This is a genomic window from Pseudoalteromonas sp. PPB1, assembly GCF_015356275.1.
In the GTDB taxonomy this organism is placed as follows: Bacteria; Pseudomonadota; Gammaproteobacteria; order Enterobacterales; family Alteromonadaceae; genus Pseudoalteromonas; species Pseudoalteromonas rubra_D.
On the sequence record NZ_JACEQV010000024.1, the window covers coordinates 1 to 57671 of the forward strand.

The window sequence follows — 57671 nt, forward strand, 5'->3', positions numbered from 1 at the left end:
TGGATTGTTAGTATGTAACATGAGAGTTACTCCTTAGTTGTTTTGAACAAAGATTCGACACCTTTATCAAAACGGGTAACTCTCAATTTTTCAAATCGAAATGTCAGGTCTGGTCGGAACTAATTCAATTTACTGTCCGGGATTAGTTGACCACTACAGAACAACAATATTATCAGGTGACAGTTTATCTATATCAACTTCATACTCATCGAAAAGTAAAAAGCTAGCGACACTTTGATCTGCAATAGTAGAATCTTTTTTTACTGCATCAAAAACTAACTCAATTGGAACCCTTTCAATTAAAACATTTTCATTGTTATGAGACAAACCTACACAATAACCATCAGAAACCCTCTGTGTCTTGGCAAGATCCTTTTGTACATATTCTTCGTTGCGACAACGTGACAAGTCACGCATATGAGCGCATGAGAATGGAGTTTTATACTTTCTTTTTACAGACTGTATAGCGCTATTAAACTCTTGACCTCTTCGTGTTTGAAACAAGTCTTGAAAGACATTCCAGTCTAAATAAATTGATTTCATTTATGCTACCTAACTCCTACTAAACTCAAAAACCTAACGCCGCGTTAAGTAGTGAGCAACGCGAACCACCTAACCTAAACCTTTACACCGTATACACTTAGCCCAACTTTGAATGCAAAACGCCAAGCGTTGGGAATCTGCCTTAAACGCCTTGTTATGCGAATTTGCACGCATAAGCCTACTTGGCCCAATGCAGACTACCTTAAGCACGAAAAACCACAAACAAACCAAACACTTTTTGTGATTCAAGAAACAGCAGAGTCACTATGTTACAGCCAAAGTCCCGACAACCACGAAATACGGCCTTTCAGCAACAATGTTGCTTTTAAACCACCTAACTTCGCAGCGACGAACATTCAACAAATACTGACCATCGATAGCCTTGCTCTTTCCACACTTGGAGCCAGTGGAACTCGCCACAAACCAGCACTGAAAACCAATGAGGCAACCCGCGAATGTTGGCATGTTTTACGGCCTAAGAGATTCATGAAATTGAGTCGATAATGCTAAGTTGCCGACACCGAAAATGGATGGCCAAAGAGAACGAAAACGAGAGATGAGATAATTTTTCTTACAGTCGCATAACGCCCCACTAAGGTGCGAGTAATAGTTGGCTAAAATGTGTAGCGAAGCGAAACCGAGCCAACTGTTACGAGTCACGCCTTAGTGGCTTGTTAGGTGCGATATTATTGATGTATATATTTACCATTATTATCAACAAATACCATGCCTCTAGCTGTATACCTTTTACTCTTTAACCAAGCTTGTGTTGTAAACTCAACTAGATCACCTTGGTTGGTAGAACTTAACCATTTTGATGGAAAAGTAACTACTTTCTCGTAATTTTCTTTTAGTGTAATGCCTAGCTTGCCAATATTTTTACTTTCAATTGCACTCACGTTGGTGACAGTTTCATTAACCACGACAAAACAAACCGTTTCTTTATCTTTTGTACAATATGCTTGAGCACCTTTGTCAACACGCCACAGCACGTCTTCAGCCAATATTGGAAATGCCAATGTCCCAAATAGCACTGCAATTAAAGTATTATTCATAGCACCTAACAATTTATTCTACCCCAAAATGTCGGAACATAAACCGACAAAACGGGCTGTATTACATACCCGCATAGTCCCACGGAACAAACTCCAAGTAAACAATCGGTTGCAGCCCGCAAAAACACACTTGTGTAAAAACCAGATAAAACAGCACGTAATAATGTTATTGGACAATAACCAAAACACTGTCTATACATCCAGTACCAACCTTACCAAATGGAACGTTCATGGAATCACCTTTTCTACTCATGCTGCAAGAGCAGATGTACCTACGACGTTATGCCAAACGCACCATTGAAGCGTACCTGAAATGGACTGCTGCATTTATTAGCTTTAACAATATGCGACACCCTACAACTATGGGGGATAAAGAAGTTGAACTATTTCTTAACCACCTGGTAAATGAACAAAATGTTGCTCAAGGCACACAAGCGCAGGCATTAAACGCCTTATGTTTTTTGTATAAAGAAATACTCAAAATGCCATTGTCTTTACGACTAAACTTTATCAAAAGCCAACGTCCTCGTAAGTTACCTGTTGTATTGACAAAAGAAGAGGTTAGTTCATTACTCACAATGTGTAGCACTCGTCATTACCTGTCTTGCGCCTTACTTTATGGCAGTGGCCTAAGGTTGATGGAAGCAATGAGGCTTCGGGTTAAAGGTATCGATTTTGATTATCTCTGTCTTCGAGTATGGGACGGTAAAGGCGGTAAAAACAGAGTTGTGACGCTCGCTAAAGAGTTAATTCCCCTACTAAGAAGCCAAATCCTCCAAGTAGAAAATTATCTGTAACTTGACCTACAAAATCCTCAGTACTGTGGCGTATGGTTACCCCACAGACTAAGGCACAAATACAATGGTCACGAAAAGCAGTTGATGTGGCAGTATATATTTCCTTCTCACAAGCTAAGTGTTGACCCAGAAACAAAACAACTCAGACGGCACCACATTGATGAGAAGCAAGTTCAAAGAGCAGTTAAAAAGCAGCGTATTTAGCTGGGATCACTAAGCAGGTAACACCGCATACATTACGGCCCTCTTTTGCGACACATCTGCTGCAAAATGGCGCTGGTAAAAGAACAATACAAACTCAACTTGGCCATAGTGACGTCCGGACAACTCAGATTTACACGCATATTATCCAGCAAGGAGGCCAAGGAGTGGTAAGTCCAATTTCTCACCTCCCACAGCGAATCAAATAACAGACAATAAAAAACCGCTTTAATCTCTTAAGGCGGTTTTCACAAATCTAAGTCGGGGATTAGCCCGACCTACAATTCATTACTCAGCATAAGTCTCTACAGCTGGGCAAGAACAAATAAGGTTACGGTCGCCGTATACGTCGTCGATACGGGTTACCGTTGGCCAGAACTTGTCTTTTGCTACTGATGCGACCGGGAAGGCTGCGTAGAAGCGGTCGTAGGCACGATCCCACTCGTTGCCCAGTACGTCTGCCTGGGTGTGTGGTGCAAACACCAGTGGGTTGTTTTCTACTGACCATTCGCCATTTTCTACTTTAGCGATTTCAGCGCGGATAGAGATCATGGCTTCGATGAAGCGGTCGATTTCTACCTTAGACTCAGACTCCGTTGGCTCGATCATCAGCGTGCCAGCAACCGGGAATGACATAGTCGGTGCGTGGAAACCATAGTCCATAAGACGCTTAGCCACGTCCATTTCAGTGATGCCTGAGCTTTCTTTAAGCGGACGCAGGTCGATAATACATTCGTGGGCAACACGGTCGTTGCGGCCACGGTAGAGTACCGGGTAGTGCTTGCTTAGCTTCTCTGTCAGGTAGTTCGCGTTCACGATGGCCATTTCAGTGGCCTGCTTCAGACCTTCGCTGCCCATCATGGCAATGTACGCCCAAGAGATTGGCAGGATAGCTGCTGAGCCGTAAGGTGCCGCAGAAACTGCGCCGTTACCTTCGTTGGTGCCAGCTACTTTGATCACGCTGTGGTTAGGCATGAATGGTGCCAGGTGTGATTTAACACCGATAGGACCAACACCCGGGCCACCACCACCGTGCGGGATACAGAATGTTTTGTGCAGGTTCAAGTGCGATACGTCAGAACCGATTGAACCCGGGCTGGTTACGCCAACCTGTGCATTCATGTTCGCGCCGTCCATATAAACCTGGCCGCCGTGCTGGTGAACGATTTCACACACTTCGCGGATAGCTTCTTCGTATACACCGTGGGTAGACGGGTAAGTAACCATGATACAAGACAGGTTCTCAGATACGTCTTCTGCCTTCGCACGCAGGTCGTCCAGATCAATGTTACCGTCGCTGTCACAACCAACCACAACCACTTTCATGCTGGCCATTTGCGCCGACGCCGGGTTAGTACCGTGCGCAGAGCTTGGGATCAGACAGACGTTACGGTGACCTTCGCCACGTGACTCGTGATATTTACGAATAGCGATCAGACCCGCGTATTCACCCTGAGCACCTGAGTTAGGTTGCAGTGATACTGCATCGTAGCCCGTGATGTTAACCAGCCAGTCGTGCAGCTCAGTCATCATCACCTGATAACCCTGTGCCTGCTCTAACGGGCAGAATGGGTGTAGTTCAGCGAACTCAGGCCAGGTGACCGGGATCATCTCAGCGGTCGCATTCAGCTTCATGGTACAAGAGCCCAGAGAGATCATAGAGTGGTTCAGTGCCAAATCTTTGTTCTCAAGACGCTTGATGTAACGCAGCATCTCAGTTTCGCTGTGGTAGCTGTTGAAGTTGTCGTGTGTCAGTACTTCGTCATCACGTACCAGGCTCGCCGGAATACCAGTAATGCCATTTGCAGCAACTTCACTGTCCAGTGCAGCTACATCTAAGCCATGGCCTTCGCCCAGGATGATGTCGAACAGTTCAGCGATGTCAGCACGAGTGGTGGTTTCGTTCAGTGCAATTGAGTACTCGCCAGCGTGGTTGATGGCAAAGTTCACTTCGTTTGCAACGGCGCGCGCGACTACCGCGTCTTTGTCTGCGTCGTTAGCAACCACTGTGATGGTGTCAAACCAGGTGTCGTGCTTCAGTGCTACGCCTTTGGCTTTCAGGCCAGTTGCCAGAATGCTGGCGAAACGGTTAATGCGCTCAGCAATGGTTTTCAGGCCCTGAGGACCGTGGTACACCGCATAGAATGCAGCCATGTTGGCCAGCAGTACCTGCGCTGTACAAATGTTTGAGTTGGCTTTTTCGCGGCGGATGTGCTGCTCACGTGTTTGCATTGCCATACGCAGTGCATCGTTACCTAAACGGTCTTTTGATACACCAATAATACGACCTGGCAGCGAACGCTTGTATGCATCGCGTGTTGCGAAGAACGCAGCGTGTGGACCACCGTAGCCCATAGGAACACCAAAACGCTGTGCAGAACCCAGTACCACGTCTGCGCCCAGTTTACCTGGTGCTTTCAGTAGCATTAAGCTCATGATGTCAGCCGCCACACAGGCAATCGCTTTTTTGCTTTGTACTTGTGCGATGATGTCCGTGATGTCAACCACTTCACCTGACGTAGTTGGATACTGGAACAGGGCACCGAAGATCTCGTGATTTGCCGCATCGCTTGCAGGGCCAACGATCACTTCAAAACCAAACTGCTCGGCACGGGTTGTGACTACGTCGATGGTTTGTGTGTGTACGTCTTCAGCAATGAAGAACAGGTTCGCTTTTTTCGCTTTAGAAACACGCTTAGCCAGCGCCATGGCTTCGGCTGCTGCGGTTGATTCGTCAAGCAATGACGCACTGGCCAGGTCAAGGCCGGTGATGTCCATGGTCATAGTCTGGAAGTTAAGCAAAGACTCAAGGCGGCCTTGTGCAATCTCTGGCTGATATGGCGTATACGCAGTATACCAACCTGGGTTTTCCAGTACGTTACGCAAGATAACGTTTGGCACGTGTGTCGGGTGGTAACCCTGACCGATGTATGATTTGAAGACCTTGTTTTTGCTTGCTACAGATTTCAGGTAGCTCAGCGTTTCTACTTCGGTACGGCTTTCACCAATTTGCAGGCCTTGCTCTAACAAAATTGAGCTAGGTACTGTCTGACCGATCAGCTCTTCAACACTCGATACTCCAAGCGCAGCAAGCATGTCACTCACCTGAGCCGGGCTCGGGCCAATGTGGCGACGAATAAAGTCTTGCTTTTGCTCTAGTTGTTCAAGAGATTTGGCGTTTGACATGTGTCCAGATTCCTATGATCCAAGTAAAAATGGGGGTGTCACTGTTGTTCGACCGGCCGGAGATTGGCTTAGCCTTCCGGAACGACGAAAATACCTTGGTAACAGTCACAGAGTTTAACAGTGTTGCCACGCCTTATACCAATTTGCTTAATTAAGTGTTCTATTTTGAGGCGAGAAAATATGTTCGATAACCAGGCAAAAATTTGCGAACTCATACCTTAGGTAAAGGTTCTAAATGAGAAATTTTTAACACAGTTAGCGTCATATTTGCTCCGTCAAATTGAACAAGTATTAAGTGAAATTGGTATTATACTGGGCGCAACTATAAAAGCCCCACACAGGGGGCTTTTATGGTATCTACAACGAATTAGTCTTCGTCGATGTTGGCTTCGTAGCCTTCTGCGTCAAGCAGGTTTTCAAGCTCGCTTTCGTCAGACGCTTTAACACGGAACAACCAGCCGTCACCGTAAGGGTCGTTGTTTACTGATTCAGGAGAGTCTTCCAGCTCTTCGTTAACAGCAACAATCTCACCGCCGATTGGCGCGTAGATGTCAGAAGCTGCCTTTACAGACTCAGCAACCGCGCAGTCTTCACCAGCGTCAACTTCGTCACCCACGTCAGGTAGGTCTACGAATACCATGTCACCCAGAAGTTCCTGTGCATGCTCAGTGATACCTACTGTGTAAGTGCCGTCGCCTTCAGCGCGAACCCACTCGTGTGACGTTGCGTACTTTAACTCGCTAGGAATGTTGCTCATTTTTTTGTTCCTTTGGTCGATTTATGTGGGCCATCGCCCGTTATTCTTTAATGCTCTGTTCGTTACAGAACCGACTTACCATTGCGTACAAAGCAAGGTTTAACCACTTTAACGTCTACCAGCTTTTTGCGCATTTCAACCTGAGCTGTGTCACCCGTAGAGCGAGGTACACGGGCCAAAGCTACGCTAAAGCCTAACGTCGGCGAGAATGTACCAGAAGTGATAACACCTTCGCCACCTTCTACGATAACTTTAGAGCCGCCGCGCAGAACGCCTTTGCTCTCAAGTACCAGGCCAACCAGCTTATCAGTGCTCTTGTCTGCACGTTGCTGCTCGATCACCTTACGACCGATAAAGTCACGCTCTGCCGGCTCCCAGGCAATGGTCCATGCCATGTTAGCAGCCAGTGGAGAAACGCTTTCATCCATATCTGAGCCATAAAGGTTCATGCCTGCTTCTAAACGTAGCGTATCACGTGCACCTAGGCCAGCCGGACGGACGCCCGCATCTAATAATTTTTGCCACAGTTGCGCAGCATCATCGTTGTGTACAACGATTTCGTAGCCGTCTTCACCTGTGTAGCCCGTGGTCGCAATGAACAGCTCTTCGGCTTGTACACCAAAGAAAGGCTTCATGCCTTCTACTGCTGCATTTTGCGCATCGCTCAGAATGGTCGCTGTTTTTGCTTTGGCATTTGGACCCTGTACCGCAATCATCGCGTACTCTGGACGCTCAGTGATCGCCACATCAAAGTCAGCAGCAACACCGTTCATGTGCGCTAAGTCTTTTTCGCGTGTGGCAGAGTTTACAACCAGGCGGTATTCAGTTTCAGTGAAGAAGTAGATGATCAAATCATCAATCACGCCGCCCTGCTCGTTCAGCATGCCAGTGTAAAGTGCTTTACCCGCTACTTTGAGCTTTGCCACATCGTTAGCAACCAGCTTACGCAGGAACGCCTGTGCATCTGCGCCTTTCACATCAACGATTGTCATGTGAGATACGTCAAACATGCCTGCGTCTTCACGCACAGCGTTGTGCTCTTCGATTTGTGAGCCATAGTTGATTGGCATTTCCCAGCCGTGGAAATCGACCATTTTCGCGCCAGCTTCTAGATGCTTGGCATGCAGTACTGTTTTAGAAGTCATACTCTTTCTTCACTTATTGTCATCACACATCCGGCAAGGTCCAGATTGTGTTCACCAGCGCAACACTGGCGATTGGGGTTAATTTGGGGCGTGTTCGTCTGAATGAGCAAAACCTTGCTCAACCAGTCGAGCCTGCCACAGGCTCAAAGATTCCTGATTTGCAATCAGCTGATAGTGCTGCTGACCCTGCTGTACTAAAGTGGTCACAAACACATCGCCACTTTGTTTACCATAGCAGGCCAGTTCATCTGAAATTTGCAGACCCGGCGTCAGAGAAAAACTGTTCAGCACCGTCTCAAGCGCTGCCTGACCACTCAGTTGAGCAATCGCCAGGTCGCTGCGACGTACCAGTTCAATATCGTAGTCACTGTCATGTTTACTTACCAGCGCAGAAAGGGCCTGAGCAGCGCTTTCACTCAGCACAAAACGGTAGGCTGTTTCGCTGAAGTAGTACACGGCAAAAGACTGACCGCCAACCAACAGACCTTGTACACCCAGCCCGGGTGCCATCAGTTTATTGAGGTTCAGCCCCAATTCCTGATTAAGAAAAGGCGTGGTTTCAAATCCGCTGAAATCCAGTACAACCAGATCCTGTGGCGAAAAAAGGCGATTTTCCGCCGCCACCGTACCCTGACGGTGTTTAGCGAAGATGATTGGCGTGCTCATCATGCGACTATCCTGATGAAATTAAGATGGAGAAAAGTATAGGGATCCGCCTGCGCAACAACAAATTGTATTTATTTATCGTTTGATAAATAATATTAATGTATTTGGGTTTTATAAATTGATTTTATTAATATGAAAAACTTATCGATTGATGGCCTGCGCACCCTGGTGACTGTGGTTGAAGTGGGCGGTTTTGCCAAAGCAGGTGAGCTGCTAGGCCTCTCTCAGCCCGCTGTGAGTTTGCAGATCAAGCGTCTTGAAGAACAACTGGGCTGTAAACTATTTAAAAAACAGGGTCAGCGCCAGGTACTCAATCAGTATGGTGAGCTACTGCTGCCTCAGGCCAAGCAAATGCTGCAATTCAACGATGGGATCATTCAGCAATTTACCTCAGAGAGCGTCACCGGCCGGGTGCGTCTGGGGATCCCCAGTGAGTTTGCCGCGCGTATTCTGCCCGCCATTATCGGCGATTTTGTGTCTTTATATCCGGATGTCGCGCTGGAAGTGAAATCCCGACTCAGTAAACACTTACTATCCGTATCACGCCAGGATCAGTTCGATTTGGTCCTGGCGCTAAACGAAGACCTTAATTCGTCTAACTACCCGGTGTTTATGCAGGACCAGCTGGTGTGGGTGGGCGACCTGTCTTTGGCACAACAACAAACTGTCACTTTGGTGACAGCGCCGGAAGGCTGCATTTATCGTCGCCGTGCCATCGAAGCATTACAACAGGCCGGGCTGCAATACCGCATTGTATATAGTAATGCGGATTTAACCGGCCTGACGGCAGCCCTCAAAGAAGGCCTGGGCATTACGGTACTGGCCAAAAGCACCGTGCCGGCTACGCTCAGTTACCAGGCGCAAACGTCCTTTTTGCCAGAGCTGGGTCAGATTGGTATCAGCCTGGTTAAAAACACCCAGGAGTCTGCGCACGCGGTGAATAAGCTGGCCGAGTTTATTGCACTGCGCTTGGGGTAAGCACTGCTTTTGAGATCCGCTCATAGTGTATCGAGGCGCTGCCTGTTCGTAGTTCCCGCATCAAGTGCGGGATGACAGAAAGTGGTGCGAGGTGATCAGCAGTGAATGCAGGGGTGGCGTTTAACAACCCCATTGTGTGGCTTTAAGCAGATCTGGCTTTGTATTAATGCAACTCGGTATCCCGGACAGAGAGCCGGGAACTACTCGAAGCTGACTGAAGGGTCCTCTCCCCTGGCAGTCACTTATTTATATTTGGGGAAGAAGTGCAATGCCAGACCAACGTTACCATACATACCAGTCTCTGTCGTAGAGATAGACTCATACATAAAATCGCTGCCCATATAATAGTAAATGCTCTTGCCCCAATTAGCTCCTCTCACCCCTTCACCTCGAGCGCAAGTCACTACACTGGCGCATGTTTTGGGATCATAGGTCTTCAGCAACAGATTGGAAGTATCGTAGTGCCAGTATAAAGACAACGCTTCGCTGTAATTTCGGCTCTTTTTTACCGCTGCATCAAGCTTTTTATCTCCCTTACGCGTATACTTATCTTTTGGCACGACATGCTTATGCTTTTCTGGCTCTTTGTATTCCAGTCTCTGTTTAACGAATTCCTGTGTGGCACTGTTCAGATGACGCCTGTGAATAAAAAAGACTTGGATATTGCGCTCGTCGCCGGATAGCTTTTTCTTGAAAAACAAAATACTGTCAAATTTATCGCTTCCAATATCAAAGCTGCGTGTGCCTTTCGTTGAGGGCGAGATCACAGAAAAGAAAGCGTAAGACGGATAATTTTTCTCAAGCTGTGCCTGAAACTCATAGAGATGCTTCCCGTTCGATTTCATTTTGCCAAAATTAATGTGTGTCGCAACGTAATCCCGGATATTTTGATTGATATTCGCTTCACAGATTTGTTGGATCCGCAAGCTGGTCTTTTCACTCAGAGCCTGTATGCCTTTGTTTGCATAACACAATTCATCATAAACCACAGATGGCAGTATCAGTGAATCACGATATTTCAGGTCATATATGGTGTTTGTACTGCCCATGTAGTCCAGTGTGTCGTCAAGGTATTGCCTTATAAGCAGGTTCCGCTCACGACACTTCATGTCTGAGTGGATCACACTCTGCATGTTTTCATACAGTACCCGGCCGATTCTGATAAAAGCGCCGAGATTGGTAAAAAACTGCAGGAAGAACAGATTCATTGCAAATTCTTCATGCCTGGTAATGGTGCCATGGCACTCAATCAGAGGCTCAATGACTTCATGCATGAGGTCTTTGGTATAGTTCTTTTTCTCAACGAGCGGGTAAAGTAAATTAGAGACTACCCCCAGGTTTCTTGCGATTTCTATTTTGTTTAGTAAATCCTGACAGGCTGTCTGACTTTTGTCTTCCAAATTATTAAACTTGTATAGATCTCTGCTGATGCTGTGGATCCCCCGCATCAGGTCATTAAACCGCAGAACTTCCTGATAAGTATGATAGTTGGCAATTAACTGTACCAGTTTTTGCTGATTTTTGAGCATAGCAAAGTGGAGATCATCCAGCTTATTCAGCGCCTCACTCAGCTTTTCGCTTTCCGTTACTTCGTTGTCAAAGATACTCGAAAACAAAAAGCTAAATAACACGGCTCCCCCCATACCAAAACCATATCTCAAACGATTTTTAGGCAAAGCTTTGCTATAAGCCTCCGCTCCTTCCAATATGGGAAGCATGGTGTTCTTTGAACGCACTCCGGTATAGGTACCCACTGCGGCTCTAACCAGACCATCCACCAGTTTTTGCTGGTTTTCTTGTACTTTGGTTTTTGTTTCTGACATATCTACTCCTGGACTACTTAGTTCCGCGATACTGTTTACTTCGATCCTAGCTACTCTGACGTATTGCAATACACATCAAGATAGGCAATGAATTAACTTGTTGATATTATTAACTAACCCACACCAAAAAGATATTTCACTTGCTTACATGCCTCTTTTGCATATCACAGTAAAAAATGACGGGTGGTAAGTTCGGAGATTGGTGGGTTATGGTGCCTGCGAGTTGCCTGTCTGTGGTTCCCGTATAAAGTGCGGAATGACGGGTGTTGGGTTTGATGAGTTATGCTTAATGCTCGCCCCAGTCGCCTGTTGGTAGTTTCCGCATCAAGTGCGGGATGACTGGGTTTGGGTTTGATGAGTTATGCTTAATGCTCGCCCAGTCGCCTGTTGGTAGTTTCCGCACCAAGTGCGGGATGGCTGAGAATGAACACGAGCTAACGCGCTTTGAGCTCGATAACCGGGTGATTAATCAGCCGATTTGAAAGGGCCACTGCTTTGCACACAGTAGCCCTTAGGCACCAGCTATTCGCCGATGGCCTGTTGTACAAATAAGTCTTTAATGGGGCCGAGGTTATCTACCACATTCAAACCCACACCGCGGACTAACTTTTTCAGCGGGTGACTGCCGCTGAACAGCTCCTTTAGCCCCTGCATCATCGCAATGTGCTTTTGTGCATCGAGTTTGCGGCTGCGCTCATACTCTCGCAGTGTTCGGTGAGAGGCAAACTCCTCACTGTCTTCGCTGAGTGCTTTGATCAGATGCGCAGCATCTTTAAGGCCCAGATTCATGCCCAATCCGGCAAGCGGGTGGATGGTATGTGCCGCATCGCCCATTAACACCACTTTTCCGGTTAACCACTGTTGTGCGTAGCGCATCGTTAGTGGAAATACTGCGCGCTCGCCCTGAACGCTGCACAAGCCACACTGGAGGTCACTGGCCGCACTCAATGCTTTGTTAAAGCTTTGCTCGTCCATCTCCATTAATTCGCGGGCATGGTCAGGTGCAGTTGACCAGACGATTGACTGGGTATGCGGATCAGATAAAGGCAACAGTGCCAGCGGGCCTTCTGGCAGGAACACTTGCCGCGCTGTGGCATCGTGAGGCTGCTCGGTTTTGATGGTCGCGACAATGGCATGATGGTCGTAATCCCAAAAGCTGATCGGCAACTTAAACTGGCTACGTACACCTGAGTTTGCCCCATCTGCTGCAACCAGCAATTTGGCCATTACCGGCATCCCCTGCTCCAGCGTGATCAGCACGTCGCTGTCAGTTTGGTGGATAGACTGGTAACGACTACCAAACATCAGACTTGCCTGACTGTGCTGCTGCAAAGCCTGGTATAGAGCATAGCGAATCGCATCGTTCTCAATGATATGACCCAGTTCAGGTAAAGCCAGTTGCTGTGCATTAAACTGAATACGGCCAAAGCTATCCGCATCGCACACCGACATTTTACGATAAGCCGTAGCACGCTGCGCTTTGATGGCGTCCCATACACCCAACGATTCAAACAGACTCTGACTGGCTAAACTAATGGCACTGACCCGCGCGGCATACGCCTCATTGAGTGGCTGCGGCTCAGGACCGGCATCCAGCACCATCACCGAGACATTGTGCTTTGCCAGGCCCAGCGCCAGCGCCAGACCAACACACCCACCACCGACTATGCACACTTGTACTTGTTGCATGATTATTCCTTACAGGGTTCGTCCCATGAGTTGTCGCGCCAGTGGCGCTTTCAGTTGTGAGAACAGGCTCATCGACAACAGGCCGCAACTGCGTCCCAATGCCAATATACGAGAATCATTAGAGAACAGCCTGACCAGTGCATCGGTTAGCGTCATAACACGGTGGATATCTGACTCGCGCGCGATTTTATAGCCGTGCGTAAAGCCATGACTGCCCCACTGCTGTCGGTCAGTCTTTTGCAGTTGCTCAGCCAGCGCCTGAATGTCACGCAGCCCCAAATTAAAGCCTTGTCCGGCAATCGGGTGAATGGCATGTGCGGCGTTCCCTATAAGTACGCAGCGATGATGCACCAGCTGCTCTACCCGTCCCAGTACCAGCGGATAACTGGTTCGTCTGCCAACCCGTTCAAACATCCCGGCACGATAGCCAAAGGCCGCTTGCAAACGAGTCAAAAATTCAGACTCTTCGCACTCGCTTAAAGACGCCAGTGCCTGCTCAGGCATACACCACACCAGAGAGTAGCGGTTGCTGCTCATGGGCAACAGCGCCATCGGGCCATGCTCTGTGAAACGCTCAAACGCCTGACCTTGATGCTTGTCGCTGATCTGTACGTTAGCAATCAGGGCACCTTGTGTGTATGCGACACTGTCAAAGCCAATATTCAGCTTGCTGCGAGTCGGCGATTGCGCCCCATCGGCCACAACCAGTAACTTACCCGACAGGCTCTCGCCATTGTCTAGCAACACCTCGACCTGCGCCCGTTGCTGCGTCAGCTTGGCTATCTTAGCAGGGCAATACAGTGCTATATCCAGCTTGCTGAGCTGCTGATGCAGATAAGCGCCATAAGGATTGACCTCAACCACATAGCCCAACGCGTTGACGGCAAACTCATCATGGGTAATTGTGGCTTTGCCAAAATGACCCCGATCTGACACATGTACCTGAGTGATAGGCTCAGCAAAATCCCAGTTTGGATCAAACAAGCCTAAAGCACGCAAATAAGATACCGATTGCTCGGCCAATGCCAGGCTACGGTCGTCAAAGCTGGGATGATGTGCAGTTTTAGGTTCAAAGGCTTCAATAACCGCTATCCGGCTATCGGGTTGCTGTTTTTTTATCGTGACGGCGGCCGTAGCACCTGCCATGCCGCCCCCCACGATTAACACATCAAAGTGTTGCAAGTCTTGCTCCTGCTTATCGTTATTCGCCTGAACGCATTAAAGCTTCTATCTCAGCAATGGTTTTAGGCACCGCTGCGGTGAGGTTTTCAAAGCCATCCGGGGTGACCAGTAAATCATCTTCAATTCGCACTCCAATCCCTTTAAATTGCTCCGGCACTTCGGCATCTTCATCAAAGTACAGGCCTGGCTCTATGGTCAGTACCATGCCAGGTTCAAATGGTCTGTCGGCTTCATCCAGTTTGTATTCGCCAACATCGTGCACATCCAGTCCCAGCCAGTGGCCAAGACCATGCATGTAGAACGCTTTACAAGCTTGTTTATCGAGTAACTCGTCCACTTCACCGGCGAGAATGCCCAAATCAATCAACCCTTCGGTCATCACTCGCATGGCCGCTTCATTGGCTTTGACCAAAGTGCCACCCGGCTTAACCTGCTCAAAAGCCGCCAGTTGTGAGGCCAGGACTAATTCGTACACCGCTTTTTGTGGCGCACTAAAGCGGCCACTTACCGGGAAGGTACGGGTAATGTCGGCAGCATACCCTTCAAGCTCACAGCCGGAGTCGATCAGGATCAAATCTCCGTCGGTTAATTCATCGCAGTTGTCGGTATAGTGCAAAATATTAGCGTTGTTACCCGAGCCCACGATGGTGCCATAGGCCGGGTGCCGGGCCCCATTCATGGCATAATGATGGTGGATTTCAGCTTCCAGCTGGAACTCGGTGGCACCGGGTTTAGCAAATTGCATGGCACGCTTGTGTGCATGCGCACTGATCTCGCCCGCTTTGCGCATCACTGCTATTTCAGCGTCTGACTTAAACAGTCGCATTTCATGCAGCAGTGGGCGTACATCTTTGATGATCTCAGGTGCCCGATAGCCTTTTTTCGGTGCGCTGCGCAATGTGCCAAGCAAGGCCCAGATCTTATCGTCAAACGCTGTGTATGTGCCCTGACCGTAATACAGTGCCTTACGACCATTCACCAACCCCAGCAGCTCGTCGTCCAGCTCGCTCAATGGAAAAGTCTGGTCCAGCTCAAGCGCTGCTTTGGCTTTTTCATGGCCCATACGTCGACCATGCCAAATCTCCGCCAGCTTATCTTTGTTACGACAAAACAGTGTCTGTTGTGTTGCGCCGTCTTTGTCTTTGCTCAGCACCAGTACCGCGTCCGGTTCTTTAAACCCGGTCAGGTAGAAAAAGTCGCTGTCCTGACGAAACGGATATTCAGTATCGCGGCTGCGGGTCAGCTCAACGGCGGCGGGGATCACCGCCACGGCGTTGTTATCCATCTGCGCCAGCAACTGAGTACGGCGCGTTACAAATTCCAAATTGGCTATCATCATAATTAATGCACTGTTTTAGAGGTCGATGAAGCGGTGTCTTTACCAAGCTCAGCAAAACACAGCAGTGCCGATACACGGATGTATTCAATCACTTCATGCAGCGCCTGTTTGTCTTCTTCACTTTCATCGAAATGAGTATCTAACTTAGTGATCTCGCTAAAGTCACCAATCACTTCCTTTACGTCAGCCGAAAACTTACCATAGTCTTTTTGCTTAAGGCCAAAGCCGAGCAAGAACCCGGACACCCAGGCTACCAGTGCATTGGCCTGATCGCTCAGGCTTTCTTCTAGTGGTAAATACAGTTCAAAGTGGTGCTCTGGATCATTAAAATGCGCAACCACCAGCTTATACAACTCGGCAAAAAATTCTTTTAATGGCGCGGCAAACTTCTGACCATCGTTAAAGACATCGCTCAGCAGCCCAAGGTATTCCTGCTCTTCGATATTCAGGCCACATGCTAGTAGTCCGCTGATGGTACCGTGCACTTCAGCCGGGGCAATGTAGATATCGTGTTGTTCCAGCAGTAGCTGCGCTTGCTGATAATCTCTAAATTCACTCATGGATATTGTTCTCGTTTGCTTTCGTCTGCTTAGTTAATGCTACCACCCGAAGTATAGCAACAGCAACGACTTGTCTGTTTGTGTACAAATAATCTGCGCACTTTTTTGCCCTGCTCAGATGGCAATCAAAAAGTGCATAAATCACAGCCAGTCGAACGACTTTTTGCAGATATTTACGGATAAAGGTTTCTAGATGCGGCTGGGTCTTATATACTGAAACCGTTCCCTAGCACGTCGGACAGTGGATGATGTCCCTGAGCCGATAACTTTTTCTTAGGAACGCAGTTTGCTTACTATTGCGCAGGCTCGGCAGGTACCGAGAAGCCTACGGTAGGCTGTTGCTTTCCGCCTTGAACCTTAGGGTTCAAGGACTGACATCTGCATCCGCGTTGCCGGGGACACCTTTCCCACTTTCATTGTCTAATCAGATACAAAAACTCCGAATAATTCAGCTCTAGCTTACTCAGTGCTAACCACCCAGCATGATGACGACTTGGTTTCCATATTCAGCTGAGGTATTATACCAATTTCACTTAATACTTGGTCTATTTGAAGGAGCAAATAGGACGCTAACAGCGTTAAAAATTTCTCATTTAGAACAACTAAATAGCAAAATTTTTGCCTCGCCTACATGGATGTAGGTGCCTCAGCGATAGCAGGACGCGAGAGCGGTGTTATCGACCCTATTTTCTCGCCTCAAAATAGATCACTTAATTAAGCAAATTGGTATTAATTTTGGTAAGTGCTTTTTGCTAGACTCAAAAAAACGCCTCAAGAGGCGTTTTTAACTGAATCGCTAAACCGTCACGTTACTGCGACAATTTGCGTTTGGCAGGCTGCGCGTAAATAGACAGCACCAGTTGACGTAACTCTTCCGGCACCTGCTCCAGCGCATTCGTAAAATGGTTTTTATCCTGCTCACTGCTTTGGCTTTCGTCGCCTGCAGCCAGATAGTTACTGGAATGCAGATAGTAGTTGCTGACAATCTGCTGATCGATAATTTCAGCAAGCTGCTCCGGTGTTTCAAAGTCATCATCAATGGGCGCACCAAATGCCACGTGTACATGGCCTTTATCACTGCTAAATCCTTCGATGATGCTGTTGATGTCTTCACCTTCAGCTTTAACATATTCCCCAAACTGCTGTTTATGATACAGCTCACGCGCTTTTGACACGGCGCATGGCTCGTACTGATAAGAAATCGATACCGGTACAATCTTAAGCTGGCGCACATATTCAGCAAACGGCAGTTTTAGCTTGCGCCCTTGTAGTTGCAGCATCTTCAGCAACGCCGGATCGGTAAAGTCGACACCATCTTTAGCGCGGCCCTCTTTTTGTGCAATCCAGATTGAATTACCCTCAGTCAGTGAATCATAAATATAAGCCGACAGCTGAGACAAAGCGCGTAACATTTCTTTTGGCGCTTTGGCAGAGCGCTTAACAATAAAACTCTTATTTAAGCGCATTAACTCAGTGATGTAAGGGACCTGAAGCAGGTTATCACCAATGGCGATACGCACTGTTTTCATTTTTTGCTGATGCAAACCCCAGTTAACCAGGGCCGGGTCCAGGACAATGTCTCTGTGATTAGAGATAAACAGATAAGCCCCCTGGCCATCAAGCTGATCTAGCCCTGAATAGGTCACCTTGCTGGTGGTGCGCTCAATCAGCATCGCCAGATACCCGGCTACCTCATCCTGAACCGCATCGACATTGTTCACAGACTGCCACTTTTTCTTCAACCGGCTGCGCACTAGTGGCCGGGATATCAGCGCCCATCCTGCCAGCCATTTGGGCAGGTTATGCTCCGCAATCACATCAATAAACTGATCATCGTCCAACAAACGCTGCAAAGCTGCGGGGACTTCATCGTCATTGTAAGGTCTGATATCTGCGTATTTATCCACTAAACTACTCTTTTATTATTGGTGGTTGTCATCAAAACGTCTTATTCTATCGTGTGCCCGGATCGGAAGCTAAGAATATCAAGTCTGACCAGAAGTCCCAGCACAACTCGCTGCCTGATGTCGGCACACGTTTACTATGCCGAAACCTGTGTTGGTGCAAAGCGTTGCTTAATTCCCATCAGCATCAACCTGATCATTAGCAAAGCCAATACCACACCACTGGCCAACGTCAGCCAACCAGGTAAGACTTCATGGTCGTGCCCCATCATTGGAGCAACGGTAAAGCCAAACTGAGCAACCAACCAGTCGGTCAAGAACCCGAATACAATCGCCACCCCGATGACAGCCCCCAGATAAGCAAATACAGCACGACGTCCCAACTCTTTAGCGACCACCCCTATGGTGGCAACATTGGTGGCCGGTCCGGCCAGCATAAATACCAGCACAGCACCCGGAGATACGCCCGCCAGTAGCAACCCGGCAGCAATCGGCGTAGACGCTGTGGCGCATATGTACATTGGAATACTGACCAGAATAACCACTATCATGGCCAGGATCCCATTGCCCCACTGAGCCAAAAAGGCTTCGGGAACATAGGTTTGCACTAAAGCTGCAAAGAATAGACCAATCAGTAGCCATTGCATAGTATCTGCGAGTAATTTGTTACAACTAAATTGCACAGCAGACACCAGTTTTTGCCACAGCCCCGGCTTAGACTCAGCTGCCGTACAACAGGAAGCCACAGGCTCTGCCTTGTTGTGTGAAGGCTCACTATCACAACAGCCTTTTTCAGACTCTGGTTCAGTCTTATTTTGACCAGCGCAACAACTTGCAGATTGCGTTGCAACCGGAGTGTGCTCACTGGCGCAGCAACTACTTTTTTCAGGCTGGACTTTTATTACCGAGCTGCCACAACAGCCCCCCGCTGAGTTGCTCGCCGCATTTTGCGGCGTTTTGCCTTCATCTTTGCCAACCAGTACACCGGCCGTAATGGCACTGGCGACGGCCGCAATGGGCCGTATCACAGCCATGAATGGACCCAACAGTGCATAGGACACAGAGATAGAATCCACCCCGGTTTCGGGTGTCGACACTAAAAAGGCCGTGGTAGCACTTTTTGACCCGCCTGCACGTCTGAGCCCAATCGCAGCCGGAATAACACCACAAGAACACAGCGGCATGGGTGCCCCAATCAAGGCGGCTTTTATGGTGGTCCAGAGCCCTTCTTTGCCCAGGTGCTTTTGTAAAAAGTCTTTGGGAATAAATACATTAAGCAACCCGGCAAGTAACAGGCCCAGCATCAGCCAGGGTGCAGAAACCAAAAAGAGTTGCCAAAAATTACTAAGCAGAGCCATCTATATCCTCCAACGCAGTCAAAATAGAACAATCATCAGCGCTTTCCTCACCACCACAACACCGCTCAGCGAGCACACTCAAAGAACGCTCAAACTTCACCAGTTCTTCAATCCTTTGCCGGGTTTGTGCCAATTTTTGTACAGTGAGAGACTTAACCTCTTCACAACTGTGATTATGTTTATCAATTTTAATGGCCAGCAACTCCTGAATATCTTTGAGACTGAAGCCCACAGTTTTGGCTCGTACGATAAAGCGCATCTGTTCAACCGCGCTGTCATCATACAATCGATAGCCCGCCGAGCTGCGTGCACGCGCTTGCAACAGACCCTGGCGTTCATAATAACGCAGTGTGTCGGTAGACACATTCAATTGTTTTGCAATATGGCCAATCTTATACATCGTCAGTTTTGCCGTCCTTATGAATCTACTTAGAGTATAAACCTTGGAGTTGAGTTCAAGGTCAAGTGCAAAGATAAACTAACCATAAAAATGATACACTCACGCCATCTGTTAGTAAGGAATATTTGCCCCATGAATATTGTAGTTTTAGATGCCGCCACATTAGCGGGCGTCAGCCTGGATCCTCTGAGAAAACACGGTACCGTCACCGAGTACCAAACCACGTCACCCAGCCAGCTACTATCCCGCCTTAACGGTGCAGATGTGGTAGTGACGAACAAAGTCGTGCTCAATGCCGACACACTGAGTAAGCTGCCTGATCTCAAATTGATCTGTGTGGCCGCAACCGGCACCAACAATATCGATCTGGAAGCCGCGCGTAGTCACAATATCGCCGTAACTAATGTCGCTGGTTACTCCACTCCCTCTGTGGTCCTTCACACCTTTACGCTGCTCGGCAACTTAATGAGCAATATTCACCGGTATGCACAAGATTGTGCGAATGACGCCTGGCAACAGAGTGACATATTTTGTCGTCTGGACTACCCCATACACGACTTGTCGGGCAAACGTTTTGTGATCGTCGGGTATGGTAATCTTGGCCAGGCCGTGGCAAAGGTTGCCGCCGCCTTTGGTGCCGAGGTTATTATCGCAGAGCGCCCCGGACAAGAGGTGATACGTGACTCACGCGTTGCATTTGAAGAAGCACTGCGAAACGCAGATATTGTCTCAATCCACTGCCCTTTGACAGACACCACCCGAGATTTATTTGACGCCAGTACGCTGGCCTTACTCCCGACTCACGCCATTTTATTGAATACCGCGCGAGGCGGCATTGTCAATGAGCAGGCACTGGCAGATGCATTAGCCCAGAAGCAGCTTGGCGGTGCAGGCGTTGATGTACTCAGTGTCGAGCCTGCAACAGCGACAAACCCGCTGGTGCAGTACAAAGGCGATAACTTATTACTGACCCCTCACACCGCCTGGGCCAGTCAGGAGTCTATCACCCGTCTGATTGACGGTATTGCCGCGAATATCACCAGCTTTTTACAAGGAAGTGAGCGCAATCGCCTGGTGTAAACAGGTCACTTCTGGTGTTTACGCTCAACAACGAGTCAGCTCAACGCCATTGAGCGCTTGATCCATCCAGCTCAGCACCATCATCCCCGGCTTCCGAGCCGGGAACTATTCACGTACAACGGGTGAGTGCCCGCCCAGCAACAAATCATCCGAAGCGATATCCGGTAACGAGTAGTAATGACATCTGGCGCGAAATCGTAAGTTGTTATTTTAACTAACTATTAGTTTTTTTATTCAAAATTTAGTCCTTTTAAATAACAGCCATTTCACTTAAAATAGTAACCGTTTGATTTTTAATAAATTAAAAACTGGCAAACTCTTTGCAAACTACACTTCAAAGAAAACAAAGACGGCTAAGCCTGGGATATAAAAGATGAAAAAACTACTACTTGCAACTGCGCTATTAAGTTCAACCGTACTGACAGGCTGTGTAGTCGCGGTCACGGATGGTGAAGTTAACGGCAGCCACTATGGCTGGAAAAAAGAGCAAAAACAAAATCGCGAGAAAATCAGCCAACTTAAAATGGGCACTGAATATCAAAGTGTACTGAACAAGCTTGGTACACCTGACTTCACAGATATGCTGTCCAAGGGAGATACTGTCTATCAGGTACTGTATTTCGCAACCAACAGTAAACATTCAGATGGCGTTGTCACCAAAGATGAGTGCACCCCTCTACTGTTTAAAGACAGCAAACTCGTTGGATTTGGTGACACGGCCCTGGCGCAACTGCTGTAGCCAGCACAACTGACCCGGTTCAGTGCAACTCAACACTGAACCTTCACACCACACTCAACACCGCTTTTTGTTGCCGTTCGCGTGCATCATTCAGGGCTGTAGCAGCCAAGTCCAGCGGATCCCGGTGAGCTCGGGCAAAATCGGCTTTGGTATAGCAAATGCCCGCACTCACTGTCACATGGGCACAAGTCGGAGATTCAGGGTGCCGAATAGCTAAGGCTGCAACCGCCATATGAATAGCCTCGGCCACTTCATGAGCTTCAACTTCACTGATATCACGCAGCAACGCCACAAAACGTCCGCCATCATAGCGCGCCGTAAAGCCATCCATATTATTGATAATACCCGCCACTACCTGGGCAATTTTATATAGACACTCATCGCCTCGGGCATGGCCGAATAACTTGTTATAACGCTCAAAATGATCAACACCCAATACAAACACGGCCAGTGGCCGAACCCCCGAAGCGCATTGCCGCCAGAACATTGCCAAAGTTTTATCCAGTGCCCGTCGGTTGGGTAATGATGTCATACCATCTATCAAAGCTTGTTGACTGAGCTGGTCACTGCGCTGCTTTATGCCCAGGTGAATTTTTACCCGCGCCTTAACAATATTGGGGTTAAACGGCTTGGTAATGTAGTCGACTGCGCCCTGTTGCAAGCTCTGTGCTTCATCCAAAAAGCTGGCGCTTGCGGAGATCACTATCACAGGCAATTGCACTGTTTCGGGGTTTGCCTTTAGCGTTTGCAAAAACGCCTCAGCCTCTTCACCAAGCTGCTGATTGTCCATGATGATGAGGTCAATACGGGTGCCTTGCAGCTGTGTCAACGCCTGTTCAGGTGACGAACTCAACGTCACCAGATAGGTTTCTTCCAGGGTGTTCTGTAACACCACCCGGTTGAGCGGGTCCGGGTCTAAGACCAAAATATGAGCCGATTTGTGCATTTTCTTATCCTTTTAGCCAAAACGAAATAAAACACAAAGTTTGTTCTACAGCTGCCAGTAACTGTGCTTGATCACACGGTAATTGATCTGATACATCTTCACCTACTTGCTTCGCGGCGGCCTCACATATTCGTGCCTGAGCCGCTAATCGATGTAATCCTAATCCTGCTGCTGACCCTTTTATGGTGTGAGCCAGGCTAAATAACTCGGATGCACTCAGCGTTTGTTGTAAAGATACGATGTACTCTTCACCAAGCTTAGCAAACTTTTCCAACATGGCGCGCACCAGCGCTTCATTGCCCATCATTTGTGTCAGCGCAAACGAACTATCTAATATCAAGTCGTTGCTAGGCACATACTCCTGAAGCGCAGCACACAGATCAACCGGGGCCACAGGCTTAACTAAAAAACCGTTTAACCCAGTCGCCATAGCCTGCTGCTTTTCCTGCTCATGAGCATTGGCGGTTAATGCAATAATGGGCAAGCTTTGTCGATCAAACTGACTACGTAATTGTCGGCTAGCTTCATAGCCATCAATGTTAGGCATGTACAAATCCATCAGCACCACATCCGGGCGCAGCTTCTGACAAATAGCAACGATATTTTCAGCACTACTTAGTGCAACCACCGTGGCACCGCGCTGCTCTAGTACCGTCCTGCTGATATCCAGATTAACCGGGTTATCGTCCACCACAATACACAGCAAAGGCGATAAGATGCAGGTATTCGGTAACGCCGCTTTTGGGACTTCTAAAGTGCAGGTACTCAGGCTCTGGTAAAACACCGGCTGAGCTAACCTGATCGCCTCAGAATCAGCGGGTAACAGCTGTGAAAATGCGGCTGTGTCAGGCACCAACCACTGTGCATCCAACGCAGGTTCCGACTGACTCAGAGCACGAACATGGGCAGGTTCGTTAGACGCCAGGTAATGAACCGGGGTCGACTGAGTGAGCGACTTCAAATCAGCCAAACTGCCCTGGTGGATACCCTGATGGGTCAGATAAGGCAAAGGTGCCTGCCCGTCCAAAATCAAAAAGAGCGACTTTCGGTTTTGCTCATCAGATAACGCCGCACGCTCCAATCGCAGGGTAAACTCAAATCGACTGCCGACTTCAGGCTTACTCGATAGCGTCACTTCACCCCCTAATAACTGGAGCACCTGCTTCACAATCGCCAGACCCAGCCCAATGCCTTCATGGGGACGTGAGCTCGTTTCATTGCCCTGAGTAAAGGCATCGAACAAACGCGCCTGATCATGCTCACTGATCCCGGGGCCAGTATCCCAGACACAAAACCGGATAGTCTGTTCAGGTGCCTGTATGCCAGGTTGTAAAGACAGGCTCAGTCCCACCCTGCCATGCTCTGTGAACTTAACCGCATTGCCCAACAGGTTCATTAATACCAGCTTGATACGTGCTTCATCACCGATCAATCTAGGCCAGATAAAAGGGTCAACTTCTATCTCGAATTCAAGTTGTTTGGCACTGCTCAATGGTGCAATCAGACCACTCAAACTAGCGATTAGATCGACCAGACAAAACGGTTGGTTATTGGGTTTACCCTGCCCGCTTTCCAGCCGGGCAAAATTAAGAATGTCATTCAGCATGGTCAACAACTGTTGTGCGGCGCTTTCAATTTGTCCGAGCTTCCGTTGCTCTTTTTGGCTATCCAGCTCGGGCTTGAGAATACTTACCATACCCAAAATGGCATTAATGGGCGTACGGATCTCATGGCTGATATTAGCAATAAAGCGGCTTTTGGCATGATTGGCCCGCTCGGCATCCAACCGGGCGCGCACCAGTGCAGTCACATTCTGCACGTGAATAACAAAGTATTTAGGGTTCTTTTGTTTGTCCCAAACCAGAGAGACACTCAGGTGCAACCAGCGTTTGGGATCTTGCTGCGCCAGACTCAGTTCACTGGCCCCCTGTCGTTCCTGTAAGCAATGATCCAGCACATCGTTCAGCGCCTCAACATCGGCATCTTCAAACACGCTGTACAAACTACTGCCAATATCAACGCGCACAAATAACTTACGTGCTGTTCGGTTGAGTTCCAGCACAAGCCGGTCAATAGACAGTAAAATGACCCCATTAGGGGCGTACTCAATAGCAGCTTTAAAATTCTGCTCCGACGCCCGCAAAGCCGTCAACGCTTGCTGTTGCTCACTGATATCCCGTGCCACCCCCAAAGTCCCAATGCGTTTACGCTGGTCGTCATACAAAGGTGAAACGGTGATCAGATAACTACTCCCCTCCAGAACCAAAGTATCGGTGAGGCTTTGTCCCTGGAAATTCATCGTGTGCTCGAGATCCAGCAAAGCCAGGTGACGCTCTGTCACTTCCTGATGTTCTCGCGCAACCAGGTCAACCTGAGGTATTCCCATAAACCGTTCAAACGCTTCATTACAGCCAATAAATGAGCCGTCAATATTCTTGTAGTAAACCAGATCAGGCACTGAGTTCAAGACCGTTTTTAGTAAGGCCGCCTGGCGTTCTTTGGCTTCTAAACTGCGCGACAGGGCTTTCTTTTGCCGCTGTACTTGCTCATCCAGTTTGGTATTGTTTTCCTGCAACTGTTGTAGCGCATGCCGCTTTTGTGTCACAACCTGTTTGATTTCTCTGAACCATGGCTGCCAGTCTCTCGGAACAGCATAATTCATCGTCGCTTCCGGGGTATGTTCCTGATAAGTCAGGTATCTGACAAAATGCTTGAGTGGCCGGATAAATACTTGTGCGTTAAGCCAAACGTAAGCGGCAAAGGTAAACACAATAAATATGATCAAAAACCCGAGCTCCAGTAACACTTCATATCGCGCCGGTGCAGAAAAACGGGCTTCTTCCTGGACAAACCTTAAGGTAAAAGGCTGCCCGGTCGGACGATAGTTAAAGAGAACGCCCCCCTCCCAGGGTAGCTTAGCGTTTCGTGTCAGGTCATCGTCCAGATCCTGATAGCCTTTGCTGGAAGCCAATATGACACCCGGCTGAGTGCCTCTAAGTGCCAAAGTTCCTCCACCAAATGTCATCTGTTGTAGCCTGCTGGCAAGCTTATCAACATCATAAATCAGCAGGATCTGCGACTGCGAGCCACTGGCAAGGCGCTGTCCCAGTGCAAAATAGTGCTTACCAAATACCCGGGTAGGCATGCTGGTGGCCGTGATCCCCTGACTAAATTGTGGCGTGAAACGCGATTCAACAATGGCTGTTAGCAGATTGCTCTGGCTGGTATCACGCCGTTTGACAAACGCAAAGCCGTTTTCCTGAATAAAGACCACCGCTTCAAGCTCATCGATTAGGGCAAGCGCGGTATTAAAACTGGGGCCCAATGCCATAATTTGCTGCCATTGGTCTATCAGTTGTGGCGTTGGCACAAAACGGCCTAGTCCCACCACCTCACCTCCATTATCTGGCAGCTGGCGATAAAAATAACCTGCCTGCTGACGAATATTCTGCTGCCACTGTGCATCGAGCTGATAGCGGATAGGTTCAGCGAGACTATTGCGGATACTGGTGATGACCGTTTGCGCAGCCAGCGTTTCTTGCTCAACTTGCCCGGCAAGCACAAAAAATTGGGCCTGATACACTTGATACTGACGCTCAAGCTTAATCTGGTACAGGTGAAAACACAGCACCACGGCCAGCAACATGGGCACCAGCAAGGCAATACTGATCGCCTTACGATAGTTCTTAAGAGGGAGAAATTCCGGCACGCAGTGGCTCGACGTTAGTTCCTTGTTTTAGCAAGAGTAACTAGCACATGCCAATCTTTCAAGTGCGAGCATTCATCACCGTGGAAAGCCGCTCGATTGTCATACTCAGAGCCCGACATCAAGACAGTGCAACGGATGGACACGCCAATGAGAATAAATGCACACTAATATCAATTTGCTTAATAAAAAAAGGGCTGCATCCGCCAGCCCATTTATAAACTACTGTTATACGCCCTCACATATTAGGTGTTCAAGCCTGCTCTTGAAATGCCATTATTCGCCACGATATGCTGATTGACTTTGTGCTGATAAATAAGCAGAGATATGGTGTGCATCATCAGCAAGCCCGTTGCTATACCAATTGCATCCGCCCACACACTACCAGCATACACCAAAGGCATACCAAGCAAAGTAAAGCGGAACAAGTTAAGCACAACGGCAACTTTAGGCGACAGTAAAACATTCAGTAACTGAGAGTAGAATACCGTGATGCCCTGCAGCACTGTGCCGCTCAGCCAGATAACTGACACCAAGCTCAGTGTCCAGGCTTGCTCTGACATTGAATATTCCAGGTTAATTTTCATCACTAACAACCCGGTCAGAAGACACGCAACAATAACGCCATTTATCAATAAAAATCGCTGTGCTTTTTTCAGGTAGTTTTGTAAATCAGCCTGTTCATCTTTAATCAACTTGGCCACTTCTGGCAGCATGACATTCATAAATGCCACCGCGAGCATCAAAATAAGTTGCTCTAATCTGGTCAGATAGGCAAACACAGCAACCATAGCCTCTCCCTGCTCTGATACTGATTTGGTAATAAAGAAAATAAACACCACCGCAGCGCTCTGTCCCAGGAAAGTCGTACTACAGATACTCAGTGCTTTGCCAACCACCCCACGTTGGACAGGCTCTCGCTCACAGGCTTGCCAGTGGATTCGCGACTTCATCATGTACAGCAACGTACATACAGAACAAAAAGCGATAATGGCATTGGAAACCACCACACTCACCAAAGGGGGCAACAGCGGCAACCACATAAGCAACACCACACTCGTCAGCATACCCACGGCACCTGAACTAACCTGCAATAAACCTGATGATTTGAACAGGCCAAGGTATCGGGCAATCTGTAGCAATACGGCGGAGCAAAACTGAAGAGGCAACCACAGTGCCAGGTGGTCAAGAAAACTACCGATTGCAGTACCTAATTGTTGTGCGCCAAACCATTCAATCAAACTACTTTGCAACACATAGAGCCCTGCGGAAACGCTTAGCCCCAACAAAGCGGCGGCTGATATGCTCAGCACTATCACAGACCCTGAGACGCGCTCTTTGTCTATCCAGCTAGACGCTGTACCTATTACCGCGTTTGAAATAGACACAGATGCGATATTGGACAAGATAATCACCGGAAACACCAATGCAAACGCCTGCAGGAAAACCTGATCAACAGATTCCAGCAAAAAGCTGTCCAGCAATGCTTTGACAGCAATAACGCCAGAGGAAATAAACACAACAAGGCCGTTAGAGAGCCAACTTTTTTCTTGTGACATATATGTATGCCTTTATTTTTTTATTGTAATTGATGATGCAGGCCAGCCCAGGAAGCGCATATTGACTGGCCCCGAAGTGCTTACTGAAACTCCCGGTATGCACGGTCTTTTAGGTAAAAATAGCCAGACAATAGCTCATTTCTTAACGGGACAAGATTAAGTAACCGAAAAGACTGATTGGGTGCACGTGTAAAGCTGGTAATGTTGCGCGTGGACCCTTGAACGATCATTTCGGCAAGCTTAATACCGCACCACCAGGCCATAGGTATCCCGCGACCACAGTATCCCATGGCATAGTATTGCTTGTGTGCCAGCGCTCCCATAGAAGGTAACATAGTTCGGGTCATAGCTAACTTCCCGCCCCACACATGGCTACTTTGGATGTCCACAAACGGTAACAAATGAGTCGCGAGATTGCGTAATTCCCGTTCAACTTTGTGTTCCTGTAATCCAGTGGACAGCCCCAGGCGCCCGCCAAAAATCAAACGGCGCTGCTGATCCAGTCGCATATATTGTTTGAAATGATAGGCTGTGGTTACGACCTGGTGGGGATGGGTAAACGCTTTATACTCCTGCTCGCTTAAAGGGTTGGTGGCCATAATGTAGCTACCAATGGGCAATATGTGTTGCCTTAGCGCACCCGAAACTTTAGAAGTATAACCATTGGTGGTATGCACGACATGCTCCGCTTGTGTATGTCCTGCTTGATGCACCACAGTATAGCCTTCACCTTTGTCTGGTCTCACCTGTTTGACAGCACAATAGGCGCTATAATGACCACCGAGCGCTAAAAACTGTGCATACAGCGCGCTGGCAAACTTGTAGGGATTGACGGTCGCACTCAGCGGATTAAAAAACCCCAAAGTTGCTTTACGGCCCGGCCAATAGTGGCTCACTTCCTGACCACGCACTAACTTTGCCTGCGAGTGAGGAAAAACTGCGTTAAGCTCATGGTACTCGTTCACCAGCCCCGCTTCCTGGCGCGAATTGAAGGCAACTTTCAAATGACCGCTGGTATCCAGATCACACGCGATCTGGCACCGAGCGATATATGCCTGCAATTCTATTGCTGCATTTGCCGCTTCGAGCCACAATTCGTCACCCAACTGAGTACCATACTGCGCGCGTAAAGCACTGTTAGACACAGATACACCCACATCAAGGTTACCAAAGGCCCGGCTACTGGCCCCTGAGAGTGGTGCATTTGCCTCCAGAACTTGTACCGTAAATCCCGCTTTGAGCAAAGGTATCGCGGCACTCAATGCCGTGATACCGCCACCGACGAAAACGGCATCGGCCTTAGCCAATGGCGCTTGCGTCTCGAGCGTAACCGCTTCCTCAAGCCATAGAGGTTGAGTGTTCACGGGTTTCACCCTAGTGCCTCCTCAACAATACCAAAGTCTCGGAGGATAGTGTCTCTGTCCTGATCCAGTGTCGGAGCACAACGTACGCTGGTCATGTCTGCTACATTGGAAAACTTCAGCGGCGTACCCACTATCTGCTCAGGCCCAAATCCGCCCTCTGTAGTCACCAGCATATTGCGCAACTGCACATGTGGATCACTCAGCATTTGTGCAACATTATTAACTGGTCCACACGGTACCCCATGTGCACTCAGCCGCTCGACCCAAACTTGGGGTGTTGCCTGAGACAAGATGTCTTCCAATAGCTGCTGTAATTCCTCTTCATTATCTTTACGTGCCTCAGGGCCATTAAAGCGCGGATCTGTTTTCAGTTCACTGTGACCCAGCACATCACATAATTTACCAAACAAGGTTTCGTTACCCGTAGCAATGACCATGTAACCACCGCGCGCAGCAAACATGCCAAATGGTGGGGCAATTGCTGGACGATAAGTACCTACAGGACTGGGAATTTCTCCCGTTGCGTGATGGCGCATAATAGAGTATTCAAGTAATGCCAGCTGACAATCCAGCATCGCGATATCAATTTGGTTGCCAACCTGAGTGCGATGACGCATGTTCAGTGACATCAGAACACCAATGGTCAGATACAAGCCCGAGCTGAGATCCCCAATACTGACACCCACACGGGTCGGAGGGGTATTTTTGTGTCCCGTCACCGTCATAATGCCACCCATGCCCTGAACCACCATATCATACGCTGGCTTATCACGGTGAGGGCTGCCATGCTGACCAAACCCTGATATCGCACCGTAAATAAGGCGAGGGAATTTACTGTGTAAAGTCGGCCAGTCATAACCAAGCCGCTCCATTACGCCCGGCCTGAAGTTTTCGGTCAGTACATCCGCTTTGGCCAGTAAGGCTTCAAAGACCTTCCGATCTTCTTCATCTTTTAGGTTCAACGCTATGCTTTCCTTGCCCCTGTTAATGGAGGCAAAATAGCCAGACATCTCGTTCACATTGGGACCATACATGCGAGCATCATCACCACTGCCGCTGAGCTCAACTTTGATAACACGTGCACCCTGATCGGCCAGCATCATGGTACAAAAAGGACCGGCCAACACCCGGGTAAGATCGATCACCGTGATCCCACTAAGCGGTTTTTCTTGAGTTTGATTTATCATTATTATTCTTCTTTAAACTGTTGGATTCGAAAATAGCAGTTCACAAGCCTGCCGCCCTACCGCTGGGGCAAAACGAAAGCCACTCCCCGAGCCACCTCCGATAACCAGCTGACCCGGTTGACTGGCCACTACCTGAGGACGACGCTCACGAACATAACCGTCGCTGTGGCACCGTCCGCCACGTAAAGCGCCAATCAGGCTGGGAGCATGCTGCTGCAAAATGGTTTCTGCAATCTGACGGTCTTCCTGTGAGATTTCGCATTCATGACGCTCAGGCATGCAACCCCACTGCTGAGAGGTAATACTCATGATCCAGCGTTGTTTATGCAGTAAGGGCAATAAAAACGCCCCCTGATCATAGAGGTAGACCAGTGGACTGGTTTCATCAACAGGTGCATCAATTTCATAGGCAACGACTTTCTTGCGGTTTATAATCAAGTCGCAAGACTGTTCCTCTGCGCTAAGCCAGGCACCTTTGGCAACCACGACCTGGCCTGCATGCAACGTCCTGCCGTCACTCATAGATAACTGCCAAGCGTCGTCAGAGCGCTTAAAATCTCGAACAGCCAGACACTCATAGACATCGACACTGTCGTTTGCGTACGCCAGATGTTGACAGATCTCAAACACATTGCCCCATAACGTGGCACGACTTTGCGACAACTGCAGATCAGACGGGGGCGACAACCACCCTGGTACCTCACACTGCACCGGCGTCAGCAGATCGGTTTTTTGATTCAGTGTCTCTTGCGATGCATCACTATATACAATCAGTGTATCTAGCTGACGTAACAAGTGCTGACAACCCAATGCCGGATCTTCATACCAATCCCTCGACAAAGCGGTTTGCTGTTGATGAGCTGCAGTCAATGAAATCGGTGAAATAATCGCCCCCGCATAACCACTACAGCCAGCTCCAATTTTATCTCTGTCAATTAGGGCAATGCGTTTATCAGGATGTTCTCGTGCTGCCTGATAGGCGACATTGGTGCCCATGACACCCGCGCCTATCACAGCAATATCATATGCTTGCATCATGACTGTGCCATCCACCACACAGTGAAAATCACCAGCTGCTGCTCACCATCATTATGGACAAAATGGGTTTTGCGCGGCTCAAAATACAAGTAATCTCCCTGCGTAATGTGATACTCCTGACCATCGTAATTGATGATCCCCTGACCCTGTGCAATAAACCAACATTCAGAAACATCATGCGTATCCGGCTTAGAGGTTTTACCAGGCTCAACAAAAAACTGCCCGCCTTCAAACGGAATACGCTGCTCACCAAACTGGTCAAAATCCACCATCTTAAGTTCAACGCCCGGACGGCTTGAGGTGGGCGGAAGTAATGTAAATTTGTTCAACATAGTGCTGTTACCTAAATAATCCATCAATCATATGCATAGAGATCCGTTCGAACGGACAAGGAAATGCGTTAAAAGCCGCACTGTCACAGGCCAACCCGGCAAGGCTTGGGTCGCCCGACAAGCTGCAGGCCTGCCATAGGGTGCGTGCCGTTTCGGGGATCAGCGGATACAGCAGTAACGCCGACTGAGCAAGATACTGTGCCAGTGCATCCTCACGCTTAATCCCCGCACCAGTAGCAATATAATCCCGCGCAATGGCTACAACCTCTTGCGGGTCAAAGTTGCGATATTCATAGATATGTGTGAGTTTTTCCCACACCGGCGCGAAGTCTTGTCCAGCTGGTAATACTGGCCAGGTTTTACCGCTCAATTGCTCCGCAGCCATCACCAGTGGCTGCATCAGCTCGTTGATCAATACATTGTTATACCAATGCAGCAAAGACGCCTGAGTAAAGTCCATCGTGTGTTTTGCCGGTGAGGTAGCTGCCAGTACAAAACGCACGCCTTCGGCCTGTATCATCGGATTACTGATGACTTCATTACCGTTCACAACATGGCCAGCACTGGTGGAAAACTTACGGCCGTTGAGCAGATAAAACTGGTTCACCACAAAGTGGTCAAATCCTTTCCACTGAGGGATCTCTGCACCAATGGCATTAATATTAACCATGTGTGATACCGTGTTATCCATGCCGAAGAAGTTGATGGTGGTCACTTCAGACTCGGCATCAAATGGATGGGTCTGACACCCGGTCAGCGCCTGATAAGATTCACCTATCATACGGCAGTAGGCATACAGCATACCGTGCCCGAAATATACCTGTTGATTATCGCCACACGAGACACCCCAAGCAGCACGTTCCGTCAACCGCACCTGAGTACGGTTATTCTGGAACTGTTTTTCGACAATGGCATATTCCTGTTCACGAACCTGAGCCTGTTGTAGCGATTGCAATAAGCCATCACTGTTCGCTATCTGGAAAAACACGTCACTCTGCGGCTCAAAACACAAGGTATGTGCAGTGTTTCTGTGCCGAGCATCGAGGATTTCACCAGGTTCCAGATGCGCGCCGCATTGCTCACAGAAGTAGCCACTCATGGGGGAATCACAATCACAGCAAATTCCCTCAATCCAGGCACCCGATGCAGGCTCGCCCGCCTCATTCTCAGGAAACGGAGCTTCCTTTGTGATGACTTTGCCTTCACGTTCGGCAACCGTCACCACCTCCTGCATCGTGGCGACATAACGAGGTTGCCACTGTTCGGAGAAAGGATTAATGAAGTTATCATAATGGATTGAAAAGCCTGCGAAGCTGTCAACAATCGTTGCAAAGTGCTGCGCAGCCAGGTGTGCGGGCTGCACACCTTGCTGGACAGCTTTCAACTGAATAAACGAGTCAATTGCATCGGTTCCTGAAATCACCTTCACATCGTGTCCGTCTGCACACAACTTGCGGTAGTACATGTCCTGTGACAAATAAGGACCTGACAAATGCCCCAAATGCAGCTGACCATTTGGCGCAGGCTTAGCTGAAATCAGTAAGTACTGTTTCTTTTTCATCGCTCAGCTCCTACATGTAGCCTAACAACGGCGTATCAGGTTGGGTCTGGAATACCGGTTTTTTCAAGATAGAATTCGCTATCATCGCAGCTCTATAAGCTGAGATACTAAGGTTCGGATCACCCAGTCCAAGTTGCATTTTACTGGTGTTTTGCACGTAAATTCGATTTTTCCCCATGTGCTGCCAGTGCAACTCATAGTCGTCGGAAATTTTTAGTTCGTCCACGCTTTGATATTCATCACTCACCAAAGACTGCAACAGATCCCAGGACGCAGACTTAAATCCGGTTGCCAATATCACTTTGTCAGATTCGAGCGTATAGGTGTCACCCTGAAGTAGGTTCTTGAAGGTCAATACATAAGCACTACCTGACTTTTCAATGGCCTGAAGCTCATGATAAGGACGGATCGCATAATCACAGTCGTGCTCCGTAAAGAACTTTCTGTCAAAGATACTGCGATAGATGTTGTCCAGCAGGCCTTGATTGATACCATCACTGGACATTTCCATACGTTGAATGAAGTCTTTCTTCTTATCTGTAGTCAGTCCCTTAAACACCTTGATAAAACTTGGCGAATAAAACTCGTTCACAAAGCAGTTATCTTCAAGCTGAGCAAAGGAATAACGTCTTCCCAGCCAGTGAATGGATTTACAATGATTCTGCGAGAAAACATCTGCAAAGACTTCAGCACTACTCTGGCCACTACCGATCACGGATACTCTTTGTCCCGCCAGTGCATCTCGACGTCTGGCAAACTCTGTGACATGAAAAACATCATCAGAGATAACATCTTTGGCACATTCAGGGACATTTGACTTAATCCCCGCCGCAATCGAAATATCCTTGGCGAAGTAATCCTCTCCATTCACCGTCACAATGAATAGCTCACCGTCATGACGGATCTGCTCAACGGTGCTATTCATTCTCAGTGACGGCAACATGTCAGCCACCCAACGAAAATACGCCTGGAACTGGTTTCTGGAGATCGTATCCGTTTTACGGTTCAAGAATTGATACAACAAGTTCCTGTGGTGCAGATAGTTAATGAAAGTGTATTTGCTGGTGGGCGACACCGGCAGGATCAGGTCCTTCATAAAGTTAACCTGAAGCTCTGAGGTATCCAGCAGTAACCCAGGATGCCAATGGATGGTTTCATTGCGCTCGAAGAAAATGGCGTTTTCAAAGCCCTGCTCTTCTAACATAACTGCAAGCGACAGGTTAAACACGCCGCCGCCAATCCCGATGAGATCATATACCTTATTATTATCCACGTAAGACTTCCTTATTGACTATTTTTATTAACGGTATTTTTGAAGGTGGTAACAAACTGCTCTGCCTCTTCTGCGGTTAAGATGCGGTTTGCGTACGCCATGCGGATTAAAATGCCGCGGTTTGATTCATGAACATAAATGTTGAAGTCAAACTTAGGTTCATAGGGCAGCGGCGCTGTTTGCTGTTCGAAGTGCGCCGGGACTTGCTTCTCCTCGCCAGGTACGATGACATTGTTGACGTGAAATCCCGTCAATGGAAAACGTGGCTCCGTCAGTGACTGACCAAAATCAGCAGCCAAATCCTGGTACTGATAAATGCGATTATCTATGCTTTCAAAGAGGTTTTTATTAACCTGCTCTACCAACTGCGCAAATGGCTGGCCTGCCTGGTACTCTGCTTTGAGACATAACAAGTCAACAAAGTAACCAATTTTATCTTCAAGTTCGGCCTGATCGCGGCCGTGATATAACAGACCTACCGACACGTCATCGCGCTTATACCAGCCGCTTGCCACTTCCACGAAGTTAGCAAGCAAAAAGTTAAACAAGCTTGATTCCGTTTGCTTTGCTTTTGCTGCAGCCTGCTCTGACAAAGTTTCGCCCAGTAAAAACGCGAACATGGTGCCGCCCTGACTACCCTGAGGGTGATCGGTCAGATAAAAAGGCGTGAACCCGTCAGGATATTGAGTGCGCCAGAATGTGCGGGCTTCAGTGTATTTTTCACTGTCCGTCAGGGCATATTGCCACTGCACAAAGTCCCGATAGGCAACATCCGGCGCTGCACAGGTTTTCCCTTCAGCAATCAGGTTATAAAGTCGTCGAACTTCAGTCGTCACCAGACCGCCCGAATAGGCATCCAGGATCCCATTAAAGATCCCTATCACCGCATGACCACCCCCGTTAGGCGACTTGCAGATCAATAGTTTGAGTAGCGGTGGGTGAGCCAGCTCAAATGTTTCCTGAGCAATGCGTCCATACATGGCTTTTTGCAATTCATGGTCGCTTTCCACTTCTTGTGTAAAGAAAATGGGCTCTACCACCGGGTTAGGATTGAATGAAATGCGCAACTTGCCTTGCTCATCAAAGTCGTAACCCGTGTGGAAAATATCGTTTTGCTCAACCAGAACCTGAACCGCCTGCTGCAAAATCTCAATGTCTTCCCAGTAGTCAAAGGTATTCGTCATCCGCTTAGACGTTGGGGCATCTATGTTATAGGTTTCGAAATAACGGATCTGTTGCGGTGATGCAGGTAATGAATCAACAGGATCTGTATTGCATAGCTGCGGCAGATCAGACAATTCACCCTGTTCAATATAGCGAGCCAGCTCAACAATCGCTGCGTTATTAAACACATCGGTAAACGATATAGAAACCTGATATTGCTTGGCGATAGAAGACAACATTTTGGCCACCAAAATAGAGTTACCTCCGAGCTCAAAAAAGTTGTGACGGATACCAATTTCACTCTCAGGCAGACTCAGTAGCGCTGACCACAAGGCCACCAATTCAGTCTGCAGTTGCGTCTGTGGCGCCACATAATTGTCAGTCAGGTTAGTAAGCTCCGGCTCGGGTAAGGCGCGTTTATTAATTTTACCATTTGGTAATAGCGGCCAGTTCTCGAGTACCACAAAAGCATCCGGCACCATATAACCAGGTAACTGGGATTCGAGTGCTGCCTTAAGCGGTGCCAAGTAAGGGGTAAAATCCTCACAAGCTGGTTTTAGATATGCCACCAGCTGTTTTTGAGTGCCACTTTGACGTACCACCACCAGTGCTGACTCAACCGCCAGCTGAGATTCAACCTGCGCTTTAATCTCATTGAGTTCTATCCGGTAGCCGCGCAGTTTTACCTGCTCATCAGCACGGCCAATATACTCCAGCTCACCACTGGGCAAATAGCGTACTAAGTCACCGGTCTTGTACATACGATCACTGGTCGAGGCACATTCAGGGTGATAGAAAGGGTTCGTAATAAACTTGTCGTCTGTTAGCTGTGGCTGATTCAGGTAGCCACGGGCCAGCCCTTTACCAGTCAAATGCAACTCTCCTACCGCCCCAAAAGGCAGCAGCTGGTTGTGTTCTGACAATACGTAACCCTGAGTATTGTCTATGACCCGGCCAATACTGGGCGCAGCGCTCAGCGGTGATGTAAACTCTGCATACGTTGAGTAAGTGGTGTCTTCAGAGGGCCCATAGAGGTTACACACTTTAGTCACCCCAGCCGATAGTAATTTATTCACCAACGTGGCTGACAAAGGTTCACCAGCGGAGTTCACTACCAATGTTTCGGACGGTAATCCGTCCTGTTCCAGGATCAGCTCAATGGCGGTAGGTACTGAGTTAATCAGCGTTACTTCGACCGGCTCCGCCAACAACGCAATTAGGTTATCGACGATCACACATTGAGAACCGAAACACAGCGGTAAGAACAACTCATAAATAGACAAGTCAAAACATAACGACGTGCTAGCCAATACCTTAGCCAGCTCCTGCTCTGAGTACGTACGCTTTGCCCATTCAAGCATTGCCACGGCATTACCATGCTCAACCATCACCCCTTTCGGATTACCCGTTGAACCAGAGGTATAGATGATATAGGCAAGTTGATCTGCTGTTACCTGAGCCGCTGTATCAGGCTCTGTACTGCTATAAGCCTGATACCAGAGTTCGCCATGAGTATCACTGACATTCAGCGGCGTAACTCCCATGGCCTCAAACTGTGCACTCAATTCTGGCTGAGTCAGCACCAACTCCAACGCTGCGTCTTGACAAATATAAGCGATGCGGTCAGACGGATATTCCGGGTCTAAAGGCACGTAAGCACAGCCGGCTTTGAGTACAGCCAGGATGGCCGCAACCATGTCAAAGCTGCGATCGGTGCACACACCGATGAGCTTGCCAGCCTGGTAACCGGGCAGTGCGATCAGTCCATTAGCAAGCTGGTTTACTCTGCTATCAAGCGCCGCGTAACTCAAAGTCTCACTACCACACTTCAATACTGCAAAGTCTGGTTGTGCCTTGACCTGCTGCTCATAAAGCTGATGTAAGCACAAGGGGCTAACAGGCGTGTCATTCGAGCGATTGCTCGTGTGTTCCAATAGTTGACTCTGATCAGCTTCGCTTAACAGCGACCATTGAGACAACGGAGCGGCCGATGCAAGGTTAGACAACACTTGTAGGTAGTTATGACCTAGCTGCACTATGGTGTCGCGTTCAAACAATGCACTACTGTATTCAAACACAGCGCGCAACTCGTCGCCCTCTTCAATTATTGTCAACTTCAAATCGTACTTGATATGGCTAACATCAAACTCAATGTCTTTGCTGCTAACACCGTCCAGCACTAAAGGATCCGCCGCGATATTCTGGTAAGCAAACATCACCTGAAACAGCGGTGCATAAGTCGCACTGCGTTTGAGTTTCAGCTCATTAAGCATGAGGTCAAGTGGTACACCCTGCCATTCATAGGTATCCAGAATTTGCGTCTGCAACTGCTCAACAAACTCACTAAAGCCCAGCTGGCCAGAAATATGAGCGGCAATTGGCAGCGTGTTGGCAAATAACCCCAGCATGTCGTCGGTGTGGTTTGCCTGACGATTTGAAAATGGCACACCGATACACAGAGAGTCCTGGCTACTGACCTTATTCAGCATCACGAAAAAGGCTGCCATCATGACTGTAAACCGGGTTACTTGCGCGCGGTTAGCCACCTCACCAGCCAGCTTGGTATGCGCCGCCTCAATGGCAAACGAATAGGTTTCCCCGAGTGTTGAACGCTCAGCGGTGCGCGCCGTTTTTATCGGTAGGTTAGTGTAATCAGGCAGATCTTGTAGAGACCCGCATAGGGCACTGACCGCTGCATGCAACTTAGGCGAGTCCAACCAGGCTGCCTGTGCAACAGCATAATCCGCATAATGGTAGATCAGCGGTAACAAGGTCTCGCCATGATATAATTTTGCGAATTCCTGGCTAAGAATACCCAAAGACACACCATCACTGATGACATGGTGCATATTAAACACTAGGGTCGTCTGCGCTTCACCCCGTATGCAATGCAGCCGGATCAACGGTTCCTGTTGCAACGAAAAAGGCACCGCCAATAATCTTTGTACCTGTGCAGATAAATCTGCTTCCTGCGTCAGATGCACTACAGAGGCTCTCGCCGTCTGATGGATCACCTGGTATACATCGCCGTCTGTGTCTTCAAGATTCGTACGTAACGCTTCATGACGAATCTGCAAGGCATGAAAAGCCTGCTCAACCCGCTGAATATCCAGCAAGCTATCAAATGTTTTAACCAACGGCATTGAATAGGCGTTACCCAGTTCAGCCAGCTTGTGCGCCATCCACAGTGAAGACTGACTAGCAGTCGGTGGTAACTGAGCTGGTCGTTGATCCGTCAGTACCAGGTTGTCACTCGTGTTACTCAGGTAACTGATAATATCGCTTTTGTGATCTTTGATTTCCTGTAGCAGTGCACGGTCGATATTCTTGGTATTTCCACTTAGAGCTAGCTGTTGCGATTTGAGCGTCAGCTGACAACCTGCCTGCCATACTCGCTGCAACAATTCCTTTATTGTTCTTTTTTTCACATTTAACTCCACTTTCCCACAGAGCTGATAAATCATTAAATTTTGGCCGCATGAGGCCGAAGCCAAACAGGCCCATGATTTTTTTCATTAACGTATTGGGAGAAGTGCTCAGCTAACTTAGCTGAGCCCCCCTGGCTCGTTTATCCCGAGCTAACGGTTATTTTTCATAACCGTCGTCGATGGCCAGGTAATCCTTAGTACGGATGATTTGCTCTCGGTCAGAAAATGACGCCATGCTGTCAGCAATACTGCCACTGTCGCCATATTTTAAAATGGTGCTCAGAGTATTCTGACAAGCCTGAATCGTGGCACGCTGCAAGTCGGATGGAATGATAACAAACTTGTAGCCTAGCTCTTGTAAGCGCTCTTTTGGTACCAGAGGGGTTTTACCACTGTGGAACATGTTGATAAGTTTAGGTTGTGGAATATGTTTAGCGATCAGCTCAATCTGCTCGATAGTTTCAGGCGCTTCGACGAAGATCACATCAGCACCCGCTTCCATATACATTTGTGAGCGCTCAATAGCCGCATCAAACCCTTCAACAGCGATGGCATCGGTGCGCGCGATCAACACAAAGTCTTCATCAGTTTGGCTGTCTTTAGCTACACGAATTTTGTGTGCCATTTCTTTTGCACTGATCAGTGATTTATCATCAAGGTGACCACAACGTTTCGGGAACGTCTGATCTTCCAGGTGCACACCAGCAATGCCAGCACGCTCGAACGCTTTGATTGTTCGGCTAACATTAATTGCATTACCAAACCCTGTGTCCGCATCCGCAATCACAGGGACTTTCGTAACTTCCGCCATCTGACCAACGCGATTCATGACTTCAGTAAAGCTGATGATACCAATGTCCGGGAAACCACAGCTTCGGGCAATCGCACCACCACTGGCATAAATGACATCAAAGCCTGTCTGCTCTGCCAGTCGTGCACTCATTCCATCAAAGACACCCGGTGCAATGTGGATGTTTTGGTCATTTAGCATTTGTCTTAAAAGAGTTGTTTTTTTCATTTCGCTTGCCTCTGTGTAGAACTATCCTGTGAGAAAATTCTATTCAATTGTGATTGTTATTTTGTTATTCAGTGCTTCGATAGCCTGTTCAATATCGTCATCCAGGCCAACCTGAGCGATAAAGTAGCCGATTTCATACCCTTTGAATTTGACGTCCGGATAGACCATTTCATCTCCCACACCCCAGGTTTGCATAAACTCGCGGCAACGGGGATCTTTGATCACATTTTGTACCCCTTCGATCTTACTTATCACGCCTTTCGCTGTTGGCATCACAACACGAGATGCAGCACGGGAGTGAGCAAGCTGGGTGTAATCCGTATGTGCAAGCGGGTTATTACCCTGCACAACCTCAATCAGTGCAGCGTAACTGCTGACACCAGGCAGGGTCAGTGGGATAAGATGAGAGTTAATCATCTCACCACCCAGACGACCGCCAATTTCCAGGATCTTCAGGCCTGCTTCGGTGATCATAAAATCGACATGGAAGCCGCACCAATTTATACCTGTTTCAGCTACAGCTTGTTTCAGTTGTGCTACAATTTCTGTTTGTAGATCAACTGCTAACTTAGAGGGTACTACATTTTCATACTGCAAAGGCAGACTTGTATCAAACTTCTTATCAGCAATGGTAAATGTGATCACCTCGCCATCGGCCACAACCCCAGCTAGAGAGTGTTCACTGCCTGTCAGGCGTTGCTCCAGTAGCATGATATCTTCGTAGTAATGATACATATCACCGGCCTGCTGTTTGTTAACAGCAACCACTTCGCGGTACTTATCCAGAGCCGTTTCCAGGTCAGTGATCACACACATACCACGACTACCTGAATTACCAGCTTGTTTTAATACTGCGGGAACGCCTACTTCAGCTAATCCGCTCATGAAAGAAGCTTCATCTCTTACCACTGAAAAGCGAGGATTCAGACCCGGAAACTTCTCCAGTAAGGCACGTGTTTTACTTTTATCACGAACATTTTCAGCATGCTCAGGTGTGGTATGGGGTAATCCCAGTGCCTGTCCTAGTTTGGATGCCAGTACGACTTCGCGATCTTTCCAGACCAAAATACCGGTCACATTGAGTTTATGTGTCGCGATATAGTCGAGAATCACCGGCTCAGCTTCAGCAAAATTACCGACATTTACGTCCAGCACGTAGTCAAGACAATACGCATCGTAAGCGCGCGGGGTAGGGGTCGCCATGAGTATCTTGTAACCCTGTTGTTTTGCCGCAGCTATCTCCTGTTTTCTCTCCAGAGGGAGCTCCCGGGTATCTAAGTATAAGAGTACTTTGCTTCCATTTTGTTGGTACTTGTCTAACATTGACGTTCCTTATTGGGTTGTTTTTGTTTCACTATTTTTGCTTTTGTGGCTACCTGAGCGCCACTCTATATCCTGTCAATCGGATGTATTTACCGGATACCCCGGTGCACACTTAAATCAAAATTAACTCGTCGTCGGCGTTATCTTCCACGCCAAGGCCATCAATAACGGCTCCAAGCTGCTCAGGTGTTGAGGCAGCAAAGACATCCGCAAACGATATTTCAACTTCAAATTCCGAGTTGATACGCTTAATCACCGACACCACCAACAATGAGTTACCTCCGCAAGCAAGAAACCCACTTTGTGGCGTGATCACGTCTGAGCCGAGCAGCTCACGGTATAGCTCGCAGCACCACTTGACCGTTGCTGAATACTTAGACCAGTCTATCTCACAGACCGGACTTTCAAGCGACTGAGCCTGTTGCTGCAATGCGTTACGATCCTGTTTGCCAGACAGCGTCTTAGGCATAGTATCTATCAGCTGAATATGCGCCGGCACCATGTATGGTGGTAAGTACTCACCTGCCCTCTGATAAGCAAGATTGAGGTCCATGAACATCCCATTTGTCACAACGAAAGACACTATCTGCTTGCCAGCGGGCAGCTCAACCACAATCGAACAGGATTCGACAATACCGTCACAACGGAGCAACACATTATCAATTTCATCTAGTTCTATGCGAAATCCATTGAGCTTAACCTGGTTATCAATACGGCCAAGGTAGGCATATTGCCCCTGGCCCATATCACGCACCAGATCGCCCGTTTTATAGCTCAGGCTACCGTGTAAAGTGACGAATTTTTCGGCTGTCAGGTCCTCCCGGTCCCAATAACCTCGTGCCAATCCGGCACCGCTTAAATACAATTCGCCACTGAATAAAGGCGGCATCAACCGGCCTGACTGATCGGCCACAAAAGCCTGCGTGCCTGTCAGTGGCGCTCCAATTAGCATAGGTTCAGACTGTTCTTTCGGTACCTGATAATAGGTAGAATAGGTGGTGTCCTCACTCGGACCATACAAGTTGACCACCCGACACTTTGGCTGCTGCTCATAGAGTGTGGTTGCCAGTTCAGGGGGCAAAGGCTCTCCAGCCAGGTTGACCACTTTCACAGTGTCACTCAGAGGCTGGTGTTTCAGCACTTCTTTGAGTACTGAAGGCACGGTATTAAGCAGAGTAATCGGCAATTCAGATGCATCATCCAGCAATTGCAGTGCGTTGTTCGCAAAGTGCAACTGCCCGCCAAGACTCCAGGTAATAAAAATCTCAAACACGGATAAGTCAAAGCAAACAGATGTACCACCGTAAACCAGAGCCAGCTCCGCCGGTGTGTAGTAAGCTTTGGCCCACTGATGCAACGCCAGTACGCCGCCATGACGAACCATAACGCCTTTGGGCTTTCCGGTTGATCCTGATGTATAGATCAGATGGGAGAGATCGGACTCAGTAACACGCACTAACGTGCGCAGGGCCTGTCCAGTCGATGAGGTAAGCATGGACTGCTCAACCAGGGTAAATTGCTCAGACTGATACTGTGTCTTACTGTCACAAATCACCAACTTGGGCTGAGTATCTTGCAAAATGTATTCTGTTCGTGACTCAGGGTAGTCCGGATCCAGTGGCACATAAACTCCTCCCGCAAGCCAGATCCCCAGCAGCGTAATAGGCAGTCCAGCATGGCGTCCCATCAGCACCGCAACACGGTCGCCTTTTACAATTCCCCGGTGCTGCAGGCTGGCTGCTATGCTCTGCGCCTGCTCAGCGACTTCCTGATAGGTATAGCGCTCAGCCTGACATGACAATGCAAAACTACGAGGCTGCATCAGCGCCCTGGTCAGAATCACATCAGCAATGTTATGCACATAGTCAGGTGCCAGCGTATCACCTGCCATCATCCCCTGATATAAAGCTACTTCACCTAACGTCAAAGTATCTGCAGAGACAAACTGCTCAGCAACCAGGCTAATTGTATCAGCCAATGCACGTTGCATCTGTGCACTGTATGCATTAGCTCTGTATTCGAGCGTTAAGTGGGTGCTGTCGGTACCTTTACGAATGCTAATCCCCAGATCAACCTTCACTTCACTATTACGCCCTGTTTCAAACGGAGGTTCTCCGCCTGCCAGGAAACTAAACATGACACCCGGCGCCCCCTCTGGTGCAGCCTGTTGCAGTGCTCTTTGCGCCAGAACACGATCAATGGGAGCAGCCTGATGACACAGATCGTCAGTGATCCGGGATTGCCAGTTTTGTAAATAACTGGAGATGCTACTCTGTTCATCCCAATGAGCATAAAGTAAAACGGTGTTAGCAAAATACCCAACACTGTTGCGGTCTTCAGCAAACTGACGATTTGCAGCCGGCGTTAGCACACTGGCGTAAGTCGTCTGATTTAGACGTCCCAACACATAAGTCACAATAGCGGACCAAAAGGTAAATTCACTGATCTCCAGCTGTTGAGCCAGACGCGTCACTGCTGTGCTGAGTTCAGGGGAGAATGTAGTATCCAGATATGCCGCGGGGCGGGCGTTATCCGGCGTGCTCAGGTAGCTTACCCCGGTAAACTCTGGTAATCCTGCAAGTCTGTCTGACCAGTAATGCAACTGAGTAGCTAGCAATGCCTGGTAGTCGTCACTTTGTTGCCATTTCGCTTGCCGTATAAAGCCCGTATCCCGATGTAAAGACTCACCCTGTAGCACGCGGGAAAGCGCATTAATCAGTGGCGCAGCGGACTGTCCGTCAATCGCAATATGGTGCACATTCAAACACAACCAGCGCGTACCATTATCCACATCAACCAGCTGTATATCGGAAACACACTGGCTCAGGTCAATACGTGCACTGTTAGCTGTATGCCTAAACTCCTGCCACTGTTGCTGGCTCATACGAGTATGATTCAGTGCAACCTCATGACTTGGTAGTGCCGTTTGCGTAACACCATTTGCAGATTCCGAAAGGCACAAACGCAGTGAAGGGTATGCGTCTAGCAACGCTGTGACACACGCCAAAATATGTGCCGTGCTGTATGTTGTATCCACTGGAACAAATAAAGGGACGTTATAGGCACTGTCAGGATGTTTGGCCATTGCCAGATACAGACTCTCCTGCTGGGCAGTCAATCGTAAAGCGGCACCCTCTTCAAAGTCATCGATGCCCACCGGGTACACTGCCACAGCCTGACTCGTTAACGCCTCTAGCGCACAGGCCAAGGTGGCTACGGTGAGATTTTGCATCAGCGTAGTCAGAGGAACATCTTGCTCCAACTGCTCGCTGAGCGCCGCATGAACCTTCAACATTAGCAACGAGTTACCGCCTAATTGATAAAAGTGTGACTGTGCAAAAACCTGTTCAACACCCAGTACCTCCTTCCAGATGGATACCACACAGCACTCTGTCGGTGTCATCTGACGATCGCTTTGCTGGGTGTTAGCCTGCCACTGAGCGTAAATGTCAGTGAGTCGTTTGCGATCCGCTTTACCGGACGCAGTTAAAGGAAGTGCGGGTAACTGGATTAGCGTGCCTGGTTGCATATAACCAGGTAGCAGATTAGCCAACGGGTGCAGCAATTGTGCCGCCCCGTCCGGCTGTACAGGCAAATTGGGGGCAACCACGAAGCTTACCAGGATCTGGCTATTCCCCTGAGTTATTGCCAGTGTCAGTGCTGACTCCACCGGCTCCAGCGTTTGTAACGCTCTATCAATGGCATCTAGCTCAATACGGTAGCCGTTCACTTTGACCTGATGATCCTTACGCCCGACAAAACGCAGCAACCCTTCGCTGTCAAAGTAACCGAAATCACCGGTTCTGTAGGCCCGACCGTCTCCTGTGGGTAGCGACAGGGTAATAAACTTATCCTGATTCAATGCCATTTCCAGATAGCCTTTAGCCAGACCGTAACCTGACGTCACTATCTCACCTACACAGCCATGGGGGAGTATCTGCCTGTGTGCATCCATAACATAAACAGCAGTCCCCTGAATGGCCTTACCTACGGGTAATGCTTCATCTGCTGGCCAATCTCTTGGGATCCGATAACAGGTCGTGAAGGTCGTATTTTCAGTTGGTCCATAACCATTGATAATGTCAATCTGCGGGTTGACTGCATAAACTTTCTGAACATGAGCAGGCGAAACGACGTCGCCACCGACCAGCAATTGTTTAAGGTGTTTAAACACACTGGGGTCGATGTCTACCAGGGTATGAAATAGCGCAGCTGTTAGCCATGCGGTACACACGCCATTGGTTTCACTGTAGGTGTTTAATAATGCGTCATTGAGCTGCGGCTCTGTCAGCAAATGCAAGCAACCGCCATTCAGTAAAGGCCCCCAGAACTCAAGGGTGAAAGCATCAAACGTCTGAGCCGCTGCACACAACATCTGGGTGTGTGTATTCAGCTGCATGAAGTCCGGCGCGCACACCAGTCGTGTCACCCCTTGATGCACACATTCAATTCCCTTGGGCTTGCCTGTAGTCCCGGACGAGAAGTTAATATAAATTGGGTCATTTCCGGAACGCTCTGGCAGAGGCTGCACCGCGGTGGTCTGTGCAAGCACCTCAGATATTTGATGTGCCGTAAAGGCCCCTTCCCGAGGTAAATCAACCAGACAATGGCTTATTTTTGCCAGCGCCGCTAGTTCGGACAAGCGCTCTGAGGGGTCTTCTGCCGACATAGGTACATACACGCCTCCGGCCATCACAATACCGATAATAGCAGGTACCAGACTGTGCTCACGTGCCATACAGATACCCACGCGCTCACCGGGTTTAACCTGCTGAGCAACTAAATAATGTGCCACCTGACTGCTTTGCTGCCACAGTGCTTGATAGGTCATTGACATGGTACCGGCTCTGAGGGCGATAGCCTCCGGGTGCTGTGCAACCTGCTTTGCAAAGACCGTGATCACGTCAGGGTAGTTTGCCTGAGGTACAGACTTTGGCAGCTCCCGGCAATACGCATTTTCGAGTTGCGCAACGAACATGTGCTGTAACTGTTCGATAGTTGACAAGCTCAGAGTGTGATTATCAAACTCCCAGTGCATCACGAGCGTGTCATCCTGCTCCGTAACGGACACACTCAATGGGAACTTGGCACTGACACCCGATGTATCCCTTCGCGATGTGGTTAGCTGGTCTAATTCAGCTGATAGCTGTAAACCAGTTTGCCAGGAAAACACCAGCTGTTGCAGAGGGTGGCTTGTTCCGGCCATCTGCAGCCCAAGTTCGGGTAAGATTGCCCGATAGTCACATGCCGGGGCATCTAAATCGCGCAGCAGAGACTGATAAAAGGGCTGTGCTGCCAGGCTGGTATCTAACCTGACTGGCACGACAGAAGCCAGATAGCCGACCACTGACTGCCATTGAGCGTCCTGACGATTGGCCAGGGGAACACTGATCACTAAATCCTGCTCACCCAGGTACCTTGCAACCGTCTGACCCCATTGTTGTAATGTATAGCTGAATAGGCTCACATCATGGGATTGAGCAGCCTCTTTCAGCAACCGGGTATGCTCAGCCGAGACAGTCACCCGATGGCGACGAGGTCCCGATGTATTTGTCCGGCCAAAGCTGTGTAACGTCACAGGGTCGTAACCTGCTAACCGACTTTGCCAGTAATGTTGATCCAAATCACCTTGTGTACTGGCATCCACATAGTCATAAAAATCAATACTCTGACTGCGGCCTATTCCCGAGTTATATGACTCAGCGACGCTTTGCCAAAGCACATCAAGCGACACGCCATCGGTGACAATATGTGGCGTATTCATCAGTAGTACATGGTGCTCGTCCGTCAGCTTTATAAGGTGCACGGTTAATAAAGGGTCCGAACTGAGATCAAACACTCTATGCTGCTCGCGGTGTAGCAAGGCAACACAGTCTGATTCTGTCCCTTGATGAAGCTCAACCTGCCAGTCAAGCTGTGGTCTGGGCACCATACAAATAGCATCGCCACGTTGTTCAAACACACTGTGCAGCGCCTGCCTGTGCAGATATTCATATTTAAATGCACTGCACAATCTGCGGGTATTCAGTGACCCTTTGAGGTCATAACACAAGGGTATATTGTAATGTGCGGCCTGTTTTTGCACGTACAAAGGCCACAACTGCATCTGCCGTGCATCCAGCTGTGCAGCTGTGATATTGCGTTTAAAAATGGCTTCTTTGGTGTGGTTAAACGTCAACTTGCGAGCAGCTAGCTCATCACATAACTGCTGCAAAACGGGGTTCTGCATCACATCAATAAAGCTGACCTCAAAACCAAGTTGTTGTGATAACTGGTGAGATACTTTCAGCGCCAGAAGAGACGTCCCTCCCAGCTGCATAAAGTGATCGTAAAGCGTGACATCGACGCAACCCAGAATATCACACCAAACCTGGGCAACAGTGGCTTGCAGTGCAGAAAACCCGGTATGACTTGTCTGAGTTCGTGTTGTCAGCCATTGCTGATAAATACGCTTCAGCGCACGACGGTCCGCTTTACCATTGGCCGTCACAGGCAAGGCCGGTATAGCCAATATGGCATTTGGCAGCATGTAGGATGGCAAAGCAGTACTGATGTCTGGTTTATACTCATTGACAAGCCGCGCGACCTCATCTGCATCGAAGCACATAGTCTCTGCGTCCAGAACCAGGAAACTAATCAACTGCTGTTGAGTTTGCTGCTTATATGCGATTGTCTGTGCCTGCTGGACTCCTCGTTGCTCAGCCAGCACTCGATCAATGGCATCCAGCTCCACCCGGAATCCATTCACTTTAAGCTGGCCATCGCGGCGTCCCATAAAGTGCACGTCTCCCTGAACATCGATAAAGCCCAGATCGCCGGTTTTGTAGATACGAGTGCGTATACCCTGCTCTTCAAGGTAAGCGAATCGCCCGGTATTTTGGGCGCTATCCAGATAGCCCGTTGCCAGCCCTAGTCCCGCAGCGGCAATTTCCCCCACACAACCGTCCGGCAAACGCATTCCCCGATTATTGAGTACATACACTGCCCCCCCCTGAATAGGCTGCCCGACAGGCAAGCTTGCTTGTTGTGGCCAGTCTCTGGGAATGTGAAAGCAACAAGTGAAAGTAGTATTTTCCGTTGGGCCATAACCATTGATAATGCTCAGCTCACTATGTTCACGGTAAGCACGCTGAACATGCGCAGGAGACACAACATCCCCACCAACCAGGAGCGTCTTAAGGCCTTTAAATGCACTCACGTCAATGTCTACCAAGGTGTTAAATAAGGCCGAAGTCAGCCAGGCTGTATTAACACCCAGTGTCTGGATTTGGTAGCTCAACTCAGCATTGTCGATCTGTCCAGCCTGACGAAAACTGACCTGACCACCGTTGAGTAGCGGCCCCCAGAATTCCAAAGTAAAAGCATCAAAGGCCAGTGGTGCTGAACACAGCATGGTAGTAGCGGCATCTAAACGCATAAAGTTCGGCTGATCCACCAGGCGTAATACTCCCTGATGACAGCATTCAATGCCTTTGGGTTCGCCCGTAGTGCCAGATGAAAAGTTTATGTATAACGGCGCAGGACCATCAAGTTGAGCAACTAACACAGGCTGAGCCGACGGCTCAAGTAAGGCTGAGATAGGGTGATTGTGAATGATATGCACAATTGGTTGTTCGGCGTGAACATGATGTGTTATCTCACACAGCTCAATTAGGCTCACTAACCGTTCATCAGGATCTGACATATCCAATGGCACGTAAACAGCACCCGCTTTCACAATCCCCAGCAAGGCAATCGCCTGCTCAAGTCCGTGGGCAAGGGTGATCCCTACCCGGGTGCCAGCAGTAACGCCCGCGGCCTGCAAATGAGCACATACGTTATTCGACAGCTCATCCAGCTGTGTGTAAGTCAGTGTTTGTGTGCCCTGCCTGAGGGCAATGGCATTGGCGTTTTCAGCAGCGACCGTTGCAAAACGGCGATTCAGGTCTGCTTTCAGTGGTTCATCAAACGATACATCCAGTGCTTTAACATGAGATGTCTCCAGCAGCTTGGCCTTAAACAACTCATCCAATAGCTCGATAGTCTGCGCGGAAATACGTGTCGTATCAAACTCCCACCTCAGCGCAGTCTCATCACCATTTTGGCACGCCGTGAGTGATACCGGGAACTTAGCACGAGATAGCATCACCTCCTGTTTGGACACTGTCGTATCAGTGAATGCGTCCAGCGATAACAAGCTCTCCTGCCACGAAAACACGACCTCCTGAAGCGGATTGTGCCCCTCTGTAACCGCTAAAGCCAGGTCAGACACCAGCTGATTAATATCCACATCAGTGTGATCAAACAAACTTGTTAAGTCTTGTTTTAGCTGAGTAAAACGCTGATCCCGAGTTAAATTGCCACACCGCATCCGGATCGGCAACATAGTGACCATAAAACCGACGACTTCAGCAAACTGGGCGTCCAGGCGATTGGCAAAAGGCGTACTAATAACAACATCGTCTTTGCCCGTATACTGAGCAATACTCTGACCAAACACGCTCAGGGCAGCACAAAATACAGAGCATTCGTACTGCTCTGCAAGTTTCCGCAATGCCTCAGTCTGTTGTGCGGATAAAGTCGAGTGAACAACGTATTGCCCAGTCTGTTGTGGCACTGAGACACTATGCAGGCTAAACGGTTCATAACCCTGTAATACATCGCGCCACACAGCATTGTCTGCACGAGTGACCTGTTGGGCAAGATACGCTTTGAAGCCAGACTGAGGTGCCGGCTTATCCAGCCCTTCGTAACGAGCCACAATATCCGCCCATAATTTGTTCATCGACCAGCCATCACTCACAATGTGCGGCATATTAAGTAACACGGTATGCGTATTTGTGTCTTGCTTTAGAATTTTTGCGACAAACAAGGGATCAGTGCATAACCCAAACACTCGCTGACACTCCAGCGTAATGTGCTCCTGTTGTGTCTCGGGTGTCACCCTGATGGTCTGGGCACACCACTGAGAAGTGGAGTGGCTGGCAAACCATACTTGCTCGCCATCTTGCACAAACCTGCCGTGGAGCGCATCGTGCTGCTCATAAACATCTTTTAGTACCTGCTCCAGCCTGGCCGTGTCCAACGGACCATCTACGGCGATGGCAAATACAATGTTGTAATCCGGACTCAGTGTCGGATCCTGGTAGATTGGCCAAAGCCCCTGCTGTTGCGCTGACAAGGCAACGCCACGGTTAACCTCATCCATGGACTCATTGAACCTAGGTTGCTCCGGCTGACTCGCTTGCAACAGCTTCGCCATATCCATTAATAACGGTGCTGCCAGCAACCGAGAAAACGCAATACTGTGCCCCAGCTTCTGCTCGATCCGATTTTTTACTTTCAGTGCCAAAATAGAATTACCACCGAGTTTAAAAAAGTGCGCTCTAGGATGTAGGGCAACGTCTCCCAGCTCTACACGCCACATATCGGCCAGTTCAGATTGCGCCGGCGTAAGGCTGACAAGCTCGGCATTTTGGCGCTCGGTATGGGCATAATAATGCTGCTCCAGGGCACGTTTATCGACCTTACCATTTGAGGTGACAGGCAAGGTATCCATGCCCAGAATACTGTTCGGTGTCAGGTGAGGAGGAAGCTGTGCAGAAACAGCCGACAATAGCGCATCTTCATCCATATCAACAGTCTGACCAGAGACAAAACTGACTAAAAATCCCGTGCCATTTGCTTTAATAACCAAGGTTTCAACAGTGTGCGTTCCGGTCAGTTGGGCGACACAGTGATTGACAGCCTCCAATTCAACTCGTTGGCCGTTCACTTTAACCTGTTGATCGCGTCGCCCCAGAAATTGCAGAGTATGTTGCGCATCAAAGTAGCCCAAGTCACCGGTACGATAAGCCCGTACTGTGTCTCCGGCAATGTTTAACTCGATAAACTTGCCTGCGTTTAACGCGTTGTCCAGATAGCCAAGTGCCAACCCAGCACCAGTTGTCACTATTTCACCCGTAAAACCTGGCGGCAGGATCTGACCTTGCGGATCACAAATCACAACCTGAGTACCATTTAGCGGCCTGCCAATCGGCAATTTACTCCCTGCCGCAACACTTCTGGGGATCAAAAAGCAACTGGTCATCGTGGTATTTTCGGTCGGCCCATAGGCATTGATAACCTGAATATTTTCATTGCTGGCATACAAAGAGGCTACGTGTCCGGCACTGACGACATCCCCTCCCACCAGGAGTTGAGTTATCCCCTCAAATGCCCCAACATTAATATCGACTAATGTATTAAACAATGCTGAGGTCAGTAAGGCAGTATTGACCTGGGTCTCGGCTGCCAGTTGGCGTAAACCCTGCGTGTCTAAGGTGCCGTTTTCTTTCAGAACCAGAGTGCCCCCATTGAGCAGCCCACCCCACAGCTCAAACGTAAATGCATCGAAAGCAATACTGGAAGTACAGAGCATGATAGTGTCGCTGCTCAATGACATATAATTGGGGTTCAGCACCATCCGGGTAATGCCCTGATGCGGGCATACAATGCCTTTTGGCTCCCCAGTGGTTCCCGATGAAAAATTGATGTAGGCCGCAGCGGTAGGCGCAATGAGAGGATCAGTGTAATCGACGGCACCGGCTGCGATTATCTCCGACACCGACGCGAGCGTAATGTCGGTATAATCCTGCTGTGCACTGAAGCACATATCACAGTGTGCCAGGCGCATCATCTTTAAGTTTTGCTCAGGCGTGTTCCTCAGCGATAAGGGGACGTATACACATCCCGCTTTGATGATACCGAGTACGGCAATGATCAGTTCCAAGTCGTGAGGTAAGGCCACAGCTATCGGCGCCCCAAGACCGTATCCCTGTACTTGAAGGTAAGCAGCAATGGCACTACTGTGTTTATCTAACTCAATATAACTGAGTGAGTGTAATTCATGTCGCACAGCTGTTTTATCACCATATTGTGCGACAACCTGACTGAACTGTTCTGGCAGTGTGACGGTCACCCCAGGGTCTGCTGGAATGGCTGTCTGATCTAGAAAACTCAGTGCACCGTTTTGCGCTATCAGCTGCTCAAAACGAGATTGCAGCACCTGAATGGTTGATTTTGATAATAACTGGGTATCAAACTCCCAGTCCATCTGATACTGCTCACCCACTTTGTACATGGTTAGGGCAATCGGGAACTTGCTCGCAGCCCTACTGTCATTGCGCCGAGATACGTTAACGGCAGCGAAATCGTCAGCTTCCAGTAAACCAGACTTCCAGGAAAAAACGGCTTGCTGAAGAGGATGAATACCTCCCTGACTGGCTAGTCCTAGTTGCTCACTGAGTGCAGCCAAATCAAACTCTGCGCAGGCCATTGCCTGCTTTATGGCTTTATCCTGTTCGTCAACATGCTGCCATATCGATTGAGACGCGGTGCGAAAACGCAATGGCAACATTGCCACAAATTGACCAATCGTTGCTCTTGTCTGGCGCTGTGTTCGGTTAGCGTAAGGGGTACTTATTACCACCTCTTGCTCACCAACATACTGTGCCAGAGTGTGAGCAAAAACATGAATTGCAGCAGTGAATACTGACACTTTGTGCTCACTGGCCATCGTCTCCAGCTGAGAGCTCAGTTTGTTATCTAAGGCCAGTTGACAGTTAAACGCGTTGTCCCTGGCAGGCTCCGCAAAGGAGTGCAATGCAAAAGGCTGATACCCACTCAGATACTGCTGCCAGAATGCGTTGTCTTCGACTTTTTGAGTTGCCAGATAAGCAAAGTAATCTGATTGATCAGGGCCAGGCCTATAATTATTTTCATACCTTTGGATGAACTCACGCCAAAGCAGGTTCATAGCAACACCATCCATTATGATATGGGGTGCATTGAGCTGAACCAGCATTTTCTCGGATCCAGAGCGGACAATCTGGACACGAAACAAAGGGCCTGAAAACAGATCAAAAATATGGGCCATCTCAGTTGAAATGTACTCAGCAAAATCATCCTCAGATGCTTCAACCTCAGTCACACACCAGTTCGGGTCAACGGCCGCAGACATAACCACGTCATTGTGCTGATAGCGAAATACGCTGTGCAGCACATCATGTGCCAGATAAATATCACGAAATACCGCTTTGAGTTTGTCCAGATCCACCCTTCCTGACAACTCTAGCACCAAAGGTACATTGTATGCGGGCGTTTTATCCGGGTCCTGATAAATGGGCCAGAAAGAATACTGACTGGCAGAAATTGGGACATCTCCCTGTGCATGCTCAGGTGACTGAAAAGGTGCCAACGGTGCATTCTCTTCGAGCGCTTGCCAAATGGCCATTGGCGTCTCATATTCAAACACCAGATTATCTGGAACATACAAAGCACACTCATCTTCGAGTCGTTCGACTAGCGTGATCACATCAACAGAGTCGGCACCGGCTTCAAAAAAGTTCTCTTGCCAGCCCAGAGGCTGCCCAAGCACCTGCACAAAAAAAGACAAAAAATGCGCCTGAGCTTCATTAAGTTGTGTTGTCATGATCACACCTCCTTGTTCAATGGCATGGTGATCATCACGGTCTCATTCACCCTAAACGGCGCATCAGGTAACGCGTAGCTGACCTCTACAGTATTCGTCTGCTTATCAACTTGTTGAGATACATAGTCCAACTCTATTGGCAAAGACAAGTGCCCGTTGATCACAGACGCTTTACCAAGTGCATAGTTAGACAGGCTGGAGACAGGCAATTTTACCTTGAGGTAAAGATCATTGTCTTTGAGTATTCTGACCACTTTTTTACCCTGCTGTACAACTTCTCTAGGGCTGGACAAGCGTTCAAGTACGACACCGTCGAACGGCGCTATAAATTGCTTTCTTTTGATAGCACTGCGCATTTGTGCGATGTCTACAGAGTTGCGCGTGCGCTGAATTTCGCTGTTAATGACTGAAAGTTCTTTTTCAGATAACAGATCTTCACTCAGTGCCTTTCTTTCATGCATCTGCTTATAATTAGCAAAGATCGTACGATTGATCGCCAGCTGATCTTGTGTAAGCACTTCCAATTGCTGATATGCTTTTAACTGAGCCTGCTCCAGGGACGTATCAAGGCGGAACACCGTATCACCTTTTTTAAACTTAGCGCCCTCATCTAACACCATCTCCAATGTTCCGAAAAGCTCCACAGACAAAACATAATTATGTTTAGAGTAGACCTGTGCAGGGAAACGACTCTGTTTTAGTTCTGACGCGCACGCAGCACCGACTGCATGGCAAAGCAGTGCCATGACCACCAAATATTTCATCTAAGCAGCTCCTTGATACTCGTTTTGATGTTTTTCTTGTTGTTCGATTTCAGGGGATTTATTTGAGCTACAGCCAAATTGGGCCATAAAAGCAGGAACGACTGTAAAAATACTGAGTAAATTAAACGCCATTCCGCCAATAATAATTGCGGCGATTCCCTTGTAAAGCTGTCCCGCTTCCGACGGGAATAGTAATAACGGCACCATCCCGGCAATGGTTGTCAAAGAGCTTATCAATACTGCTCGTTTCCTTTGCGCAATGGCCTGCAATATAGCCTGTGATTGCGCCAACCCAGACTCTGCCAGACGAGCAGCCGTGTCGACCAGCAAAATTGAGTTATTTGCAACCGTGCCAAGCATAATGATAAACCCGATCACACTCAGTACATCGAGTCGGATCCCAGTCATCACTTCAAGTAAAATGATGGCTATCACCCCTCCGAGTAACGGCGTAATAAGACTCGCAAGCACATACAAGCCGGCTTTATAGTTTTTTAGGGTGAACGTGACGATTGCAAACAGGGATAAAGCCACAAACAAAAACATACCGCTGAGTGCCTGCTTAGCTTTCGTGATGCTCGCAGCACTGCCTTCTAATTCAAACCGTCCCTTGTCACCAAATAACGCCGTTAACTCAGGCGCAATATGTTGTTCAATTTGGCTCATTACGTCACTGACAGACAGGGCTTTATCGGTGATCCCAATATTGAGTTCAATGGCATAGCTGCTATTAAAGCGAACTTGTGACGGAATGACTTGTGTCTGCTCGAACGCCAAAAGTTCACCTATATAGGTCTGCCGCCCGGCCTGTGTGACATAAGGCACATTGGCATATTCACTTAAAGACTGTCCCTCACCGAGGGTCATATAAACGTTGATGGCCTCGCCATTCATTGACCAGGTTTCAAGATAATTTGACTGAGTTAATGATTTAAATAACTGTTTAAGCTCGACTTCGCTGACACCAATGAAACTGGCGTTGTCGAATTTAGGGATAATTTTATAAACACTCTTTTGTGCCGTTAAATCGGGTTTGAAACGCAGTGATACGCCAGATAAGTGTTTATTAAATAGTGCTTTAATATTGTCCTGATTGGCCGCCAGCCACTGTTTATCATGCGCATGCAGATATATCTTTAGATTGTTTTTTGCTTCAATTCCACCGAATAAATTGCCATGGATTGTGATGACATTATAGTTTGCAAATGCATCTGGTAACTCAGCCTTCAATTTCGCCAATGTCTGAGGCAATTGTTCATTGTCCTCAAGGCGCAAACCTACGGTAACAAGCCGACCCAGACTAATCACATAATAGTTTTTAATATCCCCATCAACTAATTGAGGAATAAGGCGATTTAATGGCTCAACAAGCTCTTCTTTGACTTTTTCCTTAGACTCCGTATTTTTAAGCGGAATATAAACATCAATTGCATCACGCTTAATATCAGGTAAATAGCCCAAAGAGGGCAGCAACATTATTGCCGATGAAAGAAAAACCACTGTAGATACAACTATCACCGCCAATCTGGCGGGTATGTTATTTAAAACCAAATGCGTCAACTTACCAGCAACAAAAGAACGACCCTTTTGGCCTGCTTCGTCGGACATAAAAGCGTGCACAAACACAGGCACAATCAGAATGGTCAATGCCAGAGAAATAAGTAGCCCAGATACAAACGCCAGTGACAAACCAGAAAATAACTGCCCTTCTGCTCCTTCACTAAAGATAATGGGTAAAAACACCACGACAGACGTCACCGTAGACGCTAATAAAGCAGGGATCATGGTCGATATCGCATTAAAAATTGCTTGCGGAGACTGTTTGAGTGCGTGTGGCTGTCTGTCGAGATACTCAATTAAAATCAGGACACCATCTACAAACATACCTATCGCGAAAGTGATCCCGGCCAAAGAGATAACATTGATTGAAACATCGAACAGATAAAGGACACCAAGGACCCCCATAATCGATAACAGGGTGATAAGGCTGCTCAACAGAGTTGGTATTACCCTGCGAAAAAAGATAAACGACACCAGCAAAGACAAAGCAAATCCCAGTGAAATGGCTTCTACCATCATCCACACTGCTCGCTTGATAAACAGGCCAGTATCAAAGGTGATTTCATAATTTAACGCAACCACATCGAGTGCAGTGGTATTAAGCGCAAGCTGTTCGTCAACTGCGTTTTGAATGGTCAACAGATCAGCCTGCTTCTGACGTAAAACACGTACCAGGATCCCCGATTGCCCGTTAAATCGAGTCATCCATTTTGAAGGTGTAGCTTCAACTGAGACATTGGCGATTTGATTGAGACGAATAACAGTCCCCAGTTTGGTTGCCAGAGTTGCATTTTGTAATGCACTGATTGAGTCAACACTTTGATAGCTTGCTGTGTATAAATACGCATCTTGTTCGAATGTGCCCGTTGAATCCTGCAAGAGTGTTCGAACACGTGACTGTACATCTCCAAGAGTTAACCCAAATGCCGTTAGCTGCTCAGGTTTAAGCCGGATAACAACTCGCTGCTCGAGGTTAGGAAACAGTTCTGCCTTTTCCACTCCCGAAATACTGACTAGCTGTTTTTTAGCGATGTCTTTTATTAACTGAGTCTGAGCCTGAGTGAATTGACCATTTTCTGAAGTAAAGAAGTAGCTGCCGACAACTTGATTCGACACATTGTTACCGCCTTGATGAAACCTTAATGGAGCAACATAGGTTGGAAATGCTCGCACCCCAGACAACAAAGTGCGCATCTTTTGCTCTGTAGTTTCAAGATTAGTTCCGTATTCAAACTGAACTTCGAACCTGACACTTTCATCACTAAACGTAACTTTTATAGTTTCAAGCGTATTAAGTTTACTGTTGAGCACTTTTTCATAAGGCTCAACGATATTGGCCAGTAAAAATGCTTCACTGGCATTAGGCCATTTCACTGAAAAAGAGATCCTGGGAGGCTCAACATCTGGCAACAACTGAACTTTGTTTTTATAGGCACCAATTAAACCGAAGAGGAATATGGACACGCAAGTAACAAAGAGCAATGTTCTGGAATAAAGATAACTACTTAACACTACAAGTCCATCTACACTACATTCACTTAACGCAAAAAAAGTATCATGAGAAAAACAAATGTCAATAAAATAGAGCTAGGATA

Annotated in this window: 32 protein-coding genes, 1 other RNA gene and 1 pseudogene; 5 read left to right on the top strand and 29 right to left on the bottom strand. The window is 48.3% G+C overall.

Annotated features, from left to right (window positions below):
- Positions 1 to 153: 153 nt before the first annotated feature.
- On the bottom strand, positions 154 to 543 hold the full coding sequence (locus tag IY568_RS19505; RefSeq protein ID WP_194868451.1) for a hypothetical protein: 390 nt from the start codon (positions 541 to 543) through the stop codon (positions 154 to 156).
- Between the two features lie 686 nt (positions 544 to 1229).
- On the bottom strand, positions 1230 to 1598 hold the full coding sequence (locus IY568_RS19510; RefSeq protein ID WP_194868452.1) for a hypothetical protein: 369 nt from the start codon (positions 1596 to 1598) through the stop codon (positions 1230 to 1232).
- A 230-nt stretch (positions 1599 to 1828) separates the two neighbouring features.
- Here IY568_RS19510 and IY568_RS19515 point away from each other — a divergent pair.
- A pseudogene (locus tag IY568_RS19515) lies at positions 1829 to 2805 on the top strand (integron integrase).
- A 79-nt stretch (positions 2806 to 2884) separates the two neighbouring features.
- Here the strand turns inward: IY568_RS19515 and gcvP are convergent.
- The 4 genes from gcvP to IY568_RS19535 all read right to left on the bottom strand — a co-directional run bounded on the left by gcvP (position 2885) and on the right by IY568_RS19535 (position 8353).
- Positions 2885 to 5782 carry an aminomethyl-transferring glycine dehydrogenase gene (gcvP, locus tag IY568_RS19520; RefSeq protein WP_125561968.1) on the bottom strand — a complete coding sequence of 966 codons (2898 nt, stop codon included), beginning with the start codon at positions 5780 to 5782 and terminating at the stop codon, positions 2885 to 2887.
- 367 nt (positions 5783 to 6149) lie between these two features.
- A complete protein-coding gene (gene gcvH, locus IY568_RS19525; RefSeq protein WP_010385245.1) occupies positions 6150 to 6539 on the bottom strand; it encodes a glycine cleavage system protein GcvH in 390 nt (129 codons plus the stop codon).
- A gap of 62 nt (positions 6540 to 6601) precedes the next feature.
- Positions 6602 to 7684: a glycine cleavage system aminomethyltransferase GcvT gene (gcvT, locus tag IY568_RS19530; protein ID WP_058797543.1), complete on the bottom strand. Its 1083-nt coding sequence runs from the start codon at positions 7682 to 7684 to the stop codon at positions 6602 to 6604.
- A 78-nt stretch (positions 7685 to 7762) separates the two neighbouring features.
- Entirely contained in the window at positions 7763 to 8353 is a 591-nt protein-coding gene (locus tag IY568_RS19535) for a hypothetical protein (RefSeq protein WP_125561974.1), read from the bottom strand.
- A gap of 129 nt (positions 8354 to 8482) precedes the next feature.
- On the opposite strand from IY568_RS19535, the gene IY568_RS19540 reads away from it, so the two are divergent.
- Positions 8483 to 9328, top strand: a complete 846-nt coding sequence (locus IY568_RS19540; protein WP_125561976.1) for a LysR family transcriptional regulator — start codon at positions 8483 to 8485, stop codon at positions 9326 to 9328.
- Between the two features lie 242 nt (positions 9329 to 9570).
- On the opposite strand, the gene IY568_RS19545 is transcribed toward IY568_RS19540, so the two are convergent.
- The 5 genes from IY568_RS19545 to IY568_RS19565 form a co-directional block, all read right to left on the bottom strand.
- A complete protein-coding gene (locus IY568_RS19545) occupies positions 9571 to 11151 on the bottom strand; it encodes a hypothetical protein (protein WP_194868453.1) in 1581 nt (526 codons plus the stop codon).
- A gap of 522 nt (positions 11152 to 11673) precedes the next feature.
- On the bottom strand, positions 11674 to 12840 hold the full coding sequence (locus IY568_RS19550) for an FAD-dependent monooxygenase (protein WP_125561980.1): 1167 nt from the start codon (positions 12838 to 12840) through the stop codon (positions 11674 to 11676).
- A gap of 9 nt (positions 12841 to 12849) precedes the next feature.
- Positions 12850 to 14022: a 2-octaprenyl-6-methoxyphenyl hydroxylase gene (gene ubiH / locus IY568_RS19555; protein ID WP_194868454.1), complete on the bottom strand. Its 1173-nt coding sequence runs from the start codon at positions 14020 to 14022 to the stop codon at positions 12850 to 12852.
- Between the two features lie 19 nt (positions 14023 to 14041).
- On the bottom strand, positions 14042 to 15358 hold the full coding sequence (gene pepP / locus IY568_RS19560) for a Xaa-Pro aminopeptidase (RefSeq protein WP_194868482.1): 1317 nt from the start codon (positions 15356 to 15358) through the stop codon (positions 14042 to 14044).
- A gap of 5 nt (positions 15359 to 15363) precedes the next feature.
- A complete protein-coding gene (locus IY568_RS19565; RefSeq protein WP_194868455.1) occupies positions 15364 to 15921 on the bottom strand; it encodes a UPF0149 family protein in 558 nt (185 codons plus the stop codon).
- 220 nt (positions 15922 to 16141) lie between these two features.
- Here IY568_RS19565 and ssrS point away from each other — a divergent pair.
- Positions 16142 to 16324, top strand: a non-coding RNA gene (ssrS, locus tag IY568_RS19570) — 6S RNA.
- 406 nt (positions 16325 to 16730) lie between these two features.
- Here ssrS and IY568_RS19575 read toward each other — a convergent pair.
- The 3 genes from IY568_RS19575 to zntR form a co-directional block, all read right to left on the bottom strand.
- Positions 16731 to 17828: a lysophospholipid acyltransferase family protein gene (locus tag IY568_RS19575; protein ID WP_194868456.1), complete on the bottom strand. Its 1098-nt coding sequence runs from the start codon at positions 17826 to 17828 to the stop codon at positions 16731 to 16733.
- 134 nt (positions 17829 to 17962) lie between these two features.
- Positions 17963 to 19183, bottom strand: coding sequence for an SO_0444 family Cu/Zn efflux transporter (locus IY568_RS19580; protein WP_194868457.1), 1221 nt, complete (start codon positions 19181 to 19183; stop codon positions 17963 to 17965).
- Positions 19170 to 19583: a Zn(2+)-responsive transcriptional regulator gene (zntR, locus tag IY568_RS19585; RefSeq protein WP_194868458.1), complete on the bottom strand. Its 414-nt coding sequence runs from the start codon at positions 19581 to 19583 to the stop codon at positions 19170 to 19172. Before zntR ends, IY568_RS19580 begins: the two co-directional genes overlap by 14 nt.
- A 132-nt stretch (positions 19584 to 19715) precedes the next feature.
- Between zntR and IY568_RS19590 the strand changes: the two genes are divergently transcribed.
- Together IY568_RS19590 and IY568_RS19595 are read left to right on the top strand one after the other, a co-directional pair.
- Positions 19716 to 20663 (top strand): D-2-hydroxyacid dehydrogenase, encoded by a 948-nt coding sequence (locus IY568_RS19590; RefSeq protein WP_194868459.1) that lies wholly within the window; start codon positions 19716 to 19718, stop codon positions 20661 to 20663.
- A 373-nt stretch (positions 20664 to 21036) separates the two neighbouring features.
- The gene (locus IY568_RS19595; protein ID WP_125561990.1) at positions 21037 to 21402 is read left to right on the top strand and encodes a DUF3192 domain-containing protein; all 366 of its coding nucleotides are present in this window, start codon (positions 21037 to 21039) and stop codon (positions 21400 to 21402) included.
- Positions 21403 to 21445: 43 nt separating this feature from the next.
- Here IY568_RS19595 and IY568_RS19600 read toward each other — a convergent pair whose 3' ends face one another.
- The 15 genes from IY568_RS19600 to IY568_RS19670 form a co-directional block, all read right to left on the bottom strand.
- Complete coding sequence (locus IY568_RS19600) at positions 21446 to 22348, bottom strand: diguanylate cyclase domain-containing protein (protein ID WP_194868460.1); 903 nt, start codon at positions 22346 to 22348, stop codon at positions 21446 to 21448.
- A 4-nt stretch (positions 22349 to 22352) separates the two neighbouring features.
- Positions 22353 to 26057, bottom strand: coding sequence for a PAS domain-containing hybrid sensor histidine kinase/response regulator (locus IY568_RS19605; protein WP_194868461.1), 3705 nt, complete (start codon positions 26055 to 26057; stop codon positions 22353 to 22355).
- A 242-nt stretch (positions 26058 to 26299) separates the two neighbouring features.
- Positions 26300 to 27613, bottom strand: a complete 1314-nt coding sequence (locus IY568_RS19610) for a hypothetical protein (RefSeq protein WP_194868462.1) — start codon at positions 27611 to 27613, stop codon at positions 26300 to 26302.
- A gap of 80 nt (positions 27614 to 27693) precedes the next feature.
- A complete protein-coding gene (locus tag IY568_RS19615; RefSeq protein ID WP_194868463.1) occupies positions 27694 to 28977 on the bottom strand; it encodes an NAD(P)/FAD-dependent oxidoreductase in 1284 nt (427 codons plus the stop codon).
- Positions 28978 to 28982: 5 nt separating this feature from the next.
- Positions 28983 to 30164 carry a CaiB/BaiF CoA transferase family protein gene (locus tag IY568_RS19620; protein WP_125562002.1) on the bottom strand — a complete coding sequence of 394 codons (1182 nt, stop codon included), beginning with the start codon at positions 30162 to 30164 and terminating at the stop codon, positions 28983 to 28985.
- A 12-nt stretch (positions 30165 to 30176) separates the two neighbouring features.
- Positions 30177 to 31202, bottom strand: a complete 1026-nt coding sequence (locus IY568_RS19625) for an NAD(P)/FAD-dependent oxidoreductase (protein WP_194868464.1) — start codon at positions 31200 to 31202, stop codon at positions 30177 to 30179.
- Complete coding sequence (locus tag IY568_RS19630; protein ID WP_125562006.1) at positions 31199 to 31534, bottom strand: cupin domain-containing protein; 336 nt, start codon at positions 31532 to 31534, stop codon at positions 31199 to 31201. Before IY568_RS19630 ends, IY568_RS19625 begins: the two co-directional genes overlap by 4 nt.
- A 7-nt stretch (positions 31535 to 31541) precedes the next feature.
- Complete coding sequence (locus IY568_RS19635) at positions 31542 to 33095, bottom strand: class I tRNA ligase family protein (protein ID WP_194868465.1); 1554 nt, start codon at positions 33093 to 33095, stop codon at positions 31542 to 31544.
- Between the two features lie 10 nt (positions 33096 to 33105).
- Positions 33106 to 34368 (bottom strand): lysine N(6)-hydroxylase/L-ornithine N(5)-oxygenase family protein, encoded by a 1263-nt coding sequence (locus tag IY568_RS19640; protein ID WP_194868466.1) that lies wholly within the window; start codon positions 34366 to 34368, stop codon positions 33106 to 33108.
- 11 nt (positions 34369 to 34379) lie between these two features.
- Positions 34380 to 38960, bottom strand: a complete 4581-nt coding sequence (locus IY568_RS19645; protein WP_194868467.1) for a non-ribosomal peptide synthetase — start codon at positions 38958 to 38960, stop codon at positions 34380 to 34382.
- A gap of 157 nt (positions 38961 to 39117) precedes the next feature.
- On the bottom strand, positions 39118 to 39978 hold the full coding sequence (locus IY568_RS19650; protein WP_125562014.1) for an isocitrate lyase/PEP mutase family protein: 861 nt from the start codon (positions 39976 to 39978) through the stop codon (positions 39118 to 39120).
- A 39-nt stretch (positions 39979 to 40017) separates the two neighbouring features.
- A complete protein-coding gene (locus IY568_RS19655; protein WP_125562016.1) occupies positions 40018 to 41301 on the bottom strand; it encodes an ATP-grasp domain-containing protein in 1284 nt (427 codons plus the stop codon).
- Positions 41302 to 41413: 112 nt separating this feature from the next.
- Complete coding sequence (locus tag IY568_RS19660; RefSeq protein ID WP_194868468.1) at positions 41414 to 53752, bottom strand: non-ribosomal peptide synthetase; 12339 nt, start codon at positions 53750 to 53752, stop codon at positions 41414 to 41416.
- Positions 53753 to 53754: 2 nt separating this feature from the next.
- Positions 53755 to 54516, bottom strand: a complete 762-nt coding sequence (locus IY568_RS19665) for an efflux RND transporter periplasmic adaptor subunit (protein WP_194868469.1) — start codon at positions 54514 to 54516, stop codon at positions 53755 to 53757.
- Positions 54517 to 57588, bottom strand: coding sequence for an efflux RND transporter permease subunit (locus IY568_RS19670; protein WP_323744764.1), 3072 nt, complete (start codon positions 57586 to 57588; stop codon positions 54517 to 54519).
- Positions 57589 to 57671 lie beyond the last annotated feature (83 nt).

Excerpts from the sequence above, each read along its gene's own strand:
- IY568_RS19505 (WP_194868451.1), bottom strand. The coding sequence starts at position 543 with ATGAAATCAATTTATTTAGACTGGAATGTCTTTCAAGACTTGTTTCAA.
- IY568_RS19510 (WP_194868452.1), bottom strand. The coding sequence starts at position 1,598 with ATGAATAATACTTTAATTGCAGTGCTATTTGGGACATTGGCATTTCCA.
- gcvP (WP_125561968.1), bottom strand. The coding sequence starts at position 5,782 with ATGTCAAACGCCAAATCTCTTGAACAACTAGAGCAAAAGCAAGACTTT.
- gcvH (WP_010385245.1), bottom strand. The coding sequence starts at position 6,539 with ATGAGCAACATTCCTAGCGAGTTAAAGTACGCAACGTCACACGAGTGG.
- gcvT (WP_058797543.1), bottom strand. The coding sequence starts at position 7,684 with ATGACTTCTAAAACAGTACTGCATGCCAAGCATCTAGAAGCTGGCGCG.
- IY568_RS19535 (WP_125561974.1), bottom strand. The coding sequence starts at position 8,353 with ATGATGAGCACGCCAATCATCTTCGCTAAACACCGTCAGGGTACGGTG.
- IY568_RS19540 (WP_125561976.1), top strand. The coding sequence starts at position 8,483 with ATGAAAAACTTATCGATTGATGGCCTGCGCACCCTGGTGACTGTGGTT.
- IY568_RS19545 (WP_194868453.1), bottom strand. The coding sequence starts at position 11,151 with ATGTCAGAAACAAAAACCAAAGTACAAGAAAACCAGCAAAAACTGGTG.
- IY568_RS19550 (WP_125561980.1), bottom strand. The coding sequence starts at position 12,840 with ATGCAACAAGTACAAGTGTGCATAGTCGGTGGTGGGTGTGTTGGTCTG.
- pepP (WP_194868482.1), bottom strand. The coding sequence starts at position 15,358 with ATGATAGCCAATTTGGAATTTGTAACGCGCCGTACTCAGTTGCTGGCG.
- IY568_RS19565 (WP_194868455.1), bottom strand. The coding sequence starts at position 15,921 with ATGAGTGAATTTAGAGATTATCAGCAAGCGCAGCTACTGCTGGAACAA.
- IY568_RS19580 (WP_194868457.1), bottom strand. The coding sequence starts at position 19,183 with ATGGCTCTGCTTAGTAATTTTTGGCAACTCTTTTTGGTTTCTGCACCC.
- zntR (WP_194868458.1), bottom strand. The coding sequence starts at position 19,583 with ATGTATAAGATTGGCCATATTGCAAAACAATTGAATGTGTCTACCGAC.
- IY568_RS19590 (WP_194868459.1), top strand. The coding sequence starts at position 19,716 with ATGAATATTGTAGTTTTAGATGCCGCCACATTAGCGGGCGTCAGCCTG.
- IY568_RS19595 (WP_125561990.1), top strand. The coding sequence starts at position 21,037 with ATGAAAAAACTACTACTTGCAACTGCGCTATTAAGTTCAACCGTACTG.
- IY568_RS19600 (WP_194868460.1), bottom strand. The coding sequence starts at position 22,348 with ATGCACAAATCGGCTCATATTTTGGTCTTAGACCCGGACCCGCTCAAC.
- IY568_RS19610 (WP_194868462.1), bottom strand. The coding sequence starts at position 27,613 with ATGTCACAAGAAAAAAGTTGGCTCTCTAACGGCCTTGTTGTGTTTATT.
- IY568_RS19620 (WP_125562002.1), bottom strand. The coding sequence starts at position 30,164 with ATGATAAATCAAACTCAAGAAAAACCGCTTAGTGGGATCACGGTGATC.
- IY568_RS19625 (WP_194868464.1), bottom strand. The coding sequence starts at position 31,202 with ATGATGCAAGCATATGATATTGCTGTGATAGGCGCGGGTGTCATGGGC.
- IY568_RS19630 (WP_125562006.1), bottom strand. The coding sequence starts at position 31,534 with ATGTTGAACAAATTTACATTACTTCCGCCCACCTCAAGCCGTCCGGGC.
- IY568_RS19635 (WP_194868465.1), bottom strand. The coding sequence starts at position 33,095 with ATGAAAAAGAAACAGTACTTACTGATTTCAGCTAAGCCTGCGCCAAAT.
- IY568_RS19650 (WP_125562014.1), bottom strand. The coding sequence starts at position 39,978 with ATGAAAAAAACAACTCTTTTAAGACAAATGCTAAATGACCAAAACATC.
- IY568_RS19655 (WP_125562016.1), bottom strand. The coding sequence starts at position 41,301 with ATGTTAGACAAGTACCAACAAAATGGAAGCAAAGTACTCTTATACTTA.
- IY568_RS19660 (WP_194868468.1), bottom strand. The coding sequence starts at position 53,752 with ATGACAACACAACTTAATGAAGCTCAGGCGCATTTTTTGTCTTTTTTT.
- IY568_RS19665 (WP_194868469.1), bottom strand. The coding sequence starts at position 54,516 with ATGAAATATTTGGTGGTCATGGCACTGCTTTGCCATGCAGTCGGTGCT.